Annotated in this window: 48 protein-coding genes (2 of these 48 cut by a window edge); 19 read left to right on the forward strand and 29 right to left on the reverse strand. The window is 55.9% G+C overall.

The features are described from left to right. From HMPREF0201_RS20520 to HMPREF0201_RS20545, 5 genes are all read right to left on the reverse strand, one after another. Positions 1-207 carry the beginning of an amino acid ABC transporter permease gene (locus tag HMPREF0201_RS20520; RefSeq protein WP_016538681.1) on the reverse strand. 558 nt of this gene lie to the left of the window's left edge, so the window shows 207 of its 765 coding nt (coding positions 1-207); its start codon is at positions 205-207; its stop codon lies beyond the left edge, outside the window. Positions 208-246: 39 nt separating this feature from the next. Next, positions 247-1,011, reverse strand: a complete 765-nt coding sequence (locus HMPREF0201_RS20525; protein WP_167344803.1) for a basic amino acid ABC transporter substrate-binding protein — start codon at positions 1,009-1,011, stop codon at positions 247-249. 114 nt (positions 1,012-1,125) lie between these two features. After that, complete coding sequence (locus HMPREF0201_RS20530) at positions 1,126-2,121, reverse strand: glycoside hydrolase family 5 protein (RefSeq protein WP_244878524.1); 996 nt, start codon at positions 2,119-2,121, stop codon at positions 1,126-1,128. A 307-nt stretch (positions 2,122-2,428) separates the two neighbouring features. Further along, positions 2,429-3,751 (reverse strand): 6-phospho-alpha-glucosidase, encoded by a 1,323-nt coding sequence (locus HMPREF0201_RS20540; RefSeq protein WP_016538685.1) that lies wholly within the window; start codon positions 3,749-3,751, stop codon positions 2,429-2,431. Then, a complete protein-coding gene (locus HMPREF0201_RS20545; RefSeq protein ID WP_016538686.1) occupies positions 3,748-5,370 on the reverse strand; it encodes an alpha-glucoside-specific PTS transporter subunit IIBC in 1,623 nt (540 codons plus the stop codon). Before HMPREF0201_RS20545 ends, HMPREF0201_RS20540 begins: the two co-directional genes overlap by 4 nt. 225 nt (positions 5,371-5,595) lie before the next feature. Here HMPREF0201_RS20545 and HMPREF0201_RS20550 point away from each other — a divergent pair, with 225 nt between their 5' ends. Further along, complete coding sequence (locus tag HMPREF0201_RS20550) at positions 5,596-6,369, forward strand: GntR family transcriptional regulator (RefSeq protein WP_039898936.1); 774 nt, start codon at positions 5,596-5,598, stop codon at positions 6,367-6,369. Here the strand turns inward: HMPREF0201_RS20550 and HMPREF0201_RS20555 are convergent. The 3 genes from HMPREF0201_RS20555 to ibpA all read right to left on the reverse strand — a co-directional run bounded on the left by HMPREF0201_RS20555 (position 6,336) and on the right by ibpA (position 9,073). Beyond that, positions 6,336-7,994, reverse strand: coding sequence for a putative transporter (locus HMPREF0201_RS20555; RefSeq protein WP_039898937.1), 1,659 nt, complete (start codon positions 7,992-7,994; stop codon positions 6,336-6,338). The two genes, HMPREF0201_RS20550 and HMPREF0201_RS20555, sit on opposite strands and share 34 nt — an antisense overlap. Positions 7,995-8,117: 123 nt before the next feature. Beyond that, on the reverse strand, positions 8,118-8,546 hold the full coding sequence (gene ibpB / locus HMPREF0201_RS20560; RefSeq protein ID WP_016538690.1) for a small heat shock chaperone IbpB: 429 nt from the start codon (positions 8,544-8,546) through the stop codon (positions 8,118-8,120). A 113-nt stretch (positions 8,547-8,659) separates the two neighbouring features. Continuing rightward, positions 8,660-9,073, reverse strand: a complete 414-nt coding sequence (gene ibpA / locus HMPREF0201_RS20565) for a small heat shock chaperone IbpA (RefSeq protein ID WP_016538691.1) — start codon at positions 9,071-9,073, stop codon at positions 8,660-8,662. Between the two features lie 314 nt (positions 9,074-9,387). On the opposite strand from ibpA, the gene HMPREF0201_RS20570 reads away from it, so the two are divergent. Further along, complete coding sequence (locus tag HMPREF0201_RS20570; protein WP_039898939.1) at positions 9,388-9,720, forward strand: YceK/YidQ family lipoprotein; 333 nt, start codon at positions 9,388-9,390, stop codon at positions 9,718-9,720. 4 nt (positions 9,721-9,724) lie between these two features. Here HMPREF0201_RS20570 and HMPREF0201_RS20575 read toward each other — a convergent pair whose 3' ends face one another. Both HMPREF0201_RS20575 and HMPREF0201_RS20580 read right to left on the reverse strand, forming a co-directional pair. Beyond that, positions 9,725-10,993: a YidR family protein gene (locus HMPREF0201_RS20575; RefSeq protein WP_039898941.1), complete on the reverse strand. Its 1,269-nt coding sequence runs from the start codon at positions 10,991-10,993 to the stop codon at positions 9,725-9,727. Between the two features lie 42 nt (positions 10,994-11,035). Then, entirely contained in the window at positions 11,036-11,911 is an 876-nt protein-coding gene (locus tag HMPREF0201_RS20580) for a LysR substrate-binding domain-containing protein (RefSeq protein WP_016538695.1), read from the reverse strand. A 131-nt stretch (positions 11,912-12,042) separates the two neighbouring features. Between HMPREF0201_RS20580 and HMPREF0201_RS20585 the strand changes: the two genes are divergently transcribed. Next, positions 12,043-13,167 (forward strand): agmatine deiminase family protein, encoded by a 1,125-nt coding sequence (locus HMPREF0201_RS20585; RefSeq protein WP_039898942.1) that lies wholly within the window; start codon positions 12,043-12,045, stop codon positions 13,165-13,167. 72 nt (positions 13,168-13,239) lie between these two features. Here HMPREF0201_RS20585 and yidA read toward each other — a convergent pair whose 3' ends face one another. From yidA to dnaA, 6 genes are all read right to left on the reverse strand, one after another. Then, on the reverse strand, positions 13,240-14,052 hold the full coding sequence (yidA, locus tag HMPREF0201_RS20590) for a sugar-phosphatase (RefSeq protein ID WP_016538697.1): 813 nt from the start codon (positions 14,050-14,052) through the stop codon (positions 13,240-13,242). Between the two features lie 169 nt (positions 14,053-14,221). Then, positions 14,222-14,620 carry a YidB family protein gene (locus HMPREF0201_RS20595; protein WP_016538699.1) on the reverse strand — a complete coding sequence of 133 codons (399 nt, stop codon included), beginning with the start codon at positions 14,618-14,620 and terminating at the stop codon, positions 14,222-14,224. Positions 14,621-14,884: 264 nt separating this feature from the next. Next, positions 14,885-17,299, reverse strand: a complete 2,415-nt coding sequence (gene gyrB / locus HMPREF0201_RS20600) for a DNA topoisomerase (ATP-hydrolyzing) subunit B (protein WP_016538701.1) — start codon at positions 17,297-17,299, stop codon at positions 14,885-14,887. Positions 17,300-17,327: 28 nt separating this feature from the next. Then, positions 17,328-18,401, reverse strand: coding sequence for a DNA replication/repair protein RecF (recF, locus tag HMPREF0201_RS20605; protein WP_016538702.1), 1,074 nt, complete (start codon positions 18,399-18,401; stop codon positions 17,328-17,330). Continuing rightward, a complete protein-coding gene (gene dnaN, locus HMPREF0201_RS20610) occupies positions 18,402-19,502 on the reverse strand; it encodes a DNA polymerase III subunit beta (protein ID WP_016538703.1) in 1,101 nt (366 codons plus the stop codon). A gap of 4 nt (positions 19,503-19,506) precedes the next feature. Next, a complete protein-coding gene (gene dnaA / locus HMPREF0201_RS20615) occupies positions 19,507-20,889 on the reverse strand; it encodes a chromosomal replication initiator protein DnaA (RefSeq protein WP_039898944.1) in 1,383 nt (460 codons plus the stop codon). A 594-nt stretch (positions 20,890-21,483) separates the two neighbouring features. Between dnaA and rpmH the strand changes: the two genes are divergently transcribed. The 7 genes from rpmH to HMPREF0201_RS20640 all read left to right on the forward strand — a co-directional run bounded on the left by rpmH (position 21,484) and on the right by HMPREF0201_RS20640 (position 26,972). Further along, positions 21,484-21,624: a 50S ribosomal protein L34 gene (gene rpmH / locus HMPREF0201_RS22780; RefSeq protein ID WP_003849659.1), complete on the forward strand. Its 141-nt coding sequence runs from the start codon at positions 21,484-21,486 to the stop codon at positions 21,622-21,624. 17 nt (positions 21,625-21,641) lie between these two features. Continuing rightward, positions 21,642-22,001, forward strand: a complete 360-nt coding sequence (gene rnpA, locus HMPREF0201_RS20620) for a ribonuclease P protein component (protein ID WP_039898946.1) — start codon at positions 21,642-21,644, stop codon at positions 21,999-22,001. Then, positions 21,965-22,222 (forward strand): membrane protein insertion efficiency factor YidD, encoded by a 258-nt coding sequence (yidD, locus tag HMPREF0201_RS22785; RefSeq protein ID WP_071704120.1) that lies wholly within the window; start codon positions 21,965-21,967, stop codon positions 22,220-22,222. The genes rnpA and yidD overlap by 37 nt, the downstream gene beginning before the upstream one ends. A gap of 2 nt (positions 22,223-22,224) precedes the next feature. Then, positions 22,225-23,865, forward strand: coding sequence for a membrane protein insertase YidC (yidC, locus tag HMPREF0201_RS20625; RefSeq protein WP_016538706.1), 1,641 nt, complete (start codon positions 22,225-22,227; stop codon positions 23,863-23,865). Between the two features lie 78 nt (positions 23,866-23,943). Next, a complete protein-coding gene (gene mnmE / locus HMPREF0201_RS20630) occupies positions 23,944-25,308 on the forward strand; it encodes a tRNA uridine-5-carboxymethylaminomethyl(34) synthesis GTPase MnmE (RefSeq protein ID WP_016538707.1) in 1,365 nt (454 codons plus the stop codon). Positions 25,309-25,629: 321 nt separating this feature from the next. Beyond that, on the forward strand, positions 25,630-26,388 hold the full coding sequence (locus HMPREF0201_RS20635) for a 4'-phosphopantetheinyl transferase family protein (RefSeq protein ID WP_039898947.1): 759 nt from the start codon (positions 25,630-25,632) through the stop codon (positions 26,386-26,388). Positions 26,389-26,405: 17 nt separating this feature from the next. Then, positions 26,406-26,972: an NADPH-dependent FMN reductase gene (locus HMPREF0201_RS20640; protein WP_016538710.1), complete on the forward strand. Its 567-nt coding sequence runs from the start codon at positions 26,406-26,408 to the stop codon at positions 26,970-26,972. A 59-nt stretch (positions 26,973-27,031) separates the two neighbouring features. Here the strand turns inward: HMPREF0201_RS20640 and HMPREF0201_RS20645 are convergent, their stop codons facing one another. After that, entirely contained in the window at positions 27,032-28,363 is a 1,332-nt protein-coding gene (locus tag HMPREF0201_RS20645) for an NCS2 family permease (protein ID WP_016538711.1), read from the reverse strand. Between the two features lie 168 nt (positions 28,364-28,531). Between HMPREF0201_RS20645 and yieH the strand changes: the two genes are divergently transcribed. After that, entirely contained in the window at positions 28,532-29,197 is a 666-nt protein-coding gene (gene yieH, locus HMPREF0201_RS20650) for a 6-phosphogluconate phosphatase (protein ID WP_016538712.1), read from the forward strand. 98 nt (positions 29,198-29,295) lie between these two features. Here yieH and HMPREF0201_RS20655 read toward each other — a convergent pair whose 3' ends face one another. Beyond that, on the reverse strand, positions 29,296-30,054 hold the full coding sequence (locus HMPREF0201_RS20655; RefSeq protein ID WP_016538713.1) for an SDR family NAD(P)-dependent oxidoreductase: 759 nt from the start codon (positions 30,052-30,054) through the stop codon (positions 29,296-29,298). Between the two features lie 119 nt (positions 30,055-30,173). Here HMPREF0201_RS20655 and HMPREF0201_RS20660 point away from each other — a divergent pair, with 119 nt between their 5' ends. The 4 genes from HMPREF0201_RS20660 to HMPREF0201_RS20675 all read left to right on the forward strand — a co-directional run bounded on the left by HMPREF0201_RS20660 (position 30,174) and on the right by HMPREF0201_RS20675 (position 34,460). Continuing rightward, complete coding sequence (locus tag HMPREF0201_RS20660; protein ID WP_016538714.1) at positions 30,174-31,073, forward strand: LysR family transcriptional regulator; 900 nt, start codon at positions 30,174-30,176, stop codon at positions 31,071-31,073. Positions 31,074-31,128: 55 nt separating this feature from the next. After that, complete coding sequence (yhjD, locus tag HMPREF0201_RS20665; RefSeq protein ID WP_039898948.1) at positions 31,129-32,190, forward strand: inner membrane protein YhjD; 1,062 nt, start codon at positions 31,129-31,131, stop codon at positions 32,188-32,190. A gap of 91 nt (positions 32,191-32,281) precedes the next feature. Further along, the gene (locus HMPREF0201_RS20670) at positions 32,282-32,938 is read left to right on the forward strand and encodes a DapH/DapD/GlmU-related protein (RefSeq protein ID WP_016538716.1); all 657 of its coding nucleotides are present in this window, start codon (positions 32,282-32,284) and stop codon (positions 32,936-32,938) included. Between the two features lie 196 nt (positions 32,939-33,134). Continuing rightward, complete coding sequence (locus HMPREF0201_RS20675) at positions 33,135-34,460, forward strand: MFS transporter (RefSeq protein ID WP_016538717.1); 1,326 nt, start codon at positions 33,135-33,137, stop codon at positions 34,458-34,460. Between the two features lie 121 nt (positions 34,461-34,581). Here the strand turns inward: HMPREF0201_RS20675 and HMPREF0201_RS20680 are convergent, their stop codons facing one another. Continuing rightward, entirely contained in the window at positions 34,582-36,648 is a 2,067-nt protein-coding gene (locus HMPREF0201_RS20680) for an AsmA family protein (protein ID WP_016538718.1), read from the reverse strand. A gap of 65 nt (positions 36,649-36,713) precedes the next feature. Further along, positions 36,714-37,487, reverse strand: a complete 774-nt coding sequence (pdeH, locus tag HMPREF0201_RS20685; RefSeq protein ID WP_016538719.1) for a cyclic-guanylate-specific phosphodiesterase — start codon at positions 37,485-37,487, stop codon at positions 36,714-36,716. Positions 37,488-37,729: 242 nt separating this feature from the next. Here pdeH and kdgK point away from each other — a divergent pair, with 242 nt between their 5' ends. After that, complete coding sequence (gene kdgK, locus HMPREF0201_RS20690; protein WP_016538721.1) at positions 37,730-38,662, forward strand: 2-dehydro-3-deoxygluconokinase; 933 nt, start codon at positions 37,730-37,732, stop codon at positions 38,660-38,662. A 51-nt stretch (positions 38,663-38,713) separates the two neighbouring features. On the opposite strand, the gene HMPREF0201_RS20695 is transcribed toward kdgK, so the two are convergent. The 9 genes from HMPREF0201_RS20695 to bcsR form a co-directional block, all read right to left on the reverse strand. Then, on the reverse strand, positions 38,714-40,201 hold the full coding sequence (locus tag HMPREF0201_RS20695; RefSeq protein ID WP_016538722.1) for a M16 family metallopeptidase: 1,488 nt from the start codon (positions 40,199-40,201) through the stop codon (positions 38,714-38,716). 332 nt (positions 40,202-40,533) lie between these two features. Next, positions 40,534-41,820, reverse strand: a complete 1,287-nt coding sequence (locus HMPREF0201_RS20700) for a dicarboxylate/amino acid:cation symporter (RefSeq protein WP_016538723.1) — start codon at positions 41,818-41,820, stop codon at positions 40,534-40,536. A 182-nt stretch (positions 41,821-42,002) separates the two neighbouring features. Beyond that, positions 42,003-43,988 (reverse strand): biofilm formation regulator HmsP, encoded by a 1,986-nt coding sequence (gene hmsP / locus HMPREF0201_RS20705; RefSeq protein WP_039899468.1) that lies wholly within the window; start codon positions 43,986-43,988, stop codon positions 42,003-42,005. A gap of 201 nt (positions 43,989-44,189) precedes the next feature. Continuing rightward, positions 44,190-47,690: a cellulose synthase complex outer membrane protein BcsC gene (bcsC, locus tag HMPREF0201_RS20710; RefSeq protein WP_016538726.1), complete on the reverse strand. Its 3,501-nt coding sequence runs from the start codon at positions 47,688-47,690 to the stop codon at positions 44,190-44,192. Beyond that, positions 47,672-48,778 carry a cellulose synthase complex periplasmic endoglucanase BcsZ gene (gene bcsZ / locus HMPREF0201_RS20715; protein WP_039898949.1) on the reverse strand — a complete coding sequence of 369 codons (1,107 nt, stop codon included), beginning with the start codon at positions 48,776-48,778 and terminating at the stop codon, positions 47,672-47,674. Before bcsZ ends, bcsC begins: the two co-directional genes overlap by 19 nt. Positions 48,779-48,783: 5 nt before the next feature. After that, positions 48,784-51,177, reverse strand: coding sequence for a cellulose biosynthesis cyclic di-GMP-binding regulatory protein BcsB (gene bcsB / locus HMPREF0201_RS20720; RefSeq protein WP_016538728.1), 2,394 nt, complete (start codon positions 51,175-51,177; stop codon positions 48,784-48,786). 16 nt (positions 51,178-51,193) lie between these two features. After that, complete coding sequence (bcsA, locus tag HMPREF0201_RS20725) at positions 51,194-53,791, reverse strand: UDP-forming cellulose synthase catalytic subunit (protein WP_016538729.1); 2,598 nt, start codon at positions 53,789-53,791, stop codon at positions 51,194-51,196. Next, positions 53,788-54,522, reverse strand: coding sequence for a cellulose biosynthesis protein BcsQ (gene bcsQ, locus HMPREF0201_RS20730; RefSeq protein WP_016538730.1), 735 nt, complete (start codon positions 54,520-54,522; stop codon positions 53,788-53,790). Before bcsQ ends, bcsA begins: the two co-directional genes overlap by 4 nt. 12 nt (positions 54,523-54,534) lie before the next feature. Beyond that, the gene (bcsR, locus tag HMPREF0201_RS20735; RefSeq protein ID WP_039898950.1) at positions 54,535-54,720 is read right to left on the reverse strand and encodes a cellulose biosynthesis protein BcsR; all 186 of its coding nucleotides are present in this window, start codon (positions 54,718-54,720) and stop codon (positions 54,535-54,537) included. Positions 54,721-54,896: 176 nt separating this feature from the next. Between bcsR and bcsE the strand changes: the two genes are divergently transcribed. The 3 genes in view from bcsE to bcsG are tightly spaced (each overlapping or abutting the next) and all read left to right on the forward strand, a layout consistent with a single transcriptional unit that may run on beyond the window. After that, complete coding sequence (bcsE, locus tag HMPREF0201_RS20740; RefSeq protein WP_016538732.1) at positions 54,897-56,459, forward strand: cellulose biosynthesis protein BcsE; 1,563 nt, start codon at positions 54,897-54,899, stop codon at positions 56,457-56,459. Then, positions 56,459-56,650, forward strand: a complete 192-nt coding sequence (bcsF, locus tag HMPREF0201_RS20745) for a cellulose biosynthesis protein BcsF (protein ID WP_244878537.1) — start codon at positions 56,459-56,461, stop codon at positions 56,648-56,650. Before bcsE ends, bcsF begins: the two co-directional genes overlap by 1 nt. Next, positions 56,643-57,671, forward strand: partial view of a cellulose biosynthesis protein BcsG gene (gene bcsG, locus HMPREF0201_RS20750; RefSeq protein ID WP_016538734.1) — the 5' portion only. Its footprint extends 645 nt past the window's final position; the window shows 1,029 of its 1,674 coding nt (coding positions 1-1,029); it begins with the start codon at positions 56,643-56,645; its stop codon lies beyond the right edge, outside the window. Before bcsF ends, bcsG begins: the two co-directional genes overlap by 8 nt.

Consider the following 57,671-nt stretch of genomic DNA (forward strand, 5'->3'; position numbering starts at 1 on the left):
GTAAATACGCACCGGCCACTGCACCGCATAACGCAGTACGTGTTTCCACGGGCCGTCGTCGGCATGAGCCATACGCCCAAGGCCAAGCAGCAGGCCCCATGAGGTGCCTAAAATCACGCAGATGATGGTGCACTTGATGGTCATCAGCGCGCCCTGCATAAATAGCGGCGCGTATTCTGAGATTATCTCCCAGCGAAATCCGGTCATACCTGTCCTTGTTGGGGCCGGAACGGCCCCGATTGAAAATTACTCTGCCGGGAGGGTTGGAACGTTGGCGTCGAACCAGTTGGCGTAAATTTTAGCGTAGGTGCCGTCTGCGATGATTTTCTTCAGACCGGCGTCGATTTTACCCTTCAGCTCGGTGTTACCTTTCGCGACCGCAATGCCGAAATACTGGCGTTCAAACTTGCTGTCCGGCACCAGCTTCAGCGGTTTTTCAGGGTGAGATTTAATGTAATATTTCACCACGCCCACGTCACCCACCGCCGCGTCAATACCGTCTTCGGTCAGCTCTTGCAGCATCAGAGGAGTGTTATCGAAACGCTTAATATCGGTGCTGTTTTTGCCCAGAACATCGGAAACAACGATGTCGCCGGTGCTGGAGTTAACCACGCCAACTTTCTTACCTTTCAGGGCGTTAACGGAGTCGACTTTTGAATCCGTAGGCACCACGATGGACTGCTCTGCCGGGAAGTAAGGCGCGGAGAAGTCGACCATCGCTTTACGCTTGTCGGTAATGGTGATGCCGGAAATAATGATGTCGCGATCGCCGGAGTTCAGCGTCGCAAAGATGCCTTCCCACGGGGTGTTAACCAGCTTGATATCAAAACCTTCGGCTTTAGCGACGGCTTTGATGATATCGATATCGAAACCTTCCAGCTGCTTCTGGCTGTTTTCAAATTCAAATGGACGATAGGTGCCGCCCGAGCCGACCACGTAAGTCTGCGCCAGAGCCTGAGCAGAACTGAACAAAGCCGCGAGCAAACACCCGCCAACTACCACTGATTTCATCGCTTTAGTTAACATAGAAGCCCCTGGATATATGATGTTTTTATGCAGTTAATGTGCATAAAAATACATAATTACCCGGAAGGCAGCAACAGAAAATTCACGCCGGGGCGATAATTACTGGCACTGAGGCTTGAGGATGGCGTCCAGAACCGGTGCCATATCCGGCCGCCATGCGCCCTCTTCGCCATCGTAGAATTTTTCATCGCCGCTTACCGCATAAGGGATCTGCGCCTTTTGCAGCTCGCAGGCAACAAAAGTCGCCATCGCAACCTGCTGATCCACCGGCAGCTTACTGCCCACCGACCAGTTGCCCACCCAGGACAGGTGGCCGGTTTTTTGCTGCCAGCGTGAAGCGGCTTCTATACGCGCATGGATTGCGGCTTTTTCCGCATCCGTGCCGGTGGTCCACTGGCTTTTACCGTTTAAGGCATGCGGGCCGGACGGCATTAAATGCCAGTCCGCCATGACCAGCCCGTGGTGGGATTCGGGGATTTTTAATGCCGCCAAAGCTTCCGGCGAGCCGTGATAGCGAGGCGCGACAAAGATATGCCGCTGCGGGCTGATTTTATGAATCGCCTTAACGGTTTTGTCATACACCTGGTTGAGCAGCTGCGGGTTGGCGCTGAGCTTTTCCTCCGGCTGCCCGATGATGTCGAAGACCAGAGAATCATCGTTTTTGCCAAAGAACCGGGCGACGGTTGTCCACCATTCTACGATGTCGGTGGCGTTTTCAGCATTGGGCTTTGCCTTCAGCTCGGCCGCGCGGTAACTGATAACCGGAACGATATTGTATTGCTCGCAGGCATCCACGATTCGCCGCAGGTGAACCAGCTTTTGATGGGTCATCGGCCCGGCAACGCGGATGCGTACGTGACCAAACCCGCGCTGCTGAAAGTCCCGCACCGCAAGCGGGTCAAATTCGCGTATACCGCGTTCTGTAATGGCCCAGTCAACGTTCATGCCCACCCCAAGCTGGCTGGTCCAACTGGGCGGCAAAGCTTCTGTTTGTGCGGCAAACGAACCGGCACAGAAAGAGAGAGCAACCAGGGCAAGGATTGGCTTTAACATCGGCGGCACGCTACTTAGCGAAGGAAACCTAATATTTAGCATACCTTTACCGTTTGCGGGGAGTGCGGATTGCAATAAAAGATTAATAATGATTCATAGTGTGTAGGTTTGCTTTTGCCGGTTACTCATCGCTAAGCACCACCCCAAGCCGGGCTGCCATTCTCATCACCTCATTAACTACCGCAGGCTCGGTAAAAATACTCCGTGTTTTCCCCTGCAGTGTGAGATCCGCATTATTCAGTCTGTTGCCGAACAATATGAAAGCGCTGCTATCGTCATGCTGCCTCGACTTCCACACCATGAAAAAAGCGCGACGTTAACGCCGCGCTTTGTTAATGGCTGGAAAAACTTATTTCAGTTCAGGCCAGTAGGCTTTGTTGGCTTCTACCAAGTCGTCGAGGATGGCTTTGGCGACGGAGGCACTTGGGACGGTTTTCGACAGCGTGATGGCCTGCCACAGTTTCTGGTAAGAGCGGTGCTCCCAGGCATCTACCACCAGTTTTTCTACCGCAACCTGCTGGCTCATCAACCCTTTCTGGAACTGAGGAATATTGCCCACCACCAGCGGCTCTGGCCCGTCTTTCCCTACGAGGCATGGGATCTCTACCATCGCTTCCGGGTCGAAGTTATTAATCGCGCCATTATTCGGCACGATTAACAGCATTCTTTCCTGAGTGTTAAAGGCGATAGCGGTCGCCAGATCGACGATGTACGACGCATGTTCATCAATTTCCAGCTCGCCTGCCGATGATTTCCCGGCATTAATGATGGCGTTGCAGGAGCCAAATACGTGTTTCTCGCGGTGCTCCATAACCTCATTGGCACGGGTATGTTCCGGGTTGGAGTGCTGCACCACGTAATCCGGGAACAAGTAATATTTGAGATAGGTATTTGGCAGCGTGTCAGGATCCAGCGCCCAGACGTCTTTCGCTTTACCGAAGGTATCATTCCAGCTCGCTTCCGTACCGTGCTCGTCCGTTGGTGGAACATAGCCAAATTTAGCCACATGTTCGCGGATTTTCGGCATTAAATCATTGCCGTGTTTATCCTCAACATGGGTCCACCAGCCGAAGTGGTTCAGGCCGTAGTAGCGGACTTTCATCTCTTTGCGATCTTTCAGGCCGACTATCTGCGCCATACGGCTTTCAATGCCGATTGGCATATCGCAGATATTCAGGATCTTTGCATTCGGGCGCAGGCGACGGGTCGCTTCCGCCACAATAGCCGCCGGGTTGGAGTAGTTCAGCATCCAGGCGTTTGGCGAGTACTTCTCCATATAATCGACCAGCTCCAGCACGCCGCCAATCGAGCGCATGCCGTAGGCTATTCCACCCGGGCCACAGGTTTCCTGACCAACCACACCGTGGCGCAGAGGGATTTTTTCGTCTTTTTCGCGCATCGGGTATTTGCCAACACGGATATGAGCCATGACGAAATCTACATCGCTAAAAGCTTCTTTCGGGTCAGTTGTGTAGCTGAATTCGACCTCCGGGGCCTGCTCCTTGAGGATAACTTTGCAGGCCTCGGCGATAGTTTCCTGACGTGCGCCGTCGTTGTCATAGAACTTCAGCGCCCGCAGCGGAAAACGGTGCTGGTTGGCCAGCAGCATCAGTACGATGCCGGGAGTGAATGTGCTGCCGCCGCCTGCTACAACTACCGAGAATTTTTTCATGATACTGCCTCCGTCATGGATGGATGTTCGTCTGAGACTTGCTCTTTGATGAGGATTTCAATCTGGTCGCGGATTTGCGGGACATGCAGCCCAACGATGACCTGAATGCCGTTCCCGCTCCGTACTACGCCGTGTGCGCCGAGGGCTTTGAATACTTCGTCACCCTGGGTCCGCGCCATATCGGCAAGCGTGATGCGCAGCCGGGTTGCGCAGTTATTGAGGCTGGCGATATTCGCCGCACCGCCCAGCGCCTGTAAGAAGCCATGAGCCTGCCCGTGTTTTGCGTCCTGGCTCACCGCCGCGCTGGTCTGCTGGCGAGCGGCCTGGTAGTCCGCCTTGCTGTAGAGCTTAATTTCGCTGTCTTCACGGCCCGGTGTTTTCAGGTTGAAGCGCAGGATAAGGGCGCGGAACACCACAAAGTAGACGCCGGTGAAAGCGATGCCGATGCCTATCTGGGTAAACATCATCGAGGCATGGTTATGGAACATCGGGATCCAGTTTTGCGGCAGGAACTGGTCGAGAAGCCCCCCGCCCATATTGCCGACCACGCCCGCCATATACATCACCGTAGCCATCGTGGCGGCGAGGAAAGCGTGGACCGCAAACAGCAGCGGAGAGATAAACAAGAAGGTGAATTCCAGCGGTTCGGTAATGCCGACCAGCATCGCGGTCAGCGTAGCGGGGATAAGCAGCCCGGCGACCTTAACCCGATTCTGCGGTGAGGCGGTATAGTAGAGCGCCAGCGCAATCCCAACGGAGCCGAACACTTTAGAGTTACCGTGCAGGGCAAAGCCGCCTTCCGGGAACAGAGATTTCAGGGAAGCGGTGCTCTGGCTAAATTCCTGCAAATGCTGCGCCCAGTAAACCTGAATGCCGCCTTCTACCGCCGCTGGCCCGAAGATAAATGGCCCATAGACAAAGTGATGCAGCCCGGTCGGGATCAGGATGCGTTCAAGGAAGGTGTAAACCCAGACGCCAAGCGCCCCGGCACCGCGCAGAAACGCCTGTAAGGACTCAATGCCAAGCTGGACTTTTGGCCAGCCGAGCAGCGTCAGCCAGGCGCAGGGGATCATCACCAGGAAGGCGACAATCACTACGAAGGAACTGCCCTGGAAGATGCCGAGAAATACCGGCAATTGCCTGTCGAAATAGCGGTTATGAATGGCGGTGACGATGCCGGAAATCACAATCGCCCCGATGATGCTGGTATCGAGCGTTTTGATCCCGGCTATCATCGTTAGCCCGCTGCCCGTGGTGGGGTCGAGGTTAAAATCGACGCCAAAATAGTGCCCCCAGGTCATCCCCATGGCATTGATGAAGTAGTTCCAGGTTAAGAAGCTGACCAGCACGGCCAGGCAGGCGCGCCCCGGAGCTTGTTTCGCCAGCCCGATAGGCAGGCCGACGGCGAAAATCAGCGGCATATTGCGGAATACCGTCCAGCCGCCCTCTTCGATGATATGAACAATCTGCGCAAATAAGTTGTCGGGAGCGGTTAGCGCCTCCCCAACAAACATTGGGTTACGCAGCATAATGGCTATCCCAACCACAATTCCCGCAAACGGAAATAGCAGGACCGGGGTAAACATTGCACCACCAAAGCGTTGTATTTGACTGAGCATTTTTTAATCCTCATGTAACAACTTCGTAGAGTAAGAGGTGGCCTTATTTTTGTAGTCTGGCCTGAAGCTGAGAATAAGGAGCCAGCCCGATAACCGCCGTGTTGGTCGGCGTGATTCGTGATCGCTTTCATGGTTTTTATTTAGCCAAAGTTGTCTACTTTTCAAAATAAAGTTAGACAAATGGTTGAAGTGAAAAGGCGATATAGCGCCTGGAGAGGTCTACTGGTGATCTATAAATCAATTGCAGACAGGTTACGCGTACGCCTGAATTCGGCTGACTACACCATCGGTAGCCCGCTGCCGGGCGAAAAAAAACTCGCCGAGGAGTTTGGCGTATCGCGCATGACAATTCGCAAAGCGGTGGATTTACTGGTGGGCTGGGGGCTGGTACAGCGCCGCCAGGGCAGCGGAACCTGGGTGACCAAAAAAGATGTTCACCATGAAACCACCAACCTGACCGGATTCGTAGAAGTGATGCGTAGCCAGGGAAAAGAGGTGATGAGCGAGGTGCTGGAGTTCAGCATCATGCCCGCCCCGCCCGCTATTGCCAGCCTGTTGCGGATTAAAATCGACGAGAAAATTTATTATTCCCGCCGGGTGCGTGCGGTGGGTGGAAAACCGCTGATGGTGGAAGACAGCTATATGCCGGTGAAGCTGTTTCGCAACTTATCCATGGCCCACCTTGAAGGATCCAAGTTCAGCTATATCGAAGAAGAGTGCCGGATAATCATCAGCGGTAACTATGAAACGCTGACGCCGGTGCTGGCGGACGCCAAAACGGCAAAGCTGCTGAATATCGCCGAGGCGACGCCAATTTTGCGCATCACCTCGCTTTCCTACAGCGACAGCGGCGAGTTCCTGAACTATTCAGTGATGTTCAGAAACGCCAGCGAATACCAGGTGGATTACCACCTGCGGCGTGATCACGCTAAAACGCTACCCGTGTCACCGGACAGCGCCGCCACTCAAAGCCCCCAGAACAGCACGGCCAGCAATTGAGGCGTGATAATGCGCAGGAACATCACCAGCGGGTAGACAGTGGCGTAAGAAAGCGCCGCCGCACCGCTGGTTGCGTGCAGCCCGTTGGCAAAGGCCAGCGCCGGCGGGTCGGTCATCGAGCCTGCCAGCATGCCGCACAGCGTCAGATAGTTCATCTTCACCAGCAGGCGCGCGAGAATACCCACGCTAATCAACGGCACGGCGGTAATCACAATCCCGTAGCCAATCCAGCTCACGCCATCGCCGCGCAGCAGGGTGTCGATAAAGTCCCCGCCGGATTTTAGCCCGACCACCGCAAGGAACAGCACAATCCCAAGCTCGCGCAGCGCGAGATTGGCGCTCGGCGGCATGAACCAGTACAGCTTGCCGATGCTGCCGATACGCCCGAGGATCAGCGCCATAATCAGCGGCCCGCCCGCCAGGCCGAGACGCAGCGCGGCCGGGAAGCCGGGGATAAACAGCGGAACAGACCCAAGCAGCACCCCAAGCCCGATACCAATAAACACCGGCAGCATCTGTACCTGCTGGAGCTTATGTTGGGCGTTACCCACCTCCGCCGCCACCGCATCAATAGACTGCGGGCGGCCAACGAGGTTAAGGATATCGCCAAATTGCAGGCTGGCATTGCTGCTCGCCACCAGCTCAACCCCGGCGCGATTGAGCCGGGAGATAACCACGTCGTACTTCTGCTTCAGGTGCAGATCGCGGATTTTCTTTCCCAGCACCTTTTCATTAGTCACCACCACGCGCTCCACGCGTAAGTCCGTGCCGCGCGTAGAAAGCGAAGTCTCGACCTGGTTGCCGATAACCAGCAGGGCTTTATGCAAATCTTTCTCCGCCCCGACCAGATGCAGCAGATCGCCGGTTTCAATCACCGTGCCGGGAGAAGGCACCATGAGCAGCTCTCCGCGCTTGAGGCGGGAACAGATTATCTCGTCGCTGTTGAGGATGGGCACGTCCTGAATCATCAGGCCGTTAAGGTTGGGGTTGGCCACGCAAATATTGATGGTTTGCAGCTGAGCGTGACTTTGCCCGCTGCTGGCGTCGAACTGCTGCGCTTCTTTTTCAACATTGACGCGAAAAGCCATTCTCATCAGCCACATAGTGAGAAGAATGCCACAGATGCCGAACGGGTAAGCCATCGCGTAGCTCATGCCCATTTGGTCAACCAATTGTGGCGTAGTGCCGAGATCGGAGAGGATCTGCTGTCCCGCGCCCAAAGCCGGGGTATTAGTGACTGCGCCGGAGAAGATCCCAAGCACCACAGGCAGCGGCACGTCGAACAATTTGTAGACGACGGCGGTCATGAACGCGCCCAGGATAACAATCAGAATAGCGAATAGGTTGAGCCGTAGCCCGGACACGCGCAGAGAGGAGAAAAAGCCCGGCCCCACCTGGATGCCGATGGTGTAGACAAACAGGATCAGCCCAAATTCCTGAATGAAGTGCAGCATATCGCTGTTCAGGCCAATCCCGGCCTGATTAACAAAGTGGCCGACGATAATTCCGCCGAACAGCACGCCTCCAATGCCGAAACCCACACCGCGGATTTTGATATTGCCTATCCACAAGCCAATAACGGCGACCAGCGCCAGCACGCTTACGGTTAACGCTATTCCACTCATCATATAATCCCTGTGAATAACATTATTGTTATTGAGGATTCTCGCAGAGTGGCCGACGGCTTAATGCGCTGGAGAGCACAAAAAAGGCCCCATTTCTGGGGCCTTAGAAGAGATTCGGGGGACTTAGCTGTTCAGCGCAGGGCGTTCGCTAATGGCGATACGCTGCGGAGCCATCGCTTCCGGGATGTTGCGCACCAGGTCGATGTGCAGCAGACCGTTGGTAAAGGTCGCACCCGAAACCTGCATATGCTCGGCCAGGGTGAAACTCAGGCTAAACGGCTGGGTGACCAGCCCCTGATGCAGCCAGTTGATCTCTTTTTCCGGTTTTACCGGCGTCCCTTTCACGCTCAGGCGGGTACCTTCAAGCTCGATATCCAGGTCCTCCTGGCGGAACCCGGCCAGCGCAAGGGTGATGCGGTAATGGTTATCGTCGCTTTTTTCAATGTTGTACGGCGGGAAGCTCTGGCTTTCTCCGCTGGACTGAAGCGCGTTCGCTAATTTGTCAAAACCGATCCATTGACGCAGCAGTGGGGATAAATCGTAGTTACGCATAGTGTTTTCTCCTTCTTTGAAGCAAGAAATGACCTGCCTGCATATAAACAGGCATGATGGGCTCCCTGACGGCAAGCCAGCTGATGACGGGCCGCGCTGTGCGACCCGATAAATTAATTAATTTCGATGCGGCGCGGCTTCATCGATTCCGGAATTTCACGTTCCAGCTCGATGTACAGCAGGCCGTTCACCAGGCTTGCACCACGCACATGGATGTTTTCTGCAAGCTGGAATTTACGTTCGAAGTTACGCTCGGCGATGCCCTGATAGAGATAGGTTCGCTCTTGCTGCTCGCCTTCGTGCGCGCCTTTAACAATCAGCAGATTGTCCTGGGCGGTGATATCAAGTTCGCTTTCAGCGAAACCGGCAACGGCAATAGCGATGCGGTAGTGGTTTTCGTCCACTAATTCTACGTTGTACGGAGGGTAGCCGCCGTTACTTTGGCTTTGGTTGTTTTCCAGCAGGTTGAACAGGCGATCAAAACCAATGGCGGAACGGTACAGCGGAGATAAATCGAAGTTACGCATAATAAAAAGCTCCTGAAATCAGCGAGTAAAGTGTAAAAGCCTTCCATCAGGACAGGCCACAAATCGGAGTACCCATTCGGCGTACTCGTTTTGGTCACACTAGTAAAATGTGGCTGGCTTAGAATTTTTCAAGGCGTCATAGCGCAAATTTTTTGCGAGAGAGGGATTCCTTACTTAGACTAGCGTTGAGCATGAAATGGTAAAAATATGCGATAACCGCCACAGAGCGGAGCGACAAAGGTTTTTAAACCACGGGCGGATGTTATAACTCCGCAGGTGCTGGTACTCAGCCAGCCATTGACGACGGCAGCAAAATGATAACGAAAAATTTGTTTTCTACTCTGGTGTTAAGCACAGGCCTGCTCTGCCTGACAGGCTGTTCCAGTATGATGTCGCACAGCGGTGGCAAAGAGGGCTTGTACCCGGGCACGCGCGCAAGTGCAGAAACGCTTGGTGACGACGAAACAAGCTGGGCGCTCAAGCCGCTGGTCGCGCTGGATCTGCCTTTTACCGCCGTGCTTGATACGGTGCTGCTGCCGTGGGATGTGTTCCGTAAGGACAATTCGGTGAAATCGCGAGTGGAAGCCAGCGAAAAACAGAATCTGGCGACCAATTCCGTTATCCCACCGGCCGACATGCCGCACTAATCTGCTATAGCCCGGTTTCCGCGCACCAGAGCTGGCGGAAACCGTCGACATCCTGCATCCAGGCGATGTGTTTTCCGTCCGGCGAAAAGACAACTGCATCGCCGGAAGGTGCTTGTTCCCCGGCCACGGTTAATGCCGTAATCGCCCCGCTTTGCGCATCGCACAACACAATTCTGCCCTGAAGTACAAACCCCAGAGCTTTGCCTGAAGGATGCCAGTTAAACGCCGACTCCACGTCGTGCTCGCCGGAGGTTACCTGCCGTGGCTCGCCGCCGTTCGGGGAAACCGTCCACAGCTGTACAACGCCGTCGTCGTCACGCATCAGAAATGCCAGTTGGCTGCCGTCCGGGTTGCTGCGCACCCAGTGCCGAGGCTGACTCACCAGGCCGGGGTGAAGGCGATTGTGGGTAAAGGTTAATCTGCGCTGCATAACGCCTTTTGGCGGCGCGGGTAGCGTGTTGGATGTGCCGCACAGTGGCTCATCACCGGCTTGCCGATACGTGTCCTCTTCATCAGGCAAATCAACGATAAACAGCTCCGGCACCTTCTCGCCGCTGACTGAGCGCGTATCACCGATAAAAGCCAGCGCCCAGCGCTGCACGCTGCCGTCAGGTTTGCGGTAACCTCGCTCGCCTGTCCAGCCTTCTTCGTAGGCGCGGTTTATCTCGTCACTGCCCGGCGTGGGATCTGGCGTAGTGCGGCTCACCAGCACGCAGAAGTGGCTGCCGTCGTATTCACGCGGATGATGCTTCGGAGGCTGAACCGGGCCAAAAGGCAGCGCGATGCCAACGTTACGGAGATCGAACCGTTCGCCCAACTCATGCATTACGTGGTCGTTATAGGTAAAGCTCAGACGGCTGCCGTCATGGCTCCAGACGTGTACGTGGCTGCCGCCGCGCAGCGCTCCCGGGGTGTAAGGCGAGGTGATATCCATCGCGTCAAGATTGCTGGCTTTACCCTGCTCAACTACCACGCCTCGGCGATGATGGAAGTCGTAATACCAGCTGGCGTCCGGGGCTTCCGGGCCGTGGATAAAAACATAGCGCTCGGGCAGCTGCGGGCTTACGGTCACCACCCCGACACAGGCCCCTTCAGGCGCGCGGTACACAACCTCGACTTCTCCGCTGAAGACATTTACCCGCTCGATAGTCTCGCCGGTAAACGAAGACCCGGAGGGGCGCACATCGAAAGCCAGCCACCGGCCGTCCGGCGTCCAGGTGTTGATATTAGTAAGCTGATGATGACGTGGTGCGAAGGTGAGTTGTCTGGTCACGGATTTGCCCTGAAGCGCTGAACACGCCTCAGGGTAAAAGATTTAGTTATGCCTTTCCACTGCGCCAGGCAAGCTGCCCGCCAGCCATTCACAAAACTGGCGCGTCAGCGGATCGTTTTCACTATCGCGATGGACAAGCCACGCCCAGTCAGCGCCGCGCACGGTTTGCTCTGCCAGCGGAACAAGCAGGCCAGCCGCCGTTTTTTGTTCAGCCAACAACTGGCTGACGAGCGCTATCCCAAGTCCCTCTGCGGCAGCATCCAGCAGCAGCCCAGGGTCGGAGAAGTTCATCCCCTGGCTACGCTGGCCGACATCCGCACCTCCGGCGACGGTCCAATGCTCCCAGCTCATTTCACGCTCGCCGTGAAGAGTCATGCGCTGCGGGACCAGAGCCTCCAGAATACGGGGATGGCAGGCTGGATAAAGTCTATCCTTGTACAAAACCTCAAAAACGCATTCCGCCTGAATGCTTAAATCATCGCGTATTGCCACGTCGATGGTTTCCGTCGCCATATCGGGCGGTTCAAAGCTGGTAAACAGCCATAAATCAGTCTCCGGGTGCTGGCGATTGAAGTCTCCCAGCCTCGGCAACAGCCAGTGTCGCGCAAAAGCGGGCGTGGTATTCACAATGAGCTGGTTAGGCTTGCGGTATTGCTCAAGGCGACGAATGCCGACCGCCAGCTGCTGGAGCATAACCTGCACGGTGCTGTAAAGATCCTGGCCCGCGTCGGTCAGGCTGACGCTGCGCCCGCTGCGAAAGAAAAGCGGCTGCTCAAGATAAGCTTCCAGGCTGCGGATCTGCTGGCTAATAGCTGACTGGGTCAGATGCAGTTCCGCGGCGGCCTGGTGAAAACTCCCCAGACGGGCGGCAGCTTCAAACCCGCGCAGGGCATTTAAAGGAGGCCAGTGCTTCAGCATGATTGATAAGCCTGTCTAATCAGGTGGTCACTAAATATATCGTTAGATACCTGAGGCAGCCAGTGTTGAAATATCAGCCTCTTTCTCTGAGCAGAAATACTTACCTTAAAGCACGCAAACGGGAGCCAGATATGTCTACGCGTCGTCAATTTATTAAATGTGCATCAGTGCTTGCAGGTGTAAGCCTGGCTGGCTCTCTGGGGCTACCTTTTAAGGCTCTTGCCGCCGCGAATGGCGGCTGGCGCATGCCTGATGAAGGCGAAGAACAACAGCGGGCATTTATCGCTTTTGGCGCGCAGAAGGCAATCTGGAAAGATTTCACCCCTGACGTCCAGGATGCTCTTGGCCGCATCGCACGCGCCATTACCGACTACCAGCCGCTGACGGTATTTTGCCGCGAGCATGAGCGTGACCTGGCCGAAGAAAAATGCGGCAGCCACAACGTGACCTATGTTGTCACCGAGCTGGACGACATCTGGATGCGTGATACCGGAGCCTGCTTCGTCACCTCTTCAGCGGGTGAACCCGGCGCCGTGGGCTTTAACTTCAACGGTTGGGGCAATAAACAGCGGCATAGTAAAGATACTCGGCTGGCGGCCCTGATGGCCGAAAAATACGGCGTAACGAACTTCCACCGCAGCGCGTTAGTTGGAGAAGGCGGCGGTATCGAAGTGGATGGCCACGGCACCGGCATCATGACCGAGAGCAGTTGGGTAAACGCTAACCGCAACCCCGGCTGGAGCCGTGACCGCGTGGAGCAGGAACTTAAAGCGATGCTTGGCCTGAGAAAAATCATCTGGCTACCCGGTATCAAAGGAAAAGACATTACCGACGCACACGTCGATTTTTATGCCCGCTTCGTGGAGCCGGGCGTGGTTATCGCCAACCTGGATCCTGACCCGGACTCTTATGACCATCAGGTCACTAAGGCGCATCTGGCCATTCTGGAACAGGCAACCGATGCCGATGGCCGCAGGCTACAGGTTCACCTTGTCTCACCTCCGCAGGAGGCGCGGGCCAGTCGTTTTAGCGAAGATAACCCTGATTTTGCGGCCGGTTACATCAACTATTTCGTCATAAACGGCGCGATAATCGCCCCTGAATTTGGCGATGAAGAAGCCGACGAGGCTGCTTTCAGCCTGCTTTCTAAGCTCTATCCCGATCGCAAAGTGGTGCAGTTAAATATAGATGTCATTGCCGCAGGCGGCGGAGGGATCCACTGCGTAACCAATCAGTTACCGGCAATGAATGATTAAAAGGAGAGCTAGAGCGGGAAATTCATGGCAGAGGGATAAAACGCCCCGGTATAACCGGGGCTCAGGAGAGAATTAGTTAAGAACGAATTTCTCAATGGCGTAAGCCACGCCGTCCTCCAGGTTGGATTTGGTGACAAAGTTGCTGACCGCTTTCACCTTGTCGATGGCGTTATCCATTGCCACGCCCATTCCGGCATACTCCAGCATCGCGATGTCGTTTTCCTGGTCGCCGATGGTCATCACTTCTTCCGGCTTAATGCCCAGCTTCTCGGCCAGAGACTTCACGCCGGTACCTTTGTTCACGCGCTTATCGAGGATCTCGAGGAAGTAAGGCGAACTTTTCATCAGGGTATAGCGCTCAAAGACTTCGGCAGGAATTTTGGCGATGGCCTTGTCGAGCACCACCGGCTCATCAATCATCATGACCTTCAGGAACTCGCCGTTTTTATCCATGTTTTCCGCTTCGCAGAACACCAGTGGAATGCTGGCGATAAAGGATTCGTGAACCGTGTAATAGCTGATGTCGCGGTTTGCGGTATACAGCGTGTGGCGGTCAAGAGCGTGGAAGTGAGAACCCACTTCGCGGGACAGATTTTCCAGGTAGCGGTAGTCGTCATAGCTCAGCGCCGTCTGGGCAACCGTGCTGCCGTCGCTGGCCTTTTGCACCAACGCCCCGTTGTAGGTGATGCAGTAGTCGCCGGGCTTATCCATGTGCAGCTCACGCAGGTAGCTCTCAACGCCGGCAAAAGGACGCCCGGTGCAGATAACCACATTCACGCCGCGCTCGCGCGCCGCCGCAACAGCCTGCTTTACCGCAGGAGAAATGGTGTGGTCTGGCAGCAGCAGCGTGCCATCCATATCGATTGCTATGAGTTTTATGGCCATGGGATCTTCTGAGGTAATGGATTTACCCCATGCTAACGCGATTCCGCTCAAAAAACAGCAGCAAACTCAGGGGAAAAGGAGGATGAAAGGCGCTGAGGAAACTCCTCTTTTGCCCGGGGAAAAAGATCGAAAAATTGCCCCGACGCCGCGGCCGGGGCAGGATGAATGCTCAGCTAAATAGCTTTCCTTTTAGCAGGTTAACGCCAGCGCTCATCAGGTCGTTGTGCGCCTCCGGGCTAACCTCTCCATTTGGCGACAGGGCGTCGATAACCTTCGGCAGATATTCCGCCAGCAGCGCCGAGGCCGCTCCGCTATCTACGCCAAGTTTCTCGCCCAGCGCCGCAACGGACGGGGAGCCAAGCGCCTGGGTAATCTGGTCGCCGCTGAGCGACTGATTGGCGCTGTTGCTGCTCAGCCAGGACGACACTATCTCGCCAAGGCCGCCCTGGCGCAGTTTATCCAGCAGCGCCTGAACGCCGCCCTGCTGCTGCACCCAGCTTAAAATTGCCTGATATTTACCGGCATCGCCGTTTAACAGTGAGCCTGCAATCTGATCAAAAAAGCCCATGATTCTTCCTCTGCGATGTATGAATCTGACTACGCAAAGTATAGCGCCCATAAAAAAAGCCGCGCTAAAAGCGCGGCTCCATCACGATGGTAAGTCAAAGGTATAGAAGAAATACCCGAGAGCACCAAAAAATAAACAAGGAAAATCAATTCATTGATTTTCGCCTGCTAACCACAAAGAAGGAAAAACCACGTTTTTTCCTTCTTTGTCAGAAAAATAAAGCCGCGCTAAAAGCGCGGCCTTCTTAACGGCGGACTCTCAATATTAAATATCGATGTTCGCTGCTTTCAGTGCGTTCTCTTCGATAAACGCACGACGTGGCTCAACCGCGTCGCCCATCAGCGTGGTGAACAGCTGGTCGGCAGCAATCGCGTCTTTTACGGTAACGCGCAGCATGCGGCGGCTGTCCGGATCCATCGTGGTTTCCCACAGCTGATCCGGGTTCATCTCGCCCAGGCCTTTATAGCGCTGAACGGACAGGCCACGGCGGGACTCTTTCACCAGCCATTCCAGCGCCTGCTCGAAGCTGGTCACCGGCTGACGGCGCTCGCCGCGTTCGATGAAGGCATCGTCTTCAATCAGGCCACGCAGCTTCTCGCCCAGCGTGCACAGGCGAGCATATTCTCCACCTTCAACAAACTCTTTTTCCAGCGGGTAATCGGTATCCACGCCGTGGGTACGCACGCGCACCACAGGTTCGAATACGTTCAGCTCCGCATTGTGGCGAACGTCATATTTCCAGGTGCTGCCGTGCTGCTCTTTTTCATTCAGCGTTACGGTAAGCGCGGAAATCCACTGCGTCACTTTTGCTTCATCAGTCAGGTCAGCAGCCGACAGAGTCGGATGATAAACCAGATTGTTCAGCAGGTTACGAGGGTAACGGCGCTCCATGCGGCCGATCATTTTCTGCGCGGCATTGTACTCGGCCACCAGCTTCTCAAGTGCTTCCCCCGCCAGAGCTGGCGCGTGGGCATTGGCATGCAGCGTCGCGCCGTCAAGAGCGATAGAGATCTGATATTGATCCATCGCTTCGTCGTCTTTGATGTACTGCTCTTGCTTGCCTTTCTTCACTTTGTACAGCGGCGGCTGCGCGATGTAGACGTGGCCACGCTCGACGATTTCCGGCATCTGACGGTAGAAGAAGGTCAGCAGCAGAGTACGGATGTGCGAACCATCGACGTCGGCATCGGTCATGATGATGATGTGGTGGTAACGCAGTTTGTCCGGGTTGTACTCGTCGCGGCCGATACCGCAGCCGAGCGCGGTAATCAGCGTCGCCACTTCCTGAGAAGAGAGCATCTTGTCGAAGCGAGCCTTCTCAACGTTAAGGATTTTACCTTTCAGCGGCAGGATCGCCTGGTTCTTACGGTTACGCCCCTGTTTTGCAGAGCCGCCCGCAGAGTCCCCTTCCACAAGGTAGAGTTCAGACAGCGCCGGGTCGCGTTCCTGGCAGTCCGCCAGTTTGCCCGGCAGGCCTGCCAGGTCGAGCGCGCCTTTACGGCGAGTCATTTCACGGGCACGACGTGCGGCTTCACGAGCGCGCGCCGCGTCAATAATTTTACCGACAACGATTTTCGCGTCGGACGGGTTTTCCAGCAGGTATTCTGCCAGCAGTTCGTTCATCTGCTGCTCAACCGCGGATTTCACTTCCGAAGAAACCAGTTTGTCTTTGGTCTGGGAAGAGAATTTCGGGTCCGGCACTTTCACGGAAACAACGGCAATCAGGCCTTCACGCGCATCGTCGCCGGTGGCGCTGACTTTCGCTTTTTTGCTGTAGCCTTCTTTATCCATGTAGGCGTTCAGGGTACGGGTCATCGCCGCGCGGAAGCCCGCAAGGTGAGTACCGCCGTCGCGCTGCGGGATGTTGTTGGTGAAGCAGTAGATGTTTTCCTGGAAACCATCGTTCCACTGCAATGCCACTTCTACGCCAATGCCATCTTTTTCGGTGCTGAAGTAGAAAACATTCGGGTGGATCGGGGTTTTATTTTTGTTGAGGTACTCAACAAATGCCTTGATCCCACCTTCGTAGTGGAAGTGATCCTGCTTGCCGTCGCGTTTGTCGATCAGGCGGATAGACACGCCGGAGTTCAGGAACGACAGCTCGCGCAGGCGCTTAGCCAGGATGTCATATTCAAATTCAACAACGTTGGTAAAGGTTTCGTGGCTCGGCCAGAAACGCACCTGGGTCCCGGTCAATTCGGTTTCACCGGTTACCGCCAGCGGAGCCTGCGGCACACCGTGCACGTAGGTTTGCTGATGGGTTTTGCCTTCGCGGCGAATCAGCAGTTCCAGCTTCTGGGACAGGGCGTTAACCACGGAAACACCCACGCCGTGCAGGCCGCCGGAGACTTTATAGGAGTTATCGTCGAACTTACCGCCTGCGTGCAGCACCGTCATGATAACTTCCGCAGCAGACACGCCCTCTTCAGGGTGGATACCTGTCGGAATGCCACGGCCGTCATCGGTTACCGAGACGGAGTTATCCGCGTGGATAGTGACCACGATGTCTTTACAGTGGCCCGCGAGCGCTTCGTCGATAGCGTTATCCACGACCTCAAATACCATGTGGTGCAGACCGGTGCCGTCGTCTGTATCGCCGATATACATGCCCGGGCGTTTACGTACCGCATCCAGCCCCTTAAGGACTTTGATACTGGAGGAGTCATAAGAATTCGACATCAACGTTTCTCGCTCATTTAATCTTGGGTTAATCCGCTATTTTACCCTGATCCACAGCGAACATCTTTGAATTTTTGTCCGCCATATCTATCACATGTTCTGCGCTTATCGCGCTGACAAAAACCTGTGACTCCGTGGCCTTTAACCGGCTGGCCAATAGACCGCGCCGGGCATCATCCAGTTCAGAGGCAAAATCATCTATCAGATACAGGCAACGCCGCCCGTTCTGCCGGGTGAGAAACTCACCCTGCGCCAGTCTTAAGGCGCACATCAGTAATTTAAGCTGCCCGCGCGACAGGGTATCTTCCACCGGAGCGCCGTCGGCACGAATGCGAAAATCCGCTTTGTGGGGGCCGTGCGCGGTATAGGTCAGCATCCGGTCGCGTTCAAAATTACGCTCCAGCAGCTCGCTATAGTCGCTCTCCTTCTCCCAGCCGCGCTGGAAAGAGAAGCTAAGGGCAAATTCCGGTAGAAATTGAGCGCAGGTATCAGCCATGTCTTCCGCAATGGCGGCGCTATAATCGGCGCGCCAGCGGCTAATTTGTTCGGCCAGCGGAATCAACTCCTGATCCCACGGGCGCAGCTGCGCGTAGCGTGTCACCTGGCGCAACGCGGCGTTACGTTGCTTCAGCAGGCGCTTGAGGTTGCTCCAGGCGACAAAAAAGCCCGGTTCGTTGTGAAAACAGCCCCAGTCGAGGAAGGCTCTACGGTATTTGGGGCCGCCGTTGAGCAAAGTAAACCCCTCGGGGGTAATCAACTGCATCGGCATCATCATCGCCAGTTCGGCCACTTTATGCCCGTCGCTGCCGTCAATGCGCACTTTGCTGTCGCCCGCGCGGTCTTTTGTCAGGCCGATGGAGGTTTCCCTTTCACCGGTCTTTAACCGCCCGTGCAACACAAAAGAATCTTGTTCATGGCGGATCACACGCTCAATTTTCAGGCTGCGAAAAGCGCGCCCGTGCCCGAGGGTATAAATCGCCTCAAGCACGCTGGTTTTGCCGCTGCCGTTAGCACCGACCAGAAAATTAAAGCCCGGAGAGAGAGCAAGATCCGCGTTTTCGATGTTGCGAAAGTCTTTAATCAGCAAACGCGAAAGTGGCATCTACAGTCTCATCGGCATAACAACATAGGCAGCCGACTGGCTTGCCGCATCTTCAATCTGCACGCTGGAAACGGAGTCTGTCAGCAAAATGCGTACATTCTCGCACTTCAGGGCGTTCAGCACGTCAAGCACGTAGCTGACGTTGAAGCCGATTTCCATCTCGGTACCGTCGTAGGAAACGTCCAGAATTTCTTCTGCTTCTTCCTGCTCCGGGTTGTTGGCCGTGATTTTCAGCTGATTTTCGCTAACGAACAGGCGCACGCCGCGGAATTTCTCGTTCGACAGGATTGCCGCACGGGCAAACGCCTGCTTCAGCAGGTCGCAGCCCGCATCGAGATGTTTGTCCGGGTTTTTCGGCAGCACGCGACGGTAGTCCGGGAAGCGGCCATCCACCAGCTTAGAGGTGAAAATGAAATCGCCGACGTGGGCACGAATGTTATTGCTGCCGATCTGCACACGCAGCGGAGTGTCGCCGCCGTCGAGCATGCGCATCAGCTCAATCACGCCCTTACGCGGAACAATAACCGAATGGTTCGGCAGAGCCTGGCCAACCGGCATCGAGCAAACCGCCAGGCGGTGCCCGTCGGTGGCAACGGTACGCAGTTCTTCACCTTCGGTTTCGAACAGCATGCCGTTTAAGTAATAGCGAACGTCCTGATGCGCCATCGAGAACTGCGTGGCTTCGATCAGGCGTTTCATGGTCGCCTGCGGCAGGGTAAATTCTACCTCGCTCTGCCAGTCGTCCAGGTTAGGGAAGTCCGCCGCAGGCAGCGTAGAAAGCGAGAAACGGCTGCGCCCGGAGCGAACCAGCATACGATCCCCTTCCAGCTGAACAGCTATCTCCGCGCCTTCCGGCAGGCCACGACAGATATCGAAGAATTTACGCGCCGGTACGGTGGTCGCCCCAGGTTCATGAGGTTGTACCAGCGCCACGCGCGCCACCATCTCCATTTCCAGATCGGTACCGGTTAAAGAGAGTGCACCTTCAGCCACCTGCAGCAGCAGATTGCCCAGGATAGGCAGAGTCGGGCGGCCTCCGAGAGGGCCACTCACCTGCTGCAGCGGTTTTAATAAATGTTCACGTTCAACGGTAAATTTCATAGCGTCACGAAGATAATGTTCTGATTAAATTGGAGAAATCTTCTTTGATATCGTGGCTTTCTTCACGCAGCTGCTCAATCTTACGGCAGGCATGTAAAACCGTAGTATGGTCGCGGCCACCAAAAGCATCACCGATTTCCGGCAGGCTGTGGTTGGTCAGCTCTTTCGCCAGCGCCATCGCCATCTGGCGCGGACGGGCTACCGAGCGGGAGCGACGTTTAGACAGCAGATCCGCGACCTTAATTTTATAATACTCGGCTACGGTTTTCTGAATATTATCGATGGTAACCAGCTTTTCCTGAAGGGCAAGCAGGTCACGCAGCGCTTCACGCACGAAGTCGATGGTTATCGCACGGCCGGTAAAGTTGGCGTTGGCGATGACGCGGTTCAGCGCCCCTTCAAGCTCACGCACGTTAGAGCGCAGTCGCTTGGCAATAAAGAAGGCCACTTCGCCCGGCAGGCGGATATCGTTCTCGTCGGCCTTTTTCATCAGGATAGCCACGCGGGTTTCCAGCTCTGGCGGTTCGATAGCGACGGTCAGTCCCCAGCCGAAGCGGGACTTCAAACGATCCTCAACGCCGTTTATCTCTTTTGGATAACGATCCGAAGTGAGGATTATCTGCTGATTGCCTTCCAGCAGGGCGTTGAAGGTGTGGAAAAACTCTTCCTGTGAGCGCTCTTTATTGGCAAAGAACTGAATATCATCGATCAACAGCGCATCCACCGAACGGTAGTAACGCTTAAATTCTTCAATGGCGTTGTTTTGCAGCGCTTTTACCATGTCCTGAACGAAGCGCTCAGAGTGCATGTAAACCACTTTGGCATTCGGCTTGCGCGCCATAATGCCGTTACCCACGGCGTGCAACAGGTGAGTTTTACCTAAGCCGGTGCCGCCATAAAGGAAGAGTGGGTTATAAGCGCCGCCCGGGTTGTCCGCTACCTGACGAGCCGCCGCACGGGCCAGCTGGTTCGACTTACCTTCAACGAAATTATCAAAGGTGTGTTTCAGGTTAACGTTAGAACGGTATGAAGGTTCGGCCGGGGCAGGCATGTTATCCCAGCTTGGGCGCATCGGGGCCGCCGCGCGCGCAACATGAGTCGGCGCTGCGGCCGTTGCCATAGCTGCAACGGGCTGAGTAACGGGTTTGCTGCCAACTTCGAAGCGTAATAAAGGTGCGTCGCTGCCGCAAAAGTCGTTGAGAAGCCCGTTGATGTTATTAAGGTACTTATCGCGCACCCAGTCGAGCACAAAACGGTTAGGCGCGTACAAAGCCAGCGTGTTATCGCTCAGTTCCGCCTGTAGGGGGCGTATCCACATACTAAATTCTGTGGCTGGTAACTCATCCTGCAATCGGGCAAGACATTGCTGCCAAAGCGAAAGTGACACGGCGGACTCCACTCGATCAAAGTCGATAAAAAAGACGAAGACTGAAAGTTATACATTCATGATTGTTGACACACGCTCTCAGGCTGTGGGAGGCGCGCGAACCGCTATTTGCGGTTTCCCCGGTGAAAGCTGGATCACGATCGGGACCGCGGATCATAGCCTAAAGCGCGGCAGAGATCTTCTGTTTCTCACAGATTCTTCACGAATTATCCACAGGGAAGTTTTGAGCCGGTTAAGTGTAATCGATCCTGGCAAGCGTGCAGCGGGTAACCGTCTCATATTGGAAAATTTAATGACCAGCGCACATTTTTGACTAAAGAGATCTGAGGAAGATCCCTGCGGATCCTTGCGCTTTATCGACAACGCCGTATAATTCTCCACCCGTCGCGTAATGCCGCTGTACTTCAGCGGAGATCCGGGCCTCTTTACGGGGGTCAAAAGGGCGCAGCAGTAAGGGAATTGAATTGACTCCGGAGTGTACAATTATTACAATCCGGCCTCTTTAATCAGCCACACTGAAGCGTAAGTCGTTCGCAGACCCTGTAGGGCATTACGCAAATCCAGTGAAATTTAATAGTTTAGGTAGAAATCGCCATGAAACGCACTTTTCAACCGTCTGTACTGAAGCGCAACCGTTCTCACGGCTTCCGTGCTCGTATGGCAACTAAAAATGGTCGTCAGGTACTGGCACGTCGTCGTGCTAAAGGCCGTTCTCGTCTGACCGTTTCTAAGTAATAAAAGCTAACCCCTGAGTGGTTAAGCTAGCTTTTCCCAGGGAGTTACGTTTGTTAACTCCCAATCATTTCACATTCGTCTTCCAGCAGCCGCAAAGAGCTGGCACGCCGCAAATCACCATCCTCGGCCGCCTGAATTCGCTGGGGCATCCCCGCATCGGTCTTACCGTCGCCAAGAAAAACGTCAAACGCGCACATGAACGCAATCGGATTAAACGTCTGACGCGTGAAAGCTTCCGTCTGCGTCAACACGAACTGCCGCCAATGGATTTCGTGGTAGTAGCGAAAAAAGGGGTTGCCGACCTGGATAACCGGGCTTTATCGGAAGCATTGGAAAAGTTATGGCGTCGCCATTGTCGCCAGTCTCGCGGGTCCTGATAGCCCTTATCAGGGTCTATCAACGCCTGATTAGTCCGCTTCTCGGGCCGCATTGCCGTTTCACCCCAACCTGTTCTCACTACGGAATTGAGGCCTTACGCAGGTTTGGAGTGTTAAAAGGCAGTTGGTTAACGATGAAACGCGTACTAAAATGCCACCCTTTGAACCCCGGTGGAGACGATCCCGTCCCGCCCGGACCTTTTGATACCAGAGAACACTAACGATGGATTCGCAACGCAATCTTTTTCTCATCGCTTTGTTGTTCGTGTCTTTCATGATCTGGCAAGCTTGGGAGCAGGATCACGCTCCTCAGGTACAGCAGACCACGCAGACTACGACCACCGCAACGGGTAATGCCGCTAATCAGGCTGTACCGGCCAGCGGCCAGGGGAAACTCATTACGGTTAAAACTGACGTTCTTGAACTGACCATCAACACCCGCGGTGGTGATGTAGAACAAGCGCTGTTGCCAACCTACCCGAAAGAGCTGAAATCTTCCGAGCCGTTCCAACTGTTGGAAACGACCCCGGAGTTTATCTACCAGGCGCAAAGCGGCCTGACCGGTCGTGACGGCCCGGACAACCCGGCAAACGGCGAACGTCCTCTGTATAACGTCACGGCAGACACCTTTGTGCTGGCTGACGGCCAGAACGAACTGGCGGTTCCGCTGACCTATACCGATGCCGCAGGCAACACCTTCACCAAGACCTTCACCCTGAAACGCGGTGAGTTCTCCGTGGGTGTGGATTACGATGTGAAGAACGTGGGCGAGAAACCGCTGGAGCTGGCGACCTTCGGTCAGTTGAAGCAGTCCATCAATCTGCCGACTCATCGCGATACCGGCAGCAGCAACTTTGCGCTGCACACCTTCCGCGGTGCGGCTTACTCCACCCCGGACGCGAAATACGAGAAAGTTAAGTTCGACAACATCGCCGACGGCGAGAACCTGAACCTGAGCGCGAACAGCGGCTGGGTTGCGATGCTGCAGCAATACTTTGCTACCGCATGGGTTCCGCACACAACCGGCACGAACAACTTCTACACCACCAAACTGAGCAACAATGTGGCAGCGATTGGCTATAAATCCGCTTCACAGCTGGTTCAGCCTGGCCAAACGGCTCAACTGGGCAGCACCCTGTGGGTCGGCCCGGAAATCCAGGACAAGATGGCAGCCGTTGCGCCGCACCTTGACCTGACAGTAGATTACGGCTGGCTGTGGTTCATTTCTCAGCCGCTGTTTAAGCTGCTGAAATTTATCCACAGCTTCATCGGTAACTGGGGCTTCTCCATTATCGTCATCACCTTTATCGTGCGCGGCATCATGTACCCGCTGACCAAAGCGCAGTACACCTCGATGGCGAAAATGCGTATGCTGCAGCCGAAGCTGGCGGCGATGCGTGAGCGTATCGGTGACGATAAGCAGCGCATGAGTCAGGAGATGATGGCGCTGTATAAAGCTGAGAAGGTTAACCCGCTGGGTGGCTGCTTCCCGCTTATCATCCAGATGCCAATCTTCCTGGCGCTCTACTACATGCTGATGGGTTCCGTTGAGCTGCGCCACGCGCCGTTCGCCCTGTGGATCCATGACCTGTCCGCACAGGACCCGTACTACATCCTGCCGATTCTGATGGGCGCGACGATGTTCTTCATCCAGAAGATGTCGCCGACCACGGTAACCGACCCGATGCAGCAGAAGATCATGACCTTTATGCCGGTCATCTTCACCGTGTTCTTCCTGTGGTTCCCGTCAGGTCTGGTGCTGTACTATATCGTCAGCAACCTGGTGACCATCCTTCAGCAGCAGCTGATTTATCGCGGTCTGGAAAAACGTGGCCTGCATAGCCGCGACAAGAAAAAGACCTGATAACATCTGGCGTTAAGCTTACGAAAGGCGGTCGATTGACCGCCTTTTTCTTTTGTTATTCAAGGGCTGAGAGAGACTATGAGCCACAATGACACAATTATCGCCCAGGCCACCCCGCCGGGGCGCGGCGGCGTAGGCATTCTGCGTATTTCCGGCCGTCAGGCGCGCGAGGTGGCTGAAGCCGTCCTCGGCAAACTGCCTAAACCGCGCTATGCGGACTACTTACCGTTTCGCGATGCGGACGGAAGCGCGCTGGACCAGGGCATTGCCCTGTGGTTCCCCGGCCCGAATTCGTTTACCGGTGAAGATGTTCTTGAACTTCAGGGGCACGGCGGCCCGGTCATCCTCGACCTGCTGTTAAAGCGCATTCTGACGCTGTCCGGCCTGCGCATCGCTAACCCCGGTGAGTTCTCCGAGCGGGCGTTCCTCAACGACAAGCTCGACCTGGCTCAGGCCGAAGCGATTGCCGACTTGATTGACGCCACCTCCGAACAGGCCGCACGTTCAGCGCTCAACTCGCTGCAGGGCGCTTTCTCAGCGCGCGTTAATCACCTGGTTGAAGCGCTGACGCACCTGCGTATTTATGTAGAAGCGGCTATCGACTTCCCGGATGAAGAAATCGACTTCCTTTCGGACGGCAAGATTGAAGCCCAGCTGAATCAGGTCATTGGCGATCTTGATGCGGTACGCGCCGAAGCACGTCAGGGCAGCCTGCTGCGTGAAGGTATGAAAGTGGTCATTGCCGGGCGGCCTAACGCCGGTAAATCCAGCCTGTTAAACGCCCTGGCCGGTCGTGAAGCCGCCATTGTTACCGACATCGCCGGCACCACCCGCGACGTGCTGCGCGAGCATATCCACATCGACGGTATGCCGCTGCACATTATCGATACGGCAGGCCTGCGCGAAGCCAGCGACGAAGTTGAGCGCATCGGTATCGAACGCGCCTGGCAGGAAATTGAACAGGCCGATCGCGTGCTGTTTATGGTCGATGGCACCACCACCGACGCATTAGATCCAGCCGCTATCTGGCCGGACTTTATCGCCCGCCTGCCGGAACGTTTACCGATAACCGTCGTGCGCAATAAAGCGGACGTTACCGGTGAAGCGCTGGGGCTGAGCGAAGTGAATGGCCACTCACTGGTTCGCCTGTCGGCCCGAACCGGCGAAGGCGTAGAGGTGCTGCGTGCCCACCTGAAGCAGAGCATGGGCTTCGAAACCAATATGGAAGGCGGCTTCCTCGCCCGCCGCCGCCACCTGCAAGCGCTGGAACAGGCGGCAAACCATTTGCAGCAGGGTAAAGCGCAGCTGCTCGGTGCCTGGGCCGGAGAACTGCTGGCGGAAGAGCTGCGCCTGGCGCAGCAGAACTTAAGTGAAATCACCGGCGAATTCAGCTCCGACGATCTGCTGGGCCGCATCTTCTCCAGCTTCTGTATCGGTAAATAACACCCCCGCTTTAGCCCCGCGTCACAGTTCAGGATGCGGGGCATTTCTCCCGGCTAAAAAATACATCATTATTTCAAAGTGATGTCTTCAGGCTGGCACCTTCAGTACGCAACATATACAAAGCACTCAGAATTTTCCCGGGCTTGGATATATAATATATCGTGCAAAAAATAGATAATTTCCCTGAATAGCATCAATGACAACGCATTGACCAGGGGATTACTATTCTCTTCCTGACGGCGTTCAGGAAGCGAAGCGGAGCGCTGTTTTTGTTCAGCGAAAACAGCATTACATCTACTGACCATTATCATGGAGCGACAAATGGCGACGCATTTTGCAAGATGGGCTCTGAACCCTCCCAATCCCACATCTCCACGCCTGAATGACGAAACCCTTAACAGTGCCAGCCTGATGCCCGAGCATCGCCGTACCCGCTATCTGGCCTCCAGAACGCTGCTGGCCGAGATGATGTTTATGCTGTATGGCACTCAGCGCCTGCCGCGTATTATCACCTCTACTGCGGGGCGGCCGCACTTTGCGGACGACGAGCTGCCGGACTTCAGCATCGCCTATGCCGGAAATATGGTTGGCGTTTTGCTCGCCACCGAGGGCCGCTGTGGCCTGGATATGGAACTTCGACGCAGCTTCCTTGCGCCTTCTCCAGTTCTGCAATACCCGCAAAGCAGCAGCAGCGAAACCACCTGGATAGACAACCAAAACGATCCAAACGAAGCACGCACCCAGCTGCACACCCTGCGCCAAAGTGTGCTAAAACTGACGGATAACCCGCAAACCAGCCCCAGCGCACTACAATTATTGCCGGGCTCTGGTCGCCTGCGCGTCACAAACGAACCGCATATTGAAGCCGTAAGCGACGCTGAAGACATCCTCATCTGGGGCTGTACCGTTGCGCCCGGCGTGGAACGCCTGAAGCTGTGGGAGTTTGACGGCCAACAAGGGTGGCAGGCATTGCCGGATGCGGAAGCCCGCAGCCGTAGCGCTCAGGGCAGCCTGATTCGCCTGACCGGCATCCCGTCTGAATCCGCCGCGCCGCACAACACATTTTCCCGAACGTCCTGACAAAGAAAGGAGTACCAATGTCTGATTCGTTGAAGATAGTGACTTTACTGGGGAGCCTGCGTAAGGGTTCATTTAATGCGATGGTAGCCCGTACGCTGCCGAACATTGCCCCGGCGGGCATGCAGATAGACGCCCTGCCTTCCATCGGCGACATTCCGCTTTACGACGCGGATGTTCAGCAGGAAGAGGGTTTCCCGCAGAGCGTTGAGGCGATTGCCGAGCAGATCCGCCAGGCTGATGGCGTGGTGATTGTCACTCCGGAATACAACTACTCGGTGCCGGGCGGCCTGAAAAACGCCATTGACTGGCTTTCTCGTCTCCCTGAGCAGCCGCTGGCGGGCAAGCCGGTGCTAATCCAGACCAGCTCGATGGGCGCAATCGGCGGCGCACGTTGCCAGTATCACCTGCGTCAGATCCTCGTCTTCCTCGACGCAATGGTGATGAACAAACCTGAATTTATGGGCGGCGTCATTCAGAACAAAGTCGATACCCAGAGTGGCGAAGTGGTGGACCAAAGCACCCTCGACCATCTTACCGGCCAGCTTACCGCCTTTGGCGACTACATTCGTCGCGTTAAGGCCTGATAATCAGCCAAAAAAAACGCCAGTCATCATGACTGGCGTTGTTGTTTTTAGCGTCCGGCTTAATCGACAAAAACGATTTTCAGCACAAACAGCAGCGCAACGATAATGACGCACGGGCTAAGCTCGCGCCAGCGGCCGGTGCCCAGTTTCATCACGCAGTAAGAGATAAAGCCCAGCGCGATACCTTCGGTAATCGAGAAGCTGAACGGCATCATCACCGCGGTAACAAACGCAGGAACCGCTTCTGTCAGGTCGTCCCACTTCACGCGTGCCAGGCTTGAGGTCATCAGCACGCCGACGTAAATCAGCGCGCCTGCGGCCGCATAAGCCGGAACCATACCCGCCAGCGGAGACAAGAAGATAACCAGCAGGAACAGTAAACCGACGATAACGGCGGTCAGGCCGGTACGCCCGCCGACGGAAACGCCGGAAGAGCTTTCGATATAGGCGGTAACCGAAGAGGTGCCGAAGAAGGAACCGGTCACGGAGGAGATACTGTCAACAAACAGCGCCTGCTTCATGCGCGGGAACTTGCCCTTCTCGTCGGTCAGCCCGGCTTTATCGGTCACGCCAATCAGGGTGCCGGAGGAGTCAAACAGATTTACCAGCATAAAGGAGAAGATAACGCCCGCAAGACCCAGATTCAGGGAGCCAGCAAGGTCAACCTGGCCCACAACGCTGCTTACGCTCGGCGGCGCAGACACGATGCCGTGATATTGCACGTCACCCAGCAGCCAGCCCAGCAGAGTGGTCACCACAATGGACACCAGCACCGCGGCGTGAATATTGCGGGAGGCGAGTACGGCGATGATAAAGAAGCCCAGCGCGCCCAGCAGAACGCTATGGGAAGTCAGGTTGCCGATGCTGACCAGCGTCTCTTTGTTGGCAACGATGATCCCGGCATTTTTCAGCCCCATCATGCCGATAAACAGGCCAATACCGCTGGTGATGCCGACGCGCAGGCCAAGCGGGATATTGGCTATCATCCAGTAGCGAACGCGGAAAATAGTTAGCAGCAGCAGGCCGACGGCGCCCCAGAAAATTGCGCCCATGCCAACTTGCCAGGAAAGACCCATAGCGCCAACGACGACAAAAGCGAAGAAGGCGTTAAGCCCCATCGCCGGAGCCAGCGCTACCGGCAGGTTAGCAAACAGGCCCATCAGGATGCTGCCAAAAGCGGCAATCAGGCAGGTTGTCACGAATACCGCCTGGGTATCCATGCCTGCGGCACCGAGAATTTGTGGGTTAACAAAAACGATGTAGACCATCGTCAGGAACGTGGTAAACCCGGCTATCACCTCGGTACGTGCGGTGGTGCCATGTTCACGTAATTTGAACGCGCGTTCGAGCAGCCCCGGGCTTGCTTCCGGAGTGGACTGTGGTTGGCTCATTATCGGTTTCCGAACTAAAAGAGGAAAAAATACGCCGCTATCCTATACCAAAAATGGCAGGGGATAACGCAAATCATCCACTTTTTTCGCGGAAATTATCGCAACGGGATCGATTGCGTTGCGCAAAAAGCATAGAGTAAACGTTAAATCTGAAACCAAGGAAACGGCATGTCCGGTATAGAAGCGGTATTTTTTGACTGCGATGGCACGCTGGTAGACAGCGAAGTAATCTGCTCCAAAGCCTACGTGCATATGTTTGCGCAATACGGCATTCAGCTTGCGCTTGAAGACGTCTTTAAGACCTTCAAGGGCGTTAAACTTTACGAAATTATCGACACAATTAATGCCCGGCATGGCACCAGCCTGTCGAAGCCCGAGCTGGAAGCAATTTACCGCGCCGAAGTCGCGCGGCTGTTCGATAGCGAATTACAGGAGATCGCCGGGGCAAATACGCTGCTGGCGCAAATACGCAAGCCGATGTGCGTGGTGTCTAACGGCCCGGTTAGCAAGATGCAGCATTCGCTCGGTAAAACCGGCATGCTCGACTACTTCCCCGACACGCTGTACAGCGGCTACGATATTCAGCGCTGGAAGCCGGACCCGGCGCTGATGTTTCACGCCGCCGAGCAGATGAAGGTCAGCGTGGAGCGCAGCATTCTGGTTGATGATTCGATGGCGGGGGCACAGTCCGGCGTTGCGGCGGGGATGGAGGTCTTCTACTTCTGTGCCGATCCCCACAACAGGCCAATCGATCATCCTAAAGTGACGACTTTTACCGACCTGGCGGAATTACCGGCGCTGTGGAAAGCACGCGGCTGGGAAATTACGGCGTAGGAGTTGCCCCTCACCCCGAAAACTGGATTCAGTCTGTCCCCTCTCCCTTTTAGGGAAAGGGTTAGGGTGAGGGTCACCTGTCGGGAACGGTCAAAAAATTAAAGGAACATCCCGCCGGAAACTTCGATGCGCTGGGCATTCATCCAGCCGGTTTCATCGCTAAGAATAGCGGCAATAGCATCGCCAATATCATCCGGCTGGCCCACGCGGCCAAGCGCGGTTTGCGCAGCGATAGCTTTAGCCACATGCTCGTTATCCCGCACAATACCGCCGCTAAAATCTGTGGCAATCGCCCCCGGCGCGATGATATTCACCGCAATCCCGCGTGAACCCAGCTCTTTGGCCTGGTATTTGGTCAGCACTTCCATCGCCCCTTTCATCGTGGCGTAGGCGGCTTTGCCCGGCAGCGAGAAACGCGTCAGCCCGGTGGAAACATTCAGGATACGCCCGCCGTCTTTGATCAGCGGCAGCAGGCGCTGGGTCAGGAAGAATGGCCCCTTCAGATGAATGTTCATAATTTCATCAAACTGGGCTTCAGTGGTTTCTGCAAATGAAGCTTCGAGGCCAATTCCCGCATTGTTCAATAAATAATCAAACCTGTCGCGCTGCCAGACCTTTTGCAGCGTCTCTTTAACCTGCTCAGCAAAATTAGCGAACGCTGAAGAATCGCCGACGTTGAGCTGAATTGCCGCCGCTTTCACGCCAAATCGCTCAATTTCACTCACGACCTTCTCCGCTTCCTGCTTCTGGCTGTTAAAGGTGAAGATAATCCCCATTCCCTTTGCCGCCAGCTTCAGGGCTGCGTTTTTACCTAATCCACGGCTGCCGCCGGTCACTAAAGCGATACGCTGACTCATGATAAACCTCTTAATTGGCCGTCTGGTAATTGAGATACAGCTTATTAGCTGATACAAAATCAATAAATATGCCGTATCGCGCTTCACTGTTTCACTGACGACAACAATACGGGGATAAGATGGATAAAATACACGCAATGCAGCTTTTCGTCAGAGTGGCGGAGCTGGAGAGTTTTACCCGCGCCGCAGACACGCTTGGGCTACCTAAGGGCAGCGTTTCACGCCAGATTCAGGCGCTGGAAAGCACCCTCGGCACGCGCCTGCTGCACAGAACCACCCGCCGGGTTCAGCTCACCCAGGACGGGATGGTCTATTATGAACGCTGCCGGGATCTGCTGGCCAACCTCGACGAGCTGGACGGTCTGTTCCAGAGCGACCCCGCCAGCATCAGCGGGCGGCTGCGGGTGGATATGCCGGTTACGCTGGCACGCGGCCTGATTATTCCCAAACTCCCCGGCTTTCTTCAGCAATATCCCGGCATCGAATTAGAACTCAGCAGCAGCGACAGAATGGTTGATGTGGTGCGGGAAGGGTTTGACTGCGTAGTGCGCGTGGGGCAACTCAAAGACTCCGGCCTGGTGGCAAGGCCGATTGGCAAATTCACCATGATTAACTGCGCCAGCCCGGACTACCTGAGCCGCTTTGGCTACCCTGAAAACCTCGACGACCTCGCTTCCCACGCGCTGGTACATTACGCGCAAAACCTTGGATCAAGGCCTCAGGGGTTTGAAATCTGGCTGGATAAAACCACGCAATGGGTGAAAACCGGCGGGCTGATTACGGTCAACAGCACCGAAACTTATCAGGCCGCCTGCGTTGCCGGGCTGGGCATTATTCAGGTGCCGCGCGTAGGGGTAAAAGCCCAGTTGAAGAACGGCAGCCTGGTGGAAATCCTGCCGCAATACCGCGCCGAACCGATGCCCATCTCGCTGCTTTACCCGCACCGCCGCAACCTTTCCCGGCGGGTACATCTGTTTATGGAGTGGCTAACTGAGATACTGAAATCGTATGTAGATTAGCGTTATGGCTATAATTTCCTTAAGATCCTGCCTTAACAAAAGGAAAATTGACCCGATGACGACGCCGGATAATAGCGAAAAACGCCCAACCAACGAGCTGGAATACCAGCCTGTAGTGAGCATTACGCCTCCACAGGACGAAGAGAAAAGCGAGCAAACGGACAATAGCGAACCGCTGGTCAAGCTCAAAACCGGCAACGCCGCCGTAAACAGCACCATCGCCACCGTGAATAAAACGGTCAGGCTGCCTATGGTGGCGCACCTGCTGCGCGCGACGGAGCGCTTTAATGACCGCCTTGGCAACCAGTTCGGAGCGGCCATTACCTACTTCTCGTTCCTGTCGCTTATCCCAATAATGATGGTGGCGTTTGCAGCGGGCGGCTATGTTCTCGCCTCGCACCCAACCCTGCTTGAAGATATTTTTGCCAAGATCCTCGATAACGTCAGCGATCCCACCCTTGCCGCTACGCTGAAAAATACCATCAACACCGCCGTTCAGCAGCGAACCACCGTCGGCCTGGTCGGGCTGCTGATTGCGCTCTACTCCGGCATAAACTGGATGGGTAACCTGCGCGAAGCGGTGCGCGCCCAGTCGCGCGATAAGTGGGAGCGTAGCCCGCAGGATCAGGAAAAATTCTGGATAAAATATCTGCGCGACTTTATCTCGCTGATTGGCCTGCTGATTGCGCTGATTGTTACGCTCTCGATAACGTCTATCTCAGGCTCGGCCCAGACGTTGCTGATTGGCCTGCTGCATCTCGGCGACATCGAATGGCTGAAACCGGCCTGGCATCTGGTCGGCCTGGCGATTTCTATTTTCGCTAACTACCTGCTGTTTTTCTGGATTTTCTGGCGTCTGCCGCGCCACCGCCCGCGCCGTAAAGCGCTGATCCGCGGCACTCTGATTGCGGCGATTGGCTTCGAGGTTATCAAAATCATCATGACCTACAGCCTGCCAAAGCTTGTCAGCTCGCCGTCCGGGGCCGCATTTGGCTCGGTGCTTGGGCTGATGGCCTTCTTCTACTTCTTCGCCCGACTGACGCTGTTTTGTGCCGCCTGGATTGCCACCGCAGAATATAAAGACGACCCAAGAATGCCGGGCAAGACGCATAAATAATCTTGTCATGATCTCCGGTCAGGATAGGTAGGCCGCCAGCATCCGTGCTGGCGGGTTTACTTGTCTAAACCTCCGACCAGAGAACAGTGCCATGACAACCGCCTCCGTACCCAAGCTCAAGAAAACCTTTATCGACCCCAGCGTTCGCCTGCGGGAAGCCCAAATCGGCGAGCAGTGCGAAATCCTTGCCAACACCGTGGTGGAATACAGCTCGCTGGGCGACTTCTCCTACCTGGGCGAGCACTGCTGCATTGCCGATAGCGTTATCGGTAAATTCACCGCCATTGCCAGCCATGTTCGCCTCGGCGCGCCCAACCACCCGATGGACCGCCCTTCACAACATCGCTTTACCTATTGCCCGGAGTATTACGCCGCGAACGTTAGCCGGGATACCTCATTCTTTGAACACCGCCGGGAAGACAGAGTGGTGATTGGCAATGACGTATGGATTGGGCACGGAGTTATCGTACTGCCAGGCGTAACGGTCGGCGACGGCGCGGTACTTGCCGCCGGAGCGGTAGTGAGCAAAGACGTCGCACCCTACACCATCGTTGGCGGCGTTCCCGCTAAGCTTATCCGCAGCCGCTTCCCGCAGGATATTGCCGCCAGCCTGCAACGGATTGCCTGGTGGGACTGGCCGCTGGATAAACTCATGTCGCATCTGGACGAGTTTCAGTCCGGCGATATCGCCGCTTTTTGCTCCCGCCGTGAGGCAGAGGCTAACTTAGCAGATAAATCTAACTGGTAACTTTTATTTAACCTAAAACCAGTTTTATCATCTATTTTGTAAATTTTGTGAAGCATTTCATAGATGCTTACGCGCCAGTCTGAAAATTATCCACTTAATGACCATTTTTTGACCAGCCACAGGCCGCGCGGCGCGTTGAAATGCTCCTTTTGCTATGCGTAAATGGTCCTTCGTTCGCTATAAATAAGAAAAATCTATGCAAGCATCCGTTGCCACAACTCTCGATACCGGGGCTGACGCCACGCCAGTAAACTCACGCGGAAAAGTCGTTGTTGCCTCGCTGGTCGGCACGGCCATCGAGTTCTTCGACTTTTACATTTACGCCACCGCGGCGGTGATTGTTTTCCCGCACATTTTCTTCCCGCAGGGTGACCCGACGGCGGCCACGCTACAGTCGCTGGCTACCTTTGCTATCGCCTTTATTGCGCGCCCGATTGGCTCGGCGCTATTTGGTCACTTTGGCGACCGGGTGGGCCGCAAGGTCACGCTGGTTGCATCTCTGCTAACCATGGGTGTTTCTACCGTGGTGATTGGCCTGCTGCCGGGCTATGCCTCCATTGGCATTTTCGCCCCGCTGCTGCTGGCTCTGGCTCGCTTTGGCCAGGGTCTTGGCCTTGGCGGTGAATGGGGCGGTGCTGCCCTGCTGGCAACCGAGAATGCGCCGCCGCGTAAACGCGCGCTGTACGGCTCCTTCCCACAGCTTGGTGCGCCTATTGGCTTCTTCTTTGCCAACGGCACCTTCCTCCTGCTCTCCTGGCTGCTGACCGACGAGCAGTTTATGTCCTGGGGCTGGCGCGTACCGTTTATTCTATCTGCCGTATTGGTCATTATCGGGCTTTATGTGCGTGTATCGCTGCATGAAACCCCGGTATTCGCGAAGATTGCCAAAGCCGGAAAGCAGGTAAAAGTGCCTATGGGTACGCTGCTGAGCAAACATTTGAAGGCCACCATCCTCGGCACCTTCATCATGCTGGCAACCTATACGCTGTTCTATATCATGACGGTCTACTCGATGACCTTCAGTACCGCGCCCGCACCGGCCGGCCTTGGCTTCTCGCGTAACGACGTGCTGTGGATGCTGATGATGGCGGTGATTGGCTTTGGCGTGATGGTGCCGATTGCAGGCTACCTTGCGGACGCGTTTGGCCGCCGCAAGAGCATGATTATTATCACCAGCCTGATGATCGTATTTGCCCTGTTCGTCTTCCCGCCGCTGCTGGGTTCAGGAAACCAGGCGCTGGTGATGGCCTATCTGTTAATCGGCCTGAGCCTGATGGGGCTGACCTTCGGCCCGATGGGCGCCCTGCTGCCGGAGCTGTTCCCGACCGAGGTTCGCTATACCGGGGCGTCATTCTCCTACAACGTCGCCTCCATTCTTGGGGCGTCCGTTGCGCCCTACATTGCCACCTGGCTGCAGGCTAATTACGGCCTGTTCTATGTTGGCGTGTATCTGGCGTGCATGTCGGCGCTGACGCTGATTGCGCTGCTGCTGAGCAAAGAAACCCGCCACCAGTCGCTGTAATTTTTACCCTCACCCTGACCCTCTCCCTAAAAGGGAGAGGGGATGAAGAGAGAAACCTGACCAAAAGGGAAAGGGGACGCTGATTTCCCCCTCGCCCCTTCGGGGAGAGGGGAAGCTTCACTCACTTCTTCATCTGCCCCAGAATAGTCCGGCACTGATTATCACTCCCTTCCGAGGGCGATATCAGCGCGGCCAGCGCCGCAGCAGGCGTCACTAAAGTCGCCAGAGCGGCGGCAACCGCACCGCGCACAATCAGCGGCCCCGGCTTCACGCCCGCATCCGGGTTCTTAAACGTACCGCGCACGTACAGCGGTGAACGCAGGGTGATAATTCGAATACCTTTGCTTTCAGGGTCGATGGTTAAGTCCAGCCGCTCGCTGGCGAAATTGGTGCTGCCGGTGACGTTAATCAGCGCATTTTCCGTATCGAAGGCAAAAATCCTCGGCGTCGCCGTCCCGTTACGCAGATCCAGATTCGCAGCGGCGCAGTTGATGCGCACTTCGTCATCACCAAAAATCTTGCCGACGATATAGTTCCCAACGTTTAAACCAACGATTTCCATCAGGTTGCGGCTAATAAGGCCGTCGTTCATCAGCAGCTTGAGGTTGCCGTTGCTGGTGCCCAGCAGTCCGGCAATGGAGTTACCTCGCCCGCTAAGATTGGCGTCACCATTCAGTTCCCCAAGGGTCTTCTGCATCGACTCGACCTTGGGCATCAGCTGTTTAAGCTGAAGACGCCGCGCCTGAATCTCCGCTTTGCCCTGCATCGGCTTTTTATCGCCTTCGAGGTGAATATTGGCGTTGATGCTGCCCCCCGCCATGCCAAACTTCAGCGGATCCAGGCGCAGGTCGGCATTTTTTAAGATAACGTGGGTGGAGAGATCGCTAAGCGGTAGCGTTCCGCTGTGCTCGATGCGCTGCCCTTTAAAGCGCACGTCGGCATCCATCACGTTCCACTTATCCGTTTCAAAGCGGTCGTAAGGCAGCACCTTGTCGGCCGGTTGTGCCGTTTTTTCCCCACGTTGCTGTTTTGCCTTTTCGGTTTTCTCAACTCCCTTCCCCGAGTCCACGCCGATCAGCGGCCCCAAATCGGCAAGGCGCAGCTGTTTAGAAACCAGATCCCCCTCCAGCTTAGGCCGGGGTTTGCCCTGGCTGTATGTAAGCGAGCCGTGAATATCGCTGTCGCCAATTCGCCCGTTAAAATCCTGATAGCGGAATATCGAACCTTTTTCAGAGTCGATTTTTGCCAACAAATGGCCATCAGTTTCAAACGGCGGGGTTTCAGGCAGTAAAACGCCGGTCAGCGCATAGAGATTGCCGAGGGAGTCGCCCGAGAATTTCAGGCGCAGGTCAACGCCGCCCATTTTCATCGGGTCATTGATGGTGCCAACAAAAGCAACGCGCGAAGTGCCCGAGCGCACGTCTGCCTGTACCGGGAAGGCGCTGTCGTTCTCACTGCGAAGCGCCAGCATGCCGCCAATTTTTCCGCTCCCTTCCACCGGCTGTCCGCCGTAGCGGCCATTCACTTTCAGGCCAAAAACGTAGTCGGCGGCCTTCGCCGCATCTTTACCCTGCGGTTTCTGCCCGGAGACTTCACTGAACGGCAGCGGTTTCCCGAGCGGGTCAACCAGGAGGGTCAAATCAGCCTTCGTCACTTTGTCATCGACGGTGATTCGGCCTTTATCAAACAGAATATTGTCGAGGCGGAACGACCACCCGGAAGGCTTCTGATTTGGGTCCTCAGAGGTTGAATCGGCGAGGTTAAAAGTCCAGTTATTGTTTTTTTCCGACAGCCGGATAATCCGTGCGTCCGGCTCAACCAGCTTGATCCACGGGATATAAACAGTTTTGGTGAGCAGCGCCAGCGGGGCCAGGGTTGCATCCACTCGGGGCAGATGCACCATCGTCACTTCGGGGATATCCGGCGGGTTGCCGAGGAGAATATCTTCGGCGTGAACGTGCGGCCACGGAATCCAGCTGCGCCAGCCCGTTTCCTCTTTATTACGTTCCCAGACAACGCCCAAATCACCGCGAATAGCAAAAGGGCGGTTCAGCTCTGTCGAGACTTTTTGGTTGATGGTTGGTTTCAGTCGATTCCAGTCGAAAGTCGCAATCACGACGATCGCCACTACAACCAACAACAAGAAAATCCCGGCGATTCCACTGCTTATTTTACCTGTTCTCGTCATCCTGTTTTCCTCTCCTAATGCCGGTCTGCCTGACTAAAAGATAGTCCAGCGAGACCAAAACGGCATCAGGGGAAACGGGTCAGAACATTTTCCAGGTTTTCGAAAGGCACCGGGCGGGACAGAAAGTACCCCTGGGCAGCATAGGCAGGAGAGGACTGCACATCGCGCCATTCTTCAATATTTTCAATACCTTCTACGATAACACCCTTGCAATAGCGGTTCATCAACTGCAACAGCATGGTAAAAAGATTACGCCCTTCATCGCTCTTTCTCAGCATGATAAAAAGCTCACGCGCGACTTTGATATAGTCGTAACGCACTTCGCTCAGCGCGGAAAAGTTTGCCAGTCCGGTACCAAAATCATCCAGCCAGAGCGGGCCGAATTCGTGCATGCCTGCAAGTGTTGCCGCCTGCGGTAAATTAATATGCTCGACCAACTCAAAGCGCACCCACGGCAGCTTAGCGATCAGCTCAAGGATCGGCTGATGCTGCTTCATGGCGATAAGCGTAGGGCCGTCCACGTTTACCGACGCAAGAATACCGTGCCGGATAAAGGTCTGTTCCCACGCCTCGAGCAGGCGCAGCTGCTCTTCAATGACATCAAGACGCTGGTGTCCGGAAATCGAGGAGAAATAGCGGTCGGGCGGGATACGGGCATCAGCTTCGCCCGGATGCGTAACCACCGTCAGCAGCTCGACTGCCATTAATTTCCCGTCGATTTTATAAATTGGCTGAAAGGTGTAGCGCCGCTGGCATTGCAGCCAAAATCGTCGTTCCTGCAAACTTTCCACGCTCGCTTCAAGCGTATGCAGCCGGTGAGTAATCTGCTTCAACTTCATCTGTACATCCTGTTTGACCTGATGACTCTACGTGGCTCGTCGAAAGGTTATCGGCGTGGCAATAGAGAACTTTATGTTCGCTTTCGCAGCAAAACGTTTAGCCGCGATTTTTGTCACAATCACAACAACCTGGCGCGCTTCAAATTTTTTCAAAACGTCGTTTTAAATTGTTTGACTCACTTTTCAACGCGGCGGAGAATGCAAAAAACTCTCTTTTTGTTCGTTTAATCATCAGGTCTCCTATGCCAACCAGCAAAATTGCCGTTATCGGCGAATGCATGATAGAGCTGTCACAAAACGGTGCGGAACTACAGCGCGGTTTCGGCGGCGACACGCTAAATACCTCGGTTTATCTTGCTCGCCAGGTTGATAAAAACTCGCTTGCCGTTCATTACGTTACCGCTCTTGGTGAAGATAGTTTCAGCCGGCAAATGCTTGAGGCGTGGTCCCGGGAAGGGCTGCATACCGGGCTTATCCAGCGCCTGGAGCACCGGCTGCCGGGGCTTTATTACATCGAAACCGACGCCAGCGGAGAGCGTACTTTTTACTACTGGCGTAACGAGGCCGCCGCCCGTTTCTGGCTGGAGAGCGAACGCTCAGCAGAGGTTTGCGCCGAGCTGGCGCGGTTCGACTATCTCTACCTGAGCGGCATCAGCCTCGCCATTCTCAACGAAGCCAGCCGAATCAGGCTGATGGCGTTGCTGAAACAGGCGCGGGCCAGCGGCTGTAAGGTGATTTTTGATAACAACTATCGCCCGCGTTTATGGGCCAGCCGGGAAGAGACGCAGAGCGTCTATCGGCAAATGCTGGCCTGCACCGACATCGCGTTCCTGACGCTGGACGATGAAGACGCGCTTTGGGGCACCAGCCCGGCCAGCGACGTTATCCAGCGAACCCAGGCAGCAGGGGTGAGCGAAGTGGTTATTAAGCGCGGGGCAGACTCTTGCCTGGTTGCGGTTAAGGGCGAAGCGGTGCTGGAGATCCCGGCGGTAAAGCTGGCGAAAGAAAAAGTCATTGATACTACGGCGGCGGGAGATTCCTTCAGCGCAGGCTATCTGGCGGTGCGCCTGAGCGGTGGCAGCGCGAAAGAGGCCGCAAGGCGCGGCCATCTGACGGCAAGTACGGTGATTCAGTATCGCGGGGCGATTATCCCGCAGGAAGCCATGCCTGCCTGAGTTGACCCTCTCCTTTTGGGGAGAGGGCCGGAGTGAAGGGCCGTTCCCGCGTTAAGAAGCCGGAGGAATATCCGAAACATCCTGCTTAGGATCGTCGGTCACGGGCGGCGCGGCTGCCGGAACCATCACCTTCTCCCACGTTTCCTGCAAATCCTTCATGTTGTACTCGGGCTCACCCTTCGGCTGCAGCAGAACCAGAGCCATCTCCTGGGAAAGCTGCTGGCGCAGATCCTGATTAATCATCGGCACGGTCAGGCTGTCCAGGAAGTCCTGGCGCAACTTCTGATACTGCTCCGGCGCGATGTCCACAACCTGATTCTGCAATGAGCGCATACGCTGGCTGATAAGCACATCGGTATCGGTGCGGGCGTAGGTCGCAAACAGCTTGGTCAGCTCATTTTTCTTCTGGGCAATCAGCGCATCAAACTCTTCCTGCGACAGGCCTTTATCCCGCACTCTCAGCAGCTCACGCCCCACGGAGGTCAGGCTGCTGTTCAGCTTGTCGTTTGGTGACTCAATGTTAATCCCGCACTGGGCGCGCTGGTAAAGCACGCGGCAGTCGAAGCTCAGATTAATATCTTTGCCGCCGTTTTTGCTGCTGAGGTTCTGCTGAACGTTCCAGAACAGCGCCTCACGAGCCAGGTCGGCACGCCAGTAGCGCAGCAGCGCGGCAGAGTCACGAATCGGCTGCCACTGGTTGTCCCACATCAGAGAAAGCCTGTCCTGACGCACGCTGCCGGTCATCATGCTGACCGGCTCAGGCTTCAGCGGAGAAAGCGTTGCCACCGGAGCAGGCGTTTCACGCTTCCCCTTCAGCTCGCCGAAGGTTTTATTGATTTGCTCCGCAACGTTGCGGCTGTCCACGTTGCCCACCACGATAAGCGTCATCGCATCCGGGGTGTACCACTTGTCGTAAAACGCTTTCAGCTGCGCGGCATCAACCGGGCGCTTGAGGTCTTCCGCAGGGTCGTGGCCCAACAGCGTGGAGCCTTTAAGACGGTAGCGCCACCAGCTGTCTTTGGTGTTCATCGGCCAGGTTGCAACCATATCCGGGGCGCGCAGCGCGGCGGCGACTGTATCGGAGTCGACGTTTAACGTGCCGGTATTGGTTGCCAGAAACGCCAACGCTTCTTTCAGAAGGTCATTGCGGTTGTTAGGCAGGCTGAGATTAAACAGCGTGAAGTCATAAGAGACAATTGCCGGGGGCAGCGGACGCTCAGGGTCACTGCTCTGCTGCCATAGCGAACGCGCCTGGCTTGTTGGCAGACCGCCGGTCTGCGTCAACACCATACGCGGTAAAAAGTGGCTGTAGCCGCTTTGCTGAGCGGTTTCGGTAAGCGAACCGGTATTCACCATCAGGCGAATTTCTACTCGATCGCTCGGGCGCTGGGGAGTGGCTAATACCTGCCACTGGAAGCCGTTTGCCAGCGTTCCTTGTTGCCAGGCCGGATCTGGCTGGAGCGCTTCTGCCTGCACGTTACCGGCGGCCGCAACTAACAGCAAGCCTCCGGCTAAAAGTCGAATCTTGGTGCCCTGCATGTGAACCCCTAAAAACAATCCTGGTTAAAAGTAGCACATCGGCGCGGCATTCGACGTCCGCAGACCGACATCAGTGACATTTCACCAATCCGTTTGACCGCACTTCTGCGGAAACGTCACTTTTGAAAGTGAAAAATAGACAATTAAAACCCTAAATAATTCGAGTTGCAGGTAGGCGACAAAGGAGTGGGTCCTCAGAAGCTTACTTGAGTAAGTGACTGAGATGAGGGAGTGCGGCCAACATCCCTGCAACTTGAAGTATGACGGGTATTAGGGGTAATTATGCAGAGTTGCCCGCAGCGAGGGCAAGTCGCTGCGGGCAATTGGTCGGATTAGTGGGTGACTTCGGTCACTTTTTTGTCGGATTGTGGGTTATCCAGCTGCTCTTTAAGCTGTTTCTCATCAAGCTGCTTCACCCATTTGGCTACCACTACGGTTGCCACGCCGTTGCCGACCAGGTTGGTCAGGGCGCGTGCTTCGGACATAAAACGGTCAATACCGAGGATCAGCGCCAGCCCCGCGACAGGCAAATGCCCTACCGCAGAAATGGTTGCCGCCAGCACGATAAAGCCGCTTCCGGTCACCCCTGCCGCCCCTTTAGAGGAGAGCAGCAGCACCACGAGGAGCGTTATCTGATGGAAGATATCCATATGGCTGTTGGTCGCCTGGGCAATAAATACCGCGGCCATGGTCAGGTAAATCGAGGTGCCGTCGAGGTTAAAAGAGTAACCGGTCGGAATAACCAGCCCCACAACCGATTTACGACAGCCGAGTTTTTCCATTTTGTCGAGCATGCGCGGCAGTACGGACTCGGAGGAAGAAGTCCCGAGCACGATCAGCAGTTCTTCTTTGATGTAGCGAATAAATTTGAAGATGCTAAAGCCGGTGGCACGGGCAATCGAACCCAGAACCAGAACCACAAACAGAATACAGGTGATATAGAAGCAGATAATCAGCTGGCCCAGCTGCACCAGGGAGCCAACGCCGTATTTGCCGATGGTGAATGCCATCGCGCCGAATGCGCCGATAGGGGCCAGGCGCATAATCATGTTGATAATACCGAAAATGACCTGAGAGAAGCTTTCGATGACGTTGAAGATAATCTGGCCTTTGTGGCCCAGGCGATGCAAAGCGAAGCCAAACAGCACCGCGAACAGCAGGACTTGCAGGATATTCCCGCTGGCGAAAGCGCCGATAACGCTGCCGGGGATAACGTCTAACAGGAAGGCAATCACGCCCTGCTGCTGAGCCTGCTCGGCGTAAACCGCCACGGCTTTAGCATCCAGCGTTGCGGGATCTACGTTCATACCCGCGCCAGGCTGCAGCACGTTAACCACCACCAGGCCGATAATCAGAGCGATAGTGCTGACAATTTCAAAGTAGAGCAGCGCAACCGCGCCGGTGCGGCCAACGGCCTTCATGCTTTCCATGCCAGCAATCCCGGTCACCACGGTACAGAAGATGACGGGCGCAATAATCATTTTGATCAGTTTGACGAACGCATCGCCAAACGGTTTCATTTGGGCACCCAATTCCGGGTAAAAGTGACCGAGCAGAATGCCGATAGCAATCGCGGTCAGAACCTGAAAATAAAGGCTTTTGAAGAGTGAGGTTTTCATTAGAGTATCCTTGAACGGAGAGTAACCGCAGCGCCGTATTCGGAACCGGTCGTACTGCGGCACTCAACATATCACCCCAAAAAAAACGCAGAAGTGGCCTCGATCTAATTTGTTAACGGAGTTGTTAAAAATTTGAGCTGAACCGCTACAGCTCGTAACATTTGTAACTATTGTTTTTACAATCAGGCGGCCAGGAACTCGTTTTCAAACTGTTCAAGCGTGCGGGCTTTAGCAAACAGGTAACCCTGGGCAAGGGTCACGCCGTGCTCCAGTAGCCAGTCGCGCTGGGCGGCTTGCTCCACGCCTTCGGCAACCACTTTCAGCTCCAGCGCTTTAGCCATGGCGATAATCACGCCGACCATCGCATTGTCCTCAGGCAGCCCATCAACAAAGCTTTTATCAATTTTCAGCACGTCTATCGGCAGCGCTTTCATATGGTGCAGATGGCGCAGGCTGGCGTAGCCCATGCCGAAGTCGTCCAGGGCAATACGCACCCCGGCCTGGCGCAGCGGCCGCAGGATATTCACCGCCGCCTGAGGGTCGTCTATGCGGCGGCTTTCCGTCACTTCAAGAATCAACGTACCCGGCTGAATACGGTAGCGGCTGAGCAACTCCAGCAGCGAAGGCACCATCTCTTCGTGCAGCAATTGTAGCGCCGAAAGATTGACTGACAGCGGCAGCGTGATGCCGCGGCTTTGCCAGGCCGCCAGCGTGCGGCACGACTCCTCAAGAATCCAACTGCCGACGGTAATCATCAGGCCGCAGGCCTCAATACGCTCGATAAGCCCGTCCGGCAGGCTCCAGCTTCCATCGGGCTGGCGCTGGCGGAGCAGCACTTCCGCGCTGACGACCGAGCCGTCCCGCATATCTACCTGCGGCTGGAGCCAGACGGCAAAGTTATGCTTTTCCAGCGCGTTAAGAATGTCGTGTTCTTCGGTCAGGCGGCGCTGGGCTTTTTCCATCTGCTCCGGGTCAAAGAACTGGATCTGGTTTTTACCGTGGCGGCGGGCCGACAGCGTTGCCGATGCGGCACGGCGGTATAGCTGCTCGGCGCTGAGGCCCGCTTTAAACATCGCGATGCCGATGCTGGCAGTCGGCTTAAGCTGAATGGCCTGTACCGGCAACCGCTCGTTCAGCGTCTCCATAACCTGCTGTGCCAGCGTCATGGCGTACCACGGGTCGCTGGTGCCGTAAGCCAGTAGCGCAAAATCATTGCTGCTTAACTGGGCCAGCACGGTATGGGCGGGCAATACTGCCTTAATTTTCTCCACCAGCGTCAGCAGCAGCATTTCCCGCTGCTCTTCATTGAGCACCCCGGCAGCATCCTGCAACGTCTCGCTGGCGATAAGCATCAGCGCTCCGTGCTTTTCATTCGCCACCATCTGTTCAAGCAGCGCCATCAGCAGCGCTTTATTCGGCAGGTCGGTCAGCGGGTTGCGGGTGCTGAGGGTGTTCATCTGCTCCTGCAAACGCTGGGTTATCTGCTGGTTGCGGTTATAGCTGCGCACCAGCATGCCGATTTCATCGTCATGGTGCAGCGGCGGCAGCGCCAGCTGGTGCTCCCCTGCCTGCTGAGGGTTAAGCCCATCAAGCTCGCGGCTAATTTTACGGATTGGGTGCACAACCAGCCGGTTAATACACCAGCTAATCGCCACGGTGAGGATCAGCGCCAGCAGCAAATAGGTGGTTAACAGCGTGGAGATAGTGCTGATGATGATGCGATACATGCGCCAGGAATCGGCCTGTAACACCAGGTAGGCCAGCGGCTGCGGGTTAGCCGGTCGTTCAAGCGAATAGAGCGGCAGGGATATCTGCACCGGCAGCTCAAACACCCGGGCGATAAGCATCGGGATTTGGTGCTCCGGTATAAAGCTCAGGCGCAGCGCCTGGAACTGATTCGGCAGCACCACGTCCGCCCGGCTGATAATGCCCGAAGGCTGAATTTGATGCAGGATGGCTTCGGCCTGCGGAATATCGGCACGCAGGATTGCGTCGGACAGCGGAAGACGCACGGAGTGGGCGATTTTCTCCATCTGCATGGCGGTGTCGTACCGACTTTGCTGAACGAAATGGAACAGCTGAATGACGATAAAAATGAAAATAAAGACCAGGGCCACGGCCGACACCATAGCCATCTGTTTTATCGTTAAGGAACGACTGACTCGCAAGCTGACTCTCCGATATTGCTTAACCCACGCCACGCCCGGCATCAGGATATTCTTATGCCCGCAGAGTATACTGCATTGTCACAGGTTTTAATCCTGGCGGCAGGATAATCGGGTAATTCTGCTTTTACCGGCAAAACCGGCTGAGTTTCGTCCGAATTAGCAGGCGACAAGAGCAATCCCGCCACCTTCATAAGCCGTTAATCAGAAGTCCGCATAAGGCACCAGCGGCTGCGGCGGCATATCCATATCACCCTGCCATCCCCCCATTGAATAGCGAACAAAAATCAGCGCATGGCTTGGGGTGTAATCCTTGGCCTGTTGAATATCAAACCCGGCACCGATTGACCAGTGCGAGCTGATACGGCGCTCCACCAGCGCCCTGGCGGTGTAGCCAAAGCCGTTGCTGCTGCTGGCGGCGAAAGGCTCGTTGCGATCCGGGTAGCCCACGGGGTTGCCTCTGGGCAAAGGACTTAGATCGTTCGGCACTAAATCAGGGAGAGGGTAGCGTCGGCCCGCATTACTGTGGGAATAAGACCACGAGCCGGAAGCGCCCAACTCCCAGGACCAGTTCTCCGTACGCTTGCGCCAAATTACCGGCACGGCAAACGAGAGGTATTTTTGCGGACTGTAATAGCCGCCCTGGCCGAGGAAATAGTCGCTGAGATCTTTTTCGTAGTGCCAGACCATATTGGTGAGGCCAACGGTCAGGCGCTGGTTATTCTCATTGATAAGCTTGTAGTAATAACCCGTCATCCAGCGTACACGCCAGTTATCGGCAACGTTTTTACCGGTCAGCGAGTCCGCGCTCAGGCTCGACCACACGCCGTTCGCTTCACCTTTATCGTAGCTGAGGCTAAGCCCGCCCCCCGTGGCACGCACGCCGCCCCATACGGTATTGGTATTCGGATCGCGCTGCCCGCCGAAAGAGAGCAGCGAGCTGGAGATGGGCCGCCGGTGAGCATTAACGGTGTAGCCAAACGGGCCGAGATCGTTGCTGTAGCTAATGCCGCCGACAACATCAACAACGTCAAAACCTAGCGGCGTAGTGCCGATATCCGTTTGCCAGGTGTTATTTTTCCAGCCCACCGCCAGGCTTGCGCCGTTGGCGCTCTGGTTGGTGTTACCGTGGCAGGTATGTTCGTTACAGGTCCCCCAGCGCTCATGGTAGCCCGCGCCGCCATCTTTAAACGACCCGGCATCCATGTTTACCATATCGGTACGGAACCACATTCGCCCGTCGCTTAGCGGAGCATCAACTTCCAGCATCGTAGTATGTGCTTTCAGGTCAGAGTAGCCCGGCGTACCGCTGGATCCCCAGTATTCATGGTCGAGGGTAACGTTCACATCTTGCTGACGATAAAGGTCAGCGGCATCGCTACGCACCCCGCGCTTCAGCCAGTCGTCTTTCTCATCGTTGCGGGTCAGGCGGGTAAAACTGTCGTTATCCGTCGGGCGTTTGTCGGTAACGCCCGATGCAACCATCGCATCTTTATAGGTTTCCAGCGCCTGCTGTGGCTGGCCGTTCGCGGCCTGGAAGCCTGCGGCATCACGCATCACCAGCGCACTTTCCATGGAAGGCGGCTGCCGTTTAGCACTTGCCAGAATAGGCGCAAAGGTTTTTTCAGCCCTGCTATTGTCGCCAAGCGCGGCCCACGCGTTGGCTGCCCGCCGTTGGGTATTGATTGTCGGTGCTTCTGCCGTCGGAACCTGCTCCAGTTTCGCCAGCTGCGCACGGGCCTGAACATTATCGCCATTGGCAATCAGCACCTCGGTTAGCCCGAGCAGGGCATCATCGTTTGCCGGAGAGCGCTGCAACACTTTTTGATACTGATTTTTAGCCTCAGCGCGGTCACCGCGCTCTGCTGCCCAGTCTGCCAGAGTCAGGTCTACGCGGTCGGAAACCGGCTGCTGGCGTAGCAACGCGATAGCTTCTGGCTCTTTGCCGCCATCCCGCAGGCGATTCGCCGTTTGCATCACCTCGTTGAACCGCAACCGGCTCGCCAGCTCCTGGATATTGTCGTTCCACTGCGCTTTTGGCAGCGTATCGAGATGGCTGAGCGCCGCCGCATCATTATCATTTCCGGACAGATAAAGCCCGTAGGCATAAACCTGTTCAGGATCGTCCGGCTTACGCTGAGCAAGCCCGCGCATCAGGCCATCGGCCTCGCTATGCTGCCCCGCAGAATAAAGATCGTTTGCCAGGCGATAAGTTATCCACACGCTGTCCGGATCCATTTGCAAACGCTGACGCTGCACCTGCGCGGCCCTCGCCCACTGCCCCTGGCTTTCCAGCGCGCTGGCCTGCTGTTCAAGGCGCTCGCCCGTAATACTGCGCTCAATATCATCGATACTGCGGCGCTGGCTGGCCGACAGGCTTTGAATATAGGCCGTAGCCCGCTCCGGGGACTGGCGGCGGTAGACATTAGCCAGACCGCGAACCGCGTTGCTGTTGCCGCGATCCATCCGCAGAGCCTGCTGGTAATAGCGTTCGGCGCTGGCGTCATCTTTTTTGGCGACGGCCACATCGCCAAAGCCCAGCACCGCATAGCTGTCGGTGTTATCAACCGACTGCGCCTGCTGGTATTTGAGGCGTGCTGCATCAGGATTATTAGCCTTCAGCAGGGCGTCCCCCTGCTCGATAAGCAGCCAGTAACGGTTGGTTTTTAGCAGGCTGTCCCACTTGCCGCGATTGTCGCTGTCAGGGTCCATCTGAATGGCTTTCTGGAACTGCTGTACCGCCAGGGCGCGGTTGCCCTGCTGGGAATAAGCCTGCCCGAGCGCGCCCACAACCTCGCTGTCGTTTTGCTTAGCACTTAACGCCTCTTTCAGCTGCCCGATAGTTTTACTCCCACCGCCGCTGCTTACCCCCGCCAGCCCCTGGGCGCGGGCGCGGAATGCAGGGTCAGCCAGCTGTTTTTCCTGCTGCTCGAGCCGCGCACGGGCGGTGGTCACCGTATCTCCATCGCTAAAAACGGTCAGGAAGCGCTGCAGGGCGGCAACGCTTATCGGCCCTGCGGGAAGGCTGTCTATTTGGTTGTACCAAAGCGTCGCGGCATCTTCACGGCTGATATCAGACTTCGCCATCTGCTCCAGAATTTGATACGCCTCGGCGCTGCGGCCGTTGGCAAACATCAGCCGCGCAAGGCTTCCCCGAAGCTCGGCGTTGCCCGGCGCTGCCGCATCCAGCGCTTTTAACTTATCAATGGCCTGATTAACGCCGCCGGGCCGCCTGGCCATCAGCGTCCAGTATTCAATCGCCAGGTCGCCAGCCGGAGGGTTGCCGTTAAACAACTTTTCGTAAGCCGCGATAGCTTCATCGGTATGCCCGCTGGTCGCCAGCAAACGCGCCTGCTGTAGCTGCTGGCGGCCTTCTGCACCGGTCAGCATCATGGTGGTTTGCGACTGTTTGTATTCGTCGGAGTCCGGCGCCTGCTTTGCCAGCCGGTCGAGCAGTTTTTTCGCTCCGGCGTTGTCACCCTGGCGCAGCAGGTAGCGCATACGGGCGGCAATAACGTCCGGGTCGTCAGGCGCCATCAGCTCCAGCCGGTAAAGCGACTGGCGCACAATATCTTCGCGCTTGCTGGCCTCGCCAAGCCGCACCTGCTCAAGTAGCTGCTGCTGAGGCGTCAACGCGGCCTGGGCCGCCGGTGTCAGCGCTATGCCCAGCGAGAGGGCGACAAAACTTAATGAGAACCTGCGCATACCTGCCCCCAGCCTGGGAGTAATTCACCCAGAGAATTAAAGCGAAAACGTTTTTGATCCCATCCCTGACCAAAGAGCGTTAAGACGAAGCTGTAGTAGGCATCCGCCTGCGGAAAGTTATCGTTTACCCGCTGGCGCTGGACCTCACGCGCATTGCCGTCCTGTAAAAAGGGCAGCATGGCGGCAGAGAACCCAACCGGCCCGTTGCCCCGGGCAATGCCGCTTTGCACATCAACTTTTTCCGGCGGCACGCCCTGCCTCGTCGTAAGGTCGGCCATCGGCTGGAACCGTTTGAGCAGCAGTGCCTTGTGCGGATCGTTATCGGCCATCATGCCGACCCAGAGATACACGCGAATAGCGTTATAGCTGCCGTAGCGGCTGTCATCTTCATTAAACTGCCAGCCTTTACCCTGTTGCCAGCTGGCCCAGTCTGGCGAAAAGCCTTTGGGGGCCGTTTCCAGAAGCAAACGCTGGTTTGCGGCTCTCATGGCGGGCCATGGCCCTTCATAGCGAACAACGCGTTGCAACACCTGCGGCGGAAGGTAGCTTGGGTTCAGCCGCCATGCAGGGGCATGATTAAAGCCGACTTTACCGGGCAACAGCGTAAAACCGAGCCCCGGGATTTTGACCACTTCCTCTTTGGCGACGCGTTTGAGCAACTGCTCGCCGAGGCGGATATAATCGGGCTTTTTCCACAGCCTTCCGGCCTCCAGCAGGCTCCAGACTATCCACATATCGGCATCCGAGGCAGAGTTGCTGTCCAGCACCGTCCATTCACCCTTTTCATTCTTTCCCCACAGCCAGGCGGGAAGATGGGCTTTCAGCGCCCCTTCTGCGAGGTTGTTCTCGGTCCAGCGCAATAGCCTGTCGAACATGTCAGGATCGTTGGCGACCAGGGCAAAAAACAGCGCATAGCTTTGCCCCTCGGAGGTGGTGATTTTGCGCTCGTCGCTCGGGTCGATAACCCTTCCCTGGTCACTGATATAGTTCTGCCTGAACTGTTCCCAGGCGGGCCAGTTACAGGCCGCCCGCCCGCTGACGGCTATCAACATCAGCCCGGCCATTAGCAGCGCAGACCTTAATCTCATGGCAATTACTCGTCTTCCGGGTCGATACGGCGGCGGCTAAGAATACGCAGCACTCGCCACAGCACCCAGGCCAGCAGCACCACGCTTATTGCCGCGAAAATCGCCAGCAGAACCGGGTGGTTAGACAGCGCGTACCAGATACGCTCGAACCACGGCAAATGGCCGACATAGTAAATATCACCTACACGAAGGCTATTCACCCCGGACTCGCGGATCACCGCAACCGAGCCCGAAATTGCCGCTCGCTTACCGCTGTCATTTAACGCGCCGTTCAACAACTCATAACCACGCGGGCTATCAGCCAGCAGAGCAAGAACGCTGCGCTGGTCGTTATACGGTGACTGGAATCCAACAATAGCGGCCATCGGGCCGGCGGAGGATACCGTGGTCTGTATATCGGCCACGCGATCGTTCGGGTCAGAAACCGCACTCAGCAGAGGCGACTGGCGAACCGGCGTTTTCACCCAGCTCTGCGCCGCCTCGACCAGCAGATCGATGCGTTTATCATCCTTCAGGCCCGGCGGAATAGAGCCGATTATCATGATATCGGCATCTTTGCCCTGAATAGCGCTGCCGTCATCGGTCAAATCGACATTCAGCGCCGGAAGCCCGGTCTGGGAGCCAAGGGTGCCGAGCGTATCCAGCAGGGCGGTCATCTGCGCCGGTTCAGGCGTTTTGCCTACGACCACGATAGTTTGAGACAGATCGGCCATGCGGCTGAACGGGAAGCCCGCATTAGCAAACGAGCGCAGGTCCGGCATCGCGATAAAGTGGTGGTAGTTGGAGAAATCGATGGTCGACTCGTCCTCAACCACAACGTGGTTCTGCACCGGCTGGAAGGTAATACAGTTCTCAATTGAGCCACCCGGCATCGGGTTCATGTACGAGAAGTCAAAGCGCAGCTGATTGGCGGCACCCAGGCGCAAAGCCGGGATCGCCACATCGGTTTTGCCGTCCAGCAGCCCCTGTAACACCGGCAGGCGCAGCAGCAGCTTGTTATTTTCTTCGTTCGGCGTCAGGTTGAACGATTGCAGGAACTGGTTGTTCAGGCTGATGTCCATGCGCGAGCTGTCCTTCATCGCCGGTGCGGTATAGCGATATTTCAGGTTCAGATCGATACCGTTGCTGCGCAGCAGATAGAGATCCGGCGGCAGATTCATCGTGATGTTAATAGCGGCAGGTTCAAGCCCGCTGGACTGAAGCTGCTCCTGGTAGGTTTTTAGCTCACCGAGGGTAATAGGCCGGTCGGTTCGTACCCAGTTTGGCGCGTCGTATGGCTGGCGCGGCAGCAGCGGCTTCACGTCGTCAACGGTGACGCTGCTGCTCCGGAACAGAATATTCCCTTGAGCGATACCTTTGGCCGCCTGGATCAGGTCCTTATCATCGCGGCCAAAGACCACCAGCAACTTGATATACGGGTTGCCCGGATGGTTAATCATTTCAACGGTTGGCGCTTTCACCGGCGGGTGGTCACGCAGGAAGTCGGGCCGCTTGTCGTTGGTGGCAAACACGATGCCGTTGCTGTCCGGCAGCTGGTTATACAATACCGGGAAGCTCTGGCCCCGCCAGGCGGTGCGGGAGCCAAACCATGAGGCCACAATCCCGGCGGCACGCTGCTGCTCTATATCCGGGCTGGCGGCGAAAACAAAAGGCAGGGTCAGCGGGCGGTCGTCGCGCGGGTCAAAGAAGGGTATCGGGAAGTGCGACAGATCGTTTTGCACCTCCAGCCGCTGGTAGGTCAGCGCCAGAGAGCTGCTGCGCCCGACGTCCATCCACAATGTGGTGCTGGCCGGGTTTTCACAGATATCGCGATAATGACCGACAAACTCCAGCCGCACGCGGTTAAAGTCGGTGATGTAGAGCGGGTTAATCGGCACCTGGGCGAAAGTTTTCTTGCCCAGTTGCTCTTTGGTCACAGGCAGAACGCCCATCAGCTCGTCGTTAAGATAAACCTTCAGCTGCGACTGCACGGGCAGCAGCGCCGGAGAAGGCGTGTACTCAAGGTTCAGAAGGGCTTTGGACACCACCTCATCGCTGCGCATGCCGAACTCGACCGAGCCGGTCGGGTTGACGCCGCGTAGCACCATACTTCCCGGCGGCGGCGCGATTTGTGCGAAATTCAGTTTTACATCGCGCGAAGGGATGTTTTCGGCGACGATCGGCGCATTTGCTCCGGTCACGCCCGGCAGCACTTGCCCCACCTGAGCCGCAGCATCCGGCGGAGTAGCCGGTATTAGCGCCTCCGTCTGAGCAGGCGCAGGCGTCACCGCCGCCTGGTTTGCCGTAGCCACCGTCGGCACCGTTGGGGTCGGCGTCGCATCAGCCGCATTCACCGCTGTAACAGGCAGGGCGCTCATGCCTACCGCCGCTGCGCAAAACCAGGATATTTTTCTTTTCATCGCGTTTTCATCAAAGTTAGGCCATTGCAGTTTTTGCCGGTTTAGCGACCGGGTTGTGCGGAATAAATGACACAACCCAGTCCACCAGCGCGGTGATGGCGTGGAAAATAAATTTCAAAGACGGCGGGGCAAACTCCGCCAGATGGCGGTAGCCCCGGAAGCCAAGTTTGAGAATATCCAGCAGGCTTTCCAGCGGCTTATCCTCGGGGAAACTGTCCTGCCACAGCGCCCATGTATCGGCCCTGGCAAAAGTACACTGGATAAAATCAATATGTTGCCGGGTCGTCATCTGAGCCAGCTGCAGGCCGACTTCATCCCCAAACACGCGGACCACCTGCGCCGGGAAGAAATATTCCTGCGCGCCACGCTTCAGCAGCAGGTTGATCTTCTGCCCTTCCAGCACCTGAGCAGGCCCATGAATTTTGATCCCCACGCCGCCGTCGGAGTAGTCATGAACCGTACACGGGAACAGGTGCCCGTCTTCACGGGCAAGCGCCGCAGGCATGGCTATTTCAACGCGGTGCGCCCGCCTGACCTGCTTGCTCTCAACTGAAACCGCCACCGCGCCGCCAAGGATTATCAGGTTGTAGAACACCCACAGCAGGCTGACGACCACCGTTAGCGCTTCATTTTCAGGGCCGTAGAAGAAACGCCACGCGCCCACAACCACGCCGAGCAGGTTTATCAGAACCAGCATCAGATACGGCCTGGTGATGACCCAATCCACATACTCGTTCTCGACCAGACCGCCTTTTGCGGTAACGTTGAACTTGCCTTTATGCGGGTTAAACAGCGCCACCAGGGTCGGCTGGGCGATGTACCACGCCAGCACCGTTTCGTAGATTTCACTCCAGAAAGAATGGCGGTATTTGCCCTGAATTTTCGAGTTGGTCAGGCTGGCGTGGATCATGTGCGGCAGCACAAACAGGGCAATCATGATCGCCGGGGCATAAATGATGTAGGCGTGGAACAGCAGAAACGCCAGAGGTGCGGTCAGGAAGATGAGCCGCGGCACCCCGGAGAGGAAATGGAACATGGCGTTGGCGTAGCAGAGCCGCTGGGCGAACTTCAGCCCTTTGCCGAAGAACGGATTATCCAGGCGGAAGATTTGCGTCATGCCCCGCGCCCAGCGAATACGCTGCCCAATATGCGCCGAGAGGCTTTCCGTCGCCAGGCCCGCCGCCTGCGGGATGCGCAGATAGGCAGAGGTATAACCCCGGCGATGCAGGCGCAGAGAAGTGTGGGCATCTTCGGTAACCGTTTCGACCGCAATCCCACCAATTTCATCCAGCGGCCCGCGGCGTATAACGGCGCAGGAGCCGCAGAAGAAGGTGGCGTCCCACATATCATTTCCGTCCTGCACCAGGCCATAAAACAGCGTGCCTTCATTAGGCGTTTTGCGAAAACGCCCGAGGTTGCGTTCAAACGGATCCGGGGAGAAGAAGTGGTGCGGGGTCTGCATCATCGCCAGCTGTTTCTCTTTGAAGAACCAGCCCATGGTCAGTTGCAGGAACGAGCGTGTCGGCACATGGTCGCAGTCAAAAATCGCCACAAAGTCGCCTTTGGCGTGCTTCAGGGCGTTATTAATATTCCCGGCTTTAGCATGTTCATGAGTGGTACGGGCGATGTAGTTCACCCCGACCATATCGGCAAACTGCTTAAACTCGTCCCGACCGCCGTCGTCCAGGATCCAGATATTGAGCTTGTCCTTCGGCCAGTCGATACCCATCGAGGCATAAATCGTGCCCTTCACGACGTGCAAGTCTTCGTTATAGGTCGGGACAAAGATATCCACCACCGGCCAGGTGTTGATATCTTTCGGCATCGGCACGGGCTGGCGGTTAAGCGGCCAGACAACCTGGAAATAGCCCATCACCAGCACCAGCCAGGCATAGGTTTCGGCGAACAGCAGGACAAGGCCAAACACCAGGCTGACAGGATCGTTCCAGTTCAGGGTCGAGGTGTAGCGCCACCAGATGTAGCGACAGGAGACGGTGAGCGACAGCACTATCAGCATCAGGGCAGAGAAGCGCCCCGGCAGGCGACGCACCAGCAGGGCCACGCCCCACAGCAGCATCAGGAAGATAAATTGCGCCAGCGGGTTAAACGGCTGGGTAATACACAACAGCGCCAGAACGGAGGAGAACACGACGATAACGCCGAGAATAATGCGTCGGGCGGTATCGCTGATATGCCCCAGCTCTTTCTCATCTTCGAGGTGCTGAGTCTTCTGGCTAAAGCTTTCCGGGAGTTTATCAAGCCAGCCGTGCCAGCTCTCGCGCCATGCCTGCATACGGCCGAATGAGCGCAGGCGTGGGCGCCCAATCCGCCGCTGAGAAAACAGCAGCAGCCAGGCGCTTTGAATACCGTAGCGCAGGAAGTCCAGCGGGCGCGGTTTATTGGGGTTGATGTGGGGATAAAGCCTGTGGTGTTCGTCGCGGACGCGGCTCCAGCGCTCTCCCTCCAGCGGCAACAGGCACCAGGCCACAATCAGCCACAGGCAGCCAAGCGCGGCGCTAAACGGAGGAGCGCCGTTGCGGCGAAAAGTGAGATAGCGTTCCCCCAGCCGCTGGCTGGCAGCGGGGAGCAACAGCCACGACGCTATGCTGCTCATATATCCTTCCCAGGCAGATTCAGCAGGCACCAGTTGGCGAGCGTCATCATCTCTTCGGCGATGAGCGAGTCCGGGCGGTATTCCCCCAGAGGCTGTTTCACCGCCGCGCTTTCGGCCATCGCCTCATCGCGGTGAAGAATAATCGGGATCATCGCGCGCTGGCTTTGCAGCCAGAGTTGATAGATATCGTCCTGGAGCTGGCTGGCGACCAGCAAATAGTTCACCAGCAAATGCGCGCCCTGAGGCAGGGCTTGCTGGTGTAAACGGGTATGGCAGTTGGAGTCAGGCTTGGCTACCGTCAGCACGCTGTCCGTTTCGCTAAGCAGCTGGCGCGTCAGGGCTTCAAACCCGTGCGGCAGGTCTACCAGAATCCACCGGTAGCGCTGGCTTTCTTTCAGGTCGGCAAGGTAATGGCTGAACTGGCCCAATGCGGTTTCTACCGAGGAGAAGGTCTCACGCTCCGCCGGACTAAGCTTGCCAAACGGCAGCACGTCCAGATGGCTGGTATAGCGCCACGCGCTTTTACGCCAGTCCTGATTATCCAGCATGGCGCGCGCCCAGCCCTGAGGGTTGGCGAAATCAATATTAAAAAACAGGCGCAGCAGGTTATCCGGCGAGGTATCAATCACCAGCACCGTCTCCCCAAGCTGCTGCAATGACCAGCCCAGCGCCGCAGTGATAGAGGTGGTTCCTACTCCACCGCGCAACCCCTGTAACCCAATGACCGCCATCAGGCACACTCCCTATTGTTGCGTTAACTCCGCCAGCAGCGGCCAGCGCTTAATTGCCGCCGCCAGTTGCTCTCGCTGAGAGATATCTGTGTAATCTATTTCAGGTATCGAAAAAGCTTTGCTTAGCGCCAGAAAATCATTCTGGAAGGCATACACAAGTTTACCCTCCTGAACATCATCAGTTTCATTCTCGGACATTACCCCTACCATCCTCAGGCAAATCATTGTTATCAACAATTAAAGACAAAGATGCAGAAAATGCAGTGTGATTTACAATACTAAAGCGGGTGAGATTTATTTTTAAGGGTAGATTTATTTCTCAACGTGCGCTAGTAAATTGACATGTATACTAAATTTATACCCAGGTGAAAGTCATGGAACCCATATTCTCGCTTGGCATTACATCTTTGTGGGACGAATTAAGCCACATGCCGACCGGTGGAGTCTGGTGGCTTGATGTGGGGCGCAGAGATGACGCCATCACCCTGATTAATCAAACCATTTCAAAGCAAAAAGAGCAGGATAACATTGCGGTTATTACGATGGGAGAAAAGCCCAAAAAGATAATAAAACTGGACGCACTTCACGGCCCCAAAAAAATTGATCTTTTTTCCATGCCAAATTCTTATAATGGTCTAAACTGCATGCCCCAGGATTTAATGTGTAGCGTTAATCCGAAAAATTATTTATTTATCCTGTTGAGTTCAGATAATGTCTGGGAAAATATACCCAGCGCCTCTTTGCTTCGCTGGATTCATTCTATTGGGCGATGGACAAAGCGCCACAATTGCAGCCTGCTGTTTGTGAATGTTGGAAATAATATCGACAAACAGTTTTCGTTATTAATTAACGAACACCGCAGCCTGTCCGGCCTTGCCAGCCTGCGGGCGCAAACGGACATTCACCGCTATGACGTTGCCTTCTGGTGCAACGAAAAAGGGGTGACCGCCGATCAACAGCTCGATGTACAGTGGCATAAGCAAAGCTGGCAGGTGGTGGAAAACGTTGAAAATACGCCTCAGCCCCGCAGCGATGAAAAGCGGGTGATGAGCCATATTGCCGTGCTGGAAGGCGCACCCGCCCTGTCCGAAAACTGGCAGCTGTTTGAAAATAACGAGCAGCTGTTTGAAGCGGCGAGAAGCGCCCAGGCGGCGACAATCATTTTTTCCCTGACGCAAAACAGCCAAATAAACAGCATTGCCCGGCAAATCCACGCCCTGCGCCGCCAGCGAGGTAGCGCGCTGAAGCTTATCGTACGTGAAAATCATGCCAGCCTGCGCGCCACGGACGAACGCCTGATGCTCGGCTGCGGGGCTACGCTTATCATTCCGTGGAACGCGCCGCTCTCCCGCTGCCTGACGATGATAGAAAGCATTCAGGGCGTTAAATTTACCCGCCACGTACCGGAAGAAATTGGCGTGCTCATCGACCAGATGCAGCCGTTAAAACTGCGCGGCTACCAGCCCTGGGAAACGTTCTGCAACGGCATAGCGGCATTGATGAATAACTCGCTGCTGCCCCAGGACGGTAAGGGCGTAATGGTTGCCCTGCGCCCGGTACCGGGGCTACGCGTTGAACAGGCGCTTACGCTGTGCCGCCCAAACCGCATGGGCGATATCGTCACGCTCGGCGAAAACCGGCTGGTGCTGTTCCTTTCGTTCTGCCGTATTAACGATCTCGATACCGCCCTGAACCATATCTTCCCGCTGCCGGTTAACGATATCTTCACCAACCGCATGGTGTGGTACGAAGACGGCCAGATAGCCGCGGAGGTGTTACAGATGCAGGCCATGCGCCCGGAAAAATGGGCTAAACCTCTTGCCGCAACCCTCAACCAAAATGCCGTGCCTCAGGTAAGCCGCGAGGGCCACGGCTGGCGCCGCCAGCCCACCGCAATCACCCTGCTTGATGATACCTCCGGGGAGCAAACATCATGATGAATATCACCGACATCATTCAGCTGGTTGTGCTTTGCGCGATTATCTTTATCCCGCTGGGCTACACCGCCCACCGCTGGCTTCCCCGGCTGAGCAATTCAGTACGGTTAATGTTTCTAAAACCACGCTACGTCAAACCGGCCGGAACGCTGCGCCGGGCTTCAGTCAAGGCAGACCACCAACATGACTAATCACGCTCAAACGGCAAAACAGCTCGCATCTTTCCGGCAATACTGGCGCGGGCTGGGCGGCTGGAACTACTACTTTCTGCTGAAATTTGGGCTGCTGTGGACCGGCTATCTCAATTTTCACCCGCTGGCGAACCTGGTCTTTCTCGCCTTTTTACTGTTCCCGCTGCCGCCGATTAACCTCCACAAGCTGCGTAACTGGATAGCGCTGCCCATCGGTATCGGGCTGTTCTGGCACGATACCTGGCTGCCCGGCCCCGACAGCATTATTAGCCAGGGATCGCAGGTCGCCGGTTTTAGCTTTGCCTATCTCGTTGACCTGGTTACCCGGTTTATTAACTGGCAGATGATAGGTGCCGCCTTTGTGCTGCTGGTTGCCTGGCTTTTTGTCTCACAATGGCTGCGCGTGACGGTATTTGTGGTCGCAATTCTGGTTTGGCTTAACCTGTTAACCGTGGCCGGGCCAGCTATCTCCCTGCTGCCTTCCGCCGCACAAACTACTGCTTCGGTTAATACCGGCGCACCGGCAGCTTCCGGTGCGGCTCCGGCTCCGGTGCCCGGCGACATTCCGGCACAGACCGCCCCTCCCACCAGCGATAACATTACCGCCTGGCTGAACAGTTTTTATGCCGGCGAAGCCAAACGGCAGACCAAATTCCCGGACGCGCTGCCCGCGGACGCTCAGCCTTTTGAGCTGCTGATAATCAATATCTGCTCGCTTTCATGGTCGGACATTGAAGCGGTCGGCCTGGATTCACACCCTCTGTGGAAACACTTCGATATTCTTTTCAAAAACTTTAACTCGGCCACCTCCTACAGCGGCCCGGCGGCTATTCGCCTGCTGCGTGCCAGCTGCGGCCAGTCTTCTCATAAAGGGCTTTACGAGCCTGCCGGTAATCAGTGCTATCTGTTTGATGATCTTGCCCGTCTGGGCTTTAAACAGCAGCTGATAATGGATCATAACGGCGTGTTCGGTGATTTCCTGAAAGAAGTCCGTGAGTACGGCGGCGTTCAGGTTCCGCTG

It is taken from the genome of Cedecea davisae DSM 4568 (assembly GCF_000412335.2).
GTDB lineage: Bacteria > Pseudomonadota > Gammaproteobacteria > Enterobacterales > Enterobacteriaceae > Cedecea > Cedecea davisae.

Excerpts from the sequence above, each read along its gene's own strand:
- HMPREF0201_RS20525 (WP_167344803.1), bottom strand. The coding sequence starts at position 1,011 with ATGAAATCAGTGGTAGTTGGCGGGTGTTTGCTCGCGGCTTTGTTCAGT.
- gyrB (WP_016538701.1), bottom strand. The coding sequence starts at position 17,299 with ATGTCGAATTCTTATGACTCCTCCAGTATCAAAGTCCTTAAGGGGCTG.
- bcsR (WP_039898950.1), bottom strand. The coding sequence starts at position 54,720 with ATGTCCGAGAATGAAACTGATGATGTTCAGGAGGGTAAACTTGTGTAT.
- HMPREF0201_RS20580 (WP_016538695.1), bottom strand. The coding sequence starts at position 11,911 with ATGCTGAAGCACTGGCCTCCTTTAAATGCCCTGCGCGGGTTTGAAGCT.
- yidC (WP_016538706.1), top strand. The coding sequence starts at position 22,225 with ATGGATTCGCAACGCAATCTTTTTCTCATCGCTTTGTTGTTCGTGTCT.
- ibpA (WP_016538691.1), bottom strand. The coding sequence starts at position 9,073 with ATGCGTAACTTCGATTTATCTCCGCTGTACCGTTCCGCCATTGGTTTT.
- bcsA (WP_016538729.1), bottom strand. The coding sequence starts at position 53,791 with ATGAGCAGCATAGCGTCGTGGCTGTTGCTCCCCGCTGCCAGCCAGCGG.
- yidD (WP_071704120.1), top strand. The coding sequence starts at position 21,965 with ATGGCGTCGCCATTGTCGCCAGTCTCGCGGGTCCTGATAGCCCTTATC.
- kdgK (WP_016538721.1), top strand. The coding sequence starts at position 37,730 with ATGCCAACCAGCAAAATTGCCGTTATCGGCGAATGCATGATAGAGCTG.
- HMPREF0201_RS20655 (WP_016538713.1), bottom strand. The coding sequence starts at position 30,054 with ATGAGTCAGCGTATCGCTTTAGTGACCGGCGGCAGCCGTGGATTAGGT.
- HMPREF0201_RS20645 (WP_016538711.1), bottom strand. The coding sequence starts at position 28,363 with ATGAGCCAACCACAGTCCACTCCGGAAGCAAGCCCGGGGCTGCTCGAA.
- bcsE (WP_016538732.1), top strand. The coding sequence starts at position 54,897 with ATGGAACCCATATTCTCGCTTGGCATTACATCTTTGTGGGACGAATTA.
- HMPREF0201_RS20675 (WP_016538717.1), top strand. The coding sequence starts at position 33,135 with ATGCAAGCATCCGTTGCCACAACTCTCGATACCGGGGCTGACGCCACG.
- bcsC (WP_016538726.1), bottom strand. The coding sequence starts at position 47,690 with ATGCGCAGGTTCTCATTAAGTTTTGTCGCCCTCTCGCTGGGCATAGCG.
- HMPREF0201_RS20700 (WP_016538723.1), bottom strand. The coding sequence starts at position 41,820 with ATGAAAACCTCACTCTTCAAAAGCCTTTATTTTCAGGTTCTGACCGCG.
- HMPREF0201_RS20540 (WP_016538685.1), bottom strand. The coding sequence starts at position 3,751 with ATGAAAAAATTCTCGGTAGTTGTAGCAGGCGGCGGCAGCACATTCACT.
- bcsZ (WP_039898949.1), bottom strand. The coding sequence starts at position 48,778 with ATGAGATTAAGGTCTGCGCTGCTAATGGCCGGGCTGATGTTGATAGCC.
- HMPREF0201_RS20640 (WP_016538710.1), top strand. The coding sequence starts at position 26,406 with ATGTCTGATTCGTTGAAGATAGTGACTTTACTGGGGAGCCTGCGTAAG.
- HMPREF0201_RS20635 (WP_039898947.1), top strand. The coding sequence starts at position 25,630 with ATGGCGACGCATTTTGCAAGATGGGCTCTGAACCCTCCCAATCCCACA.
- HMPREF0201_RS20585 (WP_039898942.1), top strand. The coding sequence starts at position 12,043 with ATGTCTACGCGTCGTCAATTTATTAAATGTGCATCAGTGCTTGCAGGT.
- HMPREF0201_RS20570 (WP_039898939.1), top strand. The coding sequence starts at position 9,388 with ATGATAACGAAAAATTTGTTTTCTACTCTGGTGTTAAGCACAGGCCTG.
- HMPREF0201_RS20530 (WP_244878524.1), bottom strand. The coding sequence starts at position 2,121 with ATGCTAAATATTAGGTTTCCTTCGCTAAGTAGCGTGCCGCCGATGTTA.
- bcsQ (WP_016538730.1), bottom strand. The coding sequence starts at position 54,522 with ATGGCGGTCATTGGGTTACAGGGGTTGCGCGGTGGAGTAGGAACCACC.
- HMPREF0201_RS20660 (WP_016538714.1), top strand. The coding sequence starts at position 30,174 with ATGGATAAAATACACGCAATGCAGCTTTTCGTCAGAGTGGCGGAGCTG.
- HMPREF0201_RS20545 (WP_016538686.1), bottom strand. The coding sequence starts at position 5,370 with ATGCTCAGTCAAATACAACGCTTTGGTGGTGCAATGTTTACCCCGGTC.
- yieH (WP_016538712.1), top strand. The coding sequence starts at position 28,532 with ATGTCCGGTATAGAAGCGGTATTTTTTGACTGCGATGGCACGCTGGTA.
- yidA (WP_016538697.1), bottom strand. The coding sequence starts at position 14,052 with ATGGCCATAAAACTCATAGCAATCGATATGGATGGCACGCTGCTGCTG.
- HMPREF0201_RS20555 (WP_039898937.1), bottom strand. The coding sequence starts at position 7,994 with ATGAGTGGAATAGCGTTAACCGTAAGCGTGCTGGCGCTGGTCGCCGTT.
- recF (WP_016538702.1), bottom strand. The coding sequence starts at position 18,401 with ATGCCACTTTCGCGTTTGCTGATTAAAGACTTTCGCAACATCGAAAAC.
- yhjD (WP_039898948.1), top strand. The coding sequence starts at position 31,129 with ATGACGACGCCGGATAATAGCGAAAAACGCCCAACCAACGAGCTGGAA.
- mnmE (WP_016538707.1), top strand. The coding sequence starts at position 23,944 with ATGAGCCACAATGACACAATTATCGCCCAGGCCACCCCGCCGGGGCGC.
- dnaN (WP_016538703.1), bottom strand. The coding sequence starts at position 19,502 with ATGAAATTTACCGTTGAACGTGAACATTTATTAAAACCGCTGCAGCAG.
- ibpB (WP_016538690.1), bottom strand. The coding sequence starts at position 8,546 with ATGCGTAACTACGATTTATCCCCACTGCTGCGTCAATGGATCGGTTTT.
- bcsB (WP_016538728.1), bottom strand. The coding sequence starts at position 51,177 with ATGAAAAGAAAAATATCCTGGTTTTGCGCAGCGGCGGTAGGCATGAGC.
- HMPREF0201_RS20680 (WP_016538718.1), bottom strand. The coding sequence starts at position 36,648 with ATGACGAGAACAGGTAAAATAAGCAGTGGAATCGCCGGGATTTTCTTG.
- HMPREF0201_RS20595 (WP_016538699.1), bottom strand. The coding sequence starts at position 14,620 with ATGGGCTTTTTTGATCAGATTGCAGGCTCACTGTTAAACGGCGATGCC.
- bcsF (WP_244878537.1), top strand. The coding sequence starts at position 56,459 with ATGAATATCACCGACATCATTCAGCTGGTTGTGCTTTGCGCGATTATC.
- pdeH (WP_016538719.1), bottom strand. The coding sequence starts at position 37,487 with ATGAAGTTGAAGCAGATTACTCACCGGCTGCATACGCTTGAAGCGAGC.
- rpmH (WP_003849659.1), top strand. The coding sequence starts at position 21,484 with ATGAAACGCACTTTTCAACCGTCTGTACTGAAGCGCAACCGTTCTCAC.
- HMPREF0201_RS20695 (WP_016538722.1), bottom strand. The coding sequence starts at position 40,201 with ATGCAGGGCACCAAGATTCGACTTTTAGCCGGAGGCTTGCTGTTAGTT.
- HMPREF0201_RS20670 (WP_016538716.1), top strand. The coding sequence starts at position 32,282 with ATGACAACCGCCTCCGTACCCAAGCTCAAGAAAACCTTTATCGACCCC.